49 protein-coding genes, 1 other RNA gene and 1 pseudogene (1 of these 51 running past the window's edge) are annotated in these 50,220 nt (G+C 65.6%); 32 read left to right on the forward strand and 19 right to left on the reverse strand.

Features of this window, described 5'->3' with window-relative positions:
* On the forward strand, positions 1-457 hold the 3' portion of the coding sequence (locus ACODS4_RS17075; RefSeq protein WP_488865730.1) for a GNAT family N-acetyltransferase. 134 nt of this gene lie to the left of the window's left edge; only the last 457 of its 591 coding nucleotides appear in the window; its start codon lies off the left edge, out of view; it ends in the stop codon at positions 455-457.
* Positions 458-580: 123 nt separating this feature from the next.
* A complete protein-coding gene (locus ACODS4_RS17080) occupies positions 581-787 on the forward strand; it encodes a hypothetical protein (protein ID WP_488865732.1) in 207 nt (68 codons plus the stop codon).
* Positions 788-797: 10 nt separating this feature from the next.
* Here the strand turns inward: ACODS4_RS17080 and ACODS4_RS17085 are convergent, their stop codons facing one another.
* The 5 genes from ACODS4_RS17085 to efp form a co-directional block, all read right to left on the reverse strand.
* Entirely contained in the window at positions 798-2,537 is a 1,740-nt protein-coding gene (locus ACODS4_RS17085; RefSeq protein ID WP_488865734.1) for a peptidoglycan -binding protein, read from the reverse strand.
* Positions 2,538-2,686: 149 nt separating this feature from the next.
* Positions 2,687-3,877, reverse strand: a complete 1,191-nt coding sequence (locus ACODS4_RS17090) for a flagellar motor protein MotA (protein WP_488865736.1) — start codon at positions 3,875-3,877, stop codon at positions 2,687-2,689.
* Between the two features lie 34 nt (positions 3,878-3,911).
* Positions 3,912-4,715 carry an OmpA family protein gene (locus ACODS4_RS17095; protein WP_488865738.1) on the reverse strand — a complete coding sequence of 268 codons (804 nt, stop codon included), beginning with the start codon at positions 4,713-4,715 and terminating at the stop codon, positions 3,912-3,914.
* 158 nt (positions 4,716-4,873) lie between these two features.
* Positions 4,874-5,695: an inositol monophosphatase family protein gene (locus ACODS4_RS17100; protein WP_488865740.1), complete on the reverse strand. Its 822-nt coding sequence runs from the start codon at positions 5,693-5,695 to the stop codon at positions 4,874-4,876.
* A 97-nt stretch (positions 5,696-5,792) separates the two neighbouring features.
* Complete coding sequence (efp, locus tag ACODS4_RS17105) at positions 5,793-6,359, reverse strand: elongation factor P (protein ID WP_298376749.1); 567 nt, start codon at positions 6,357-6,359, stop codon at positions 5,793-5,795.
* Between the two features lie 167 nt (positions 6,360-6,526).
* Between efp and epmA the strand changes: the two genes are divergently transcribed.
* On the forward strand, positions 6,527-7,600 hold the full coding sequence (epmA, locus tag ACODS4_RS17110; protein ID WP_488865742.1) for an EF-P lysine aminoacylase EpmA: 1,074 nt from the start codon (positions 6,527-6,529) through the stop codon (positions 7,598-7,600).
* 112 nt (positions 7,601-7,712) lie between these two features.
* Complete coding sequence (locus tag ACODS4_RS17115; RefSeq protein ID WP_488865744.1) at positions 7,713-8,447, forward strand: substrate-binding periplasmic protein; 735 nt, start codon at positions 7,713-7,715, stop codon at positions 8,445-8,447.
* A gap of 79 nt (positions 8,448-8,526) precedes the next feature.
* On the opposite strand, the gene ACODS4_RS17120 is transcribed toward ACODS4_RS17115, so the two are convergent.
* From ACODS4_RS17120 to ACODS4_RS17135, 4 genes are all read right to left on the reverse strand, one after another.
* Positions 8,527-9,852, reverse strand: a complete 1,326-nt coding sequence (locus ACODS4_RS17120; RefSeq protein ID WP_488865746.1) for an OmpP1/FadL family transporter — start codon at positions 9,850-9,852, stop codon at positions 8,527-8,529.
* 232 nt (positions 9,853-10,084) lie between these two features.
* On the reverse strand, positions 10,085-10,891 hold the full coding sequence (locus ACODS4_RS17125; protein WP_488865748.1) for a TSUP family transporter: 807 nt from the start codon (positions 10,889-10,891) through the stop codon (positions 10,085-10,087).
* A 25-nt stretch (positions 10,892-10,916) separates the two neighbouring features.
* Positions 10,917-11,621, reverse strand: a complete 705-nt coding sequence (thiE, locus tag ACODS4_RS17130; RefSeq protein WP_488865750.1) for a thiamine phosphate synthase — start codon at positions 11,619-11,621, stop codon at positions 10,917-10,919.
* A 3-nt stretch (positions 11,622-11,624) separates the two neighbouring features.
* Positions 11,625-12,554, reverse strand: a complete 930-nt coding sequence (locus tag ACODS4_RS17135) for a class I fructose-bisphosphate aldolase (protein WP_298376733.1) — start codon at positions 12,552-12,554, stop codon at positions 11,625-11,627.
* Between the two features lie 382 nt (positions 12,555-12,936).
* On the opposite strand from ACODS4_RS17135, the gene ACODS4_RS17140 reads away from it, so the two are divergent.
* Positions 12,937-13,281, forward strand: coding sequence for a type II toxin-antitoxin system HicB family antitoxin (locus ACODS4_RS17140; RefSeq protein ID WP_488865752.1), 345 nt, complete (start codon positions 12,937-12,939; stop codon positions 13,279-13,281).
* 206 nt (positions 13,282-13,487) lie between these two features.
* Entirely contained in the window at positions 13,488-15,176 is a 1,689-nt protein-coding gene (locus ACODS4_RS17145) for a methyl-accepting chemotaxis protein (RefSeq protein WP_488865754.1), read from the forward strand.
* Positions 15,177-15,399: 223 nt separating this feature from the next.
* Here ACODS4_RS17145 and gap read toward each other — a convergent pair whose 3' ends face one another.
* A complete protein-coding gene (gene gap, locus ACODS4_RS17150; RefSeq protein WP_488865755.1) occupies positions 15,400-16,407 on the reverse strand; it encodes a type I glyceraldehyde-3-phosphate dehydrogenase in 1,008 nt (335 codons plus the stop codon).
* Positions 16,408-16,470: 63 nt separating this feature from the next.
* Positions 16,471-18,468, reverse strand: a complete 1,998-nt coding sequence (gene tkt, locus ACODS4_RS17155; RefSeq protein ID WP_488865757.1) for a transketolase — start codon at positions 18,466-18,468, stop codon at positions 16,471-16,473.
* 377 nt (positions 18,469-18,845) lie between these two features.
* Here tkt and ACODS4_RS17160 point away from each other — a divergent pair, with 377 nt between their 5' ends.
* The 19 genes and pseudogenes from ACODS4_RS17160 (at position 18,846) to ftsH (ending at position 34,242) form a co-directional block, all read left to right on the forward strand.
* Positions 18,846-19,070: a hypothetical protein gene (locus ACODS4_RS17160; protein ID WP_488865759.1), complete on the forward strand. Its 225-nt coding sequence runs from the start codon at positions 18,846-18,848 to the stop codon at positions 19,068-19,070.
* Positions 19,071-19,074: 4 nt separating this feature from the next.
* The gene (locus ACODS4_RS17165) at positions 19,075-19,389 is read left to right on the forward strand and encodes a cell division protein ZapA (protein WP_298372875.1); all 315 of its coding nucleotides are present in this window, start codon (positions 19,075-19,077) and stop codon (positions 19,387-19,389) included.
* 13 nt (positions 19,390-19,402) lie between these two features.
* Positions 19,403-19,567, forward strand: a non-coding RNA gene (gene ssrS / locus ACODS4_RS17170) — 6S RNA.
* A gap of 35 nt (positions 19,568-19,602) precedes the next feature.
* A complete protein-coding gene (locus ACODS4_RS17175) occupies positions 19,603-20,193 on the forward strand; it encodes a 5-formyltetrahydrofolate cyclo-ligase (protein WP_488865761.1) in 591 nt (196 codons plus the stop codon).
* A gap of 10 nt (positions 20,194-20,203) precedes the next feature.
* Positions 20,204-21,028, forward strand: coding sequence for a TIGR00282 family metallophosphoesterase (locus ACODS4_RS17180; RefSeq protein ID WP_488865763.1), 825 nt, complete (start codon positions 20,204-20,206; stop codon positions 21,026-21,028).
* 191 nt (positions 21,029-21,219) lie between these two features.
* The gene (locus ACODS4_RS17185) at positions 21,220-21,972 is read left to right on the forward strand and encodes a YebC/PmpR family DNA-binding transcriptional regulator (RefSeq protein WP_488865764.1); all 753 of its coding nucleotides are present in this window, start codon (positions 21,220-21,222) and stop codon (positions 21,970-21,972) included.
* A gap of 51 nt (positions 21,973-22,023) precedes the next feature.
* Positions 22,024-22,533, forward strand: a pseudogene (gene ruvC / locus ACODS4_RS17190) (crossover junction endodeoxyribonuclease RuvC); the annotation flags it as partial.
* Positions 22,534-22,542: 9 nt separating this feature from the next.
* On the forward strand, positions 22,543-23,115 hold the full coding sequence (locus tag ACODS4_RS17195) for an endonuclease domain-containing protein (protein WP_488865816.1): 573 nt from the start codon (positions 22,543-22,545) through the stop codon (positions 23,113-23,115).
* On the forward strand, positions 23,112-23,738 hold the full coding sequence (gene ruvA, locus ACODS4_RS17200; protein ID WP_488865766.1) for a Holliday junction branch migration protein RuvA: 627 nt from the start codon (positions 23,112-23,114) through the stop codon (positions 23,736-23,738). The genes ACODS4_RS17195 and ruvA overlap by 4 nt, the downstream gene beginning before the upstream one ends.
* Positions 23,735-24,805, forward strand: coding sequence for a Holliday junction branch migration DNA helicase RuvB (gene ruvB, locus ACODS4_RS17205; RefSeq protein WP_488865768.1), 1,071 nt, complete (start codon positions 23,735-23,737; stop codon positions 24,803-24,805). Before ruvA ends, ruvB begins: the two co-directional genes overlap by 4 nt.
* Complete coding sequence (gene ybgC / locus ACODS4_RS17210; RefSeq protein WP_488865770.1) at positions 24,798-25,313, forward strand: tol-pal system-associated acyl-CoA thioesterase; 516 nt, start codon at positions 24,798-24,800, stop codon at positions 25,311-25,313. The genes ruvB and ybgC overlap by 8 nt, the downstream gene beginning before the upstream one ends.
* A gap of 5 nt (positions 25,314-25,318) precedes the next feature.
* Positions 25,319-26,053, forward strand: a complete 735-nt coding sequence (gene tolQ / locus ACODS4_RS17215) for a protein TolQ (RefSeq protein WP_488865772.1) — start codon at positions 25,319-25,321, stop codon at positions 26,051-26,053.
* Positions 26,054-26,056: 3 nt separating this feature from the next.
* Positions 26,057-26,536, forward strand: coding sequence for a protein TolR (gene tolR / locus ACODS4_RS17220; RefSeq protein WP_119829350.1), 480 nt, complete (start codon positions 26,057-26,059; stop codon positions 26,534-26,536).
* A 15-nt stretch (positions 26,537-26,551) separates the two neighbouring features.
* Positions 26,552-27,823, forward strand: a complete 1,272-nt coding sequence (locus ACODS4_RS17225; protein ID WP_488865774.1) for a hypothetical protein — start codon at positions 26,552-26,554, stop codon at positions 27,821-27,823.
* Positions 27,824-27,825: 2 nt separating this feature from the next.
* Positions 27,826-29,178 (forward strand): Tol-Pal system beta propeller repeat protein TolB, encoded by a 1,353-nt coding sequence (tolB, locus tag ACODS4_RS17230; protein WP_488865776.1) that lies wholly within the window; start codon positions 27,826-27,828, stop codon positions 29,176-29,178.
* Positions 29,179-29,327: 149 nt separating this feature from the next.
* Complete coding sequence (gene pal / locus ACODS4_RS17235) at positions 29,328-29,792, forward strand: peptidoglycan-associated lipoprotein Pal (protein WP_488865778.1); 465 nt, start codon at positions 29,328-29,330, stop codon at positions 29,790-29,792.
* A gap of 227 nt (positions 29,793-30,019) precedes the next feature.
* Positions 30,020-30,874 (forward strand): tol-pal system protein YbgF, encoded by an 855-nt coding sequence (ybgF, locus tag ACODS4_RS17240; RefSeq protein ID WP_488865780.1) that lies wholly within the window; start codon positions 30,020-30,022, stop codon positions 30,872-30,874.
* The gene (tilS, locus tag ACODS4_RS17245; RefSeq protein ID WP_488865782.1) at positions 30,862-32,226 is read left to right on the forward strand and encodes a tRNA lysidine(34) synthetase TilS; all 1,365 of its coding nucleotides are present in this window, start codon (positions 30,862-30,864) and stop codon (positions 32,224-32,226) included. The genes ybgF and tilS overlap by 13 nt, the downstream gene beginning before the upstream one ends.
* 81 nt (positions 32,227-32,307) lie before the next feature.
* A complete protein-coding gene (ftsH, locus tag ACODS4_RS17250; protein WP_488865784.1) occupies positions 32,308-34,242 on the forward strand; it encodes an ATP-dependent zinc metalloprotease FtsH in 1,935 nt (644 codons plus the stop codon).
* A 156-nt stretch (positions 34,243-34,398) separates the two neighbouring features.
* On the opposite strand, the gene ACODS4_RS17255 is transcribed toward ftsH, so the two are convergent.
* Both ACODS4_RS17255 and fabI read right to left on the reverse strand, forming a co-directional pair.
* Complete coding sequence (locus ACODS4_RS17255) at positions 34,399-35,571, reverse strand: hypothetical protein (protein ID WP_488865786.1); 1,173 nt, start codon at positions 35,569-35,571, stop codon at positions 34,399-34,401.
* Between the two features lie 114 nt (positions 35,572-35,685).
* Complete coding sequence (gene fabI / locus ACODS4_RS17260) at positions 35,686-36,534, reverse strand: enoyl-ACP reductase FabI (RefSeq protein ID WP_488865787.1); 849 nt, start codon at positions 36,532-36,534, stop codon at positions 35,686-35,688.
* A gap of 106 nt (positions 36,535-36,640) precedes the next feature.
* Here fabI and ACODS4_RS17265 point away from each other — a divergent pair, with 106 nt between their 5' ends.
* Positions 36,641-37,969, forward strand: coding sequence for a YihY family inner membrane protein (locus ACODS4_RS17265; protein WP_488865789.1), 1,329 nt, complete (start codon positions 36,641-36,643; stop codon positions 37,967-37,969).
* Positions 37,970-38,046: 77 nt separating this feature from the next.
* Here the strand turns inward: ACODS4_RS17265 and ACODS4_RS17270 are convergent, their stop codons facing one another.
* Both ACODS4_RS17270 and ACODS4_RS17275 read right to left on the reverse strand, forming a co-directional pair.
* Entirely contained in the window at positions 38,047-39,000 is a 954-nt protein-coding gene (locus ACODS4_RS17270; RefSeq protein WP_488865791.1) for a DnaJ C-terminal domain-containing protein, read from the reverse strand.
* 42 nt (positions 39,001-39,042) lie between these two features.
* On the reverse strand, positions 39,043-39,516 hold the full coding sequence (locus ACODS4_RS17275; RefSeq protein WP_488865793.1) for an RT0821/Lpp0805 family surface protein: 474 nt from the start codon (positions 39,514-39,516) through the stop codon (positions 39,043-39,045).
* 165 nt (positions 39,517-39,681) lie between these two features.
* Here ACODS4_RS17275 and pdxH point away from each other — a divergent pair, with 165 nt between their 5' ends.
* The 5 genes from pdxH (at position 39,682) to ACODS4_RS17300 (ending at position 45,464) form a co-directional block, all read left to right on the forward strand.
* Positions 39,682-40,281 carry a pyridoxamine 5'-phosphate oxidase gene (gene pdxH / locus ACODS4_RS17280; protein ID WP_488865795.1) on the forward strand — a complete coding sequence of 200 codons (600 nt, stop codon included), beginning with the start codon at positions 39,682-39,684 and terminating at the stop codon, positions 40,279-40,281.
* Between the two features lie 303 nt (positions 40,282-40,584).
* Positions 40,585-41,976: a methyl-accepting chemotaxis protein gene (locus ACODS4_RS17285; RefSeq protein ID WP_488865797.1), complete on the forward strand. Its 1,392-nt coding sequence runs from the start codon at positions 40,585-40,587 to the stop codon at positions 41,974-41,976.
* Between the two features lie 74 nt (positions 41,977-42,050).
* On the forward strand, positions 42,051-42,875 hold the full coding sequence (locus tag ACODS4_RS17290) for an MBL fold metallo-hydrolase (protein WP_488865799.1): 825 nt from the start codon (positions 42,051-42,053) through the stop codon (positions 42,873-42,875).
* A 40-nt stretch (positions 42,876-42,915) separates the two neighbouring features.
* A complete protein-coding gene (locus ACODS4_RS17295) occupies positions 42,916-44,145 on the forward strand; it encodes an SLC13 family permease (RefSeq protein WP_488865801.1) in 1,230 nt (409 codons plus the stop codon).
* Between the two features lie 86 nt (positions 44,146-44,231).
* Complete coding sequence (locus tag ACODS4_RS17300) at positions 44,232-45,464, forward strand: HD domain-containing phosphohydrolase (RefSeq protein ID WP_488865802.1); 1,233 nt, start codon at positions 44,232-44,234, stop codon at positions 45,462-45,464.
* A gap of 6 nt (positions 45,465-45,470) precedes the next feature.
* On the opposite strand, the gene ACODS4_RS17305 is transcribed toward ACODS4_RS17300, so the two are convergent.
* The 4 genes from ACODS4_RS17305 to pdeM all read right to left on the reverse strand — a co-directional run bounded on the left by ACODS4_RS17305 (position 45,471) and on the right by pdeM (position 49,573).
* A complete protein-coding gene (locus tag ACODS4_RS17305; protein ID WP_488865818.1) occupies positions 45,471-46,661 on the reverse strand; it encodes a CobW family GTP-binding protein in 1,191 nt (396 codons plus the stop codon).
* Entirely contained in the window at positions 46,631-47,128 is a 498-nt protein-coding gene (locus ACODS4_RS17310) for a Fur family transcriptional regulator (RefSeq protein WP_488865804.1), read from the reverse strand. Before ACODS4_RS17310 ends, ACODS4_RS17305 begins: the two co-directional genes overlap by 31 nt.
* Before the next feature lie 45 nt (positions 47,129-47,173).
* On the reverse strand, positions 47,174-48,631 hold the full coding sequence (locus tag ACODS4_RS17315; RefSeq protein ID WP_488865806.1) for a cryptochrome/photolyase family protein: 1,458 nt from the start codon (positions 48,629-48,631) through the stop codon (positions 47,174-47,176).
* A 186-nt stretch (positions 48,632-48,817) separates the two neighbouring features.
* Entirely contained in the window at positions 48,818-49,573 is a 756-nt protein-coding gene (pdeM, locus tag ACODS4_RS17320; protein ID WP_488865808.1) for a ligase-associated DNA damage response endonuclease PdeM, read from the reverse strand.
* A gap of 120 nt (positions 49,574-49,693) precedes the next feature.
* Between pdeM and ACODS4_RS17325 the strand changes: the two genes are divergently transcribed.
* Entirely contained in the window at positions 49,694-50,083 is a 390-nt protein-coding gene (locus ACODS4_RS17325) for a 2Fe-2S iron-sulfur cluster-binding protein (protein ID WP_488865810.1), read from the forward strand.
* Positions 50,084-50,220: the final 137 nt, after the last annotated feature.

Below are 50,220 nucleotides of genomic sequence, written 5' to 3' on the forward strand. Positions count from 1 at the left end.
CCTCACCCCGTGGGAGCCAACCTGGCCCGCCGACGCGCTGACCCGCAGCGCCTTCGGTCGCCGTTTGCGGCGGCAGGCCCAGGAATGGCGCGACGACGAGGGCTACAGCTTTCTGATTTTCGACCGCGACACCGACGCCATGGTCGGCGGGCTTGGCCTGACCAACATCCGGCGCGGCGTCGCGCAGATGGGCACGCTGGGCTATTGGGTGGGGCAGCGCTACGCCCGGCGCGGCTTCGTGTCCGGCGGCGCCCGGCTGGTGTTGGATTTCTCCTTTGGCCAGTTGGGTTTGCACCGGGTCGAGGCCGCCTGTCTGCCGACCAACGCGCCCAGCCGTGGGGTGTTGGAGAAGGTGGGCTTCACCCACGAAGGCTACGCCCGTGGCTATTTGCGCATTGATGGGACGTGGCGCGACCATGTGCTGTACGCCGTCCTGCATGAGGAATGGCGAGGCTGACGATAACACCAAAGGATGAGATCATATCTGCCTTTTGGTTTATCTCCCCATTGTCAGCTTAACCAACCATTAACCGATTCCAAGCATCATTACGTGTGCGTGATATCGGCTGATGGTGATAAAATGTCAAACGCACCCACCTGGACGAAAGAAACGCCCTATTCCTACGCGGTCGAGCAGGGCCGTTGCCGGGTTGAGCTTCAGTATGAAGAAGACGGTTTTCGCAGCGGCTGGGCCGTGTATGCCGGAGAAAATCTGATCCGCCGCTGCGCCGAACTGGTTCAGGCGCGCGTGGTCGCCATGGCGGTGGTGGCTGGTCGGGAGCCGTGAGTCACACGGCTCAGCGTTGGTCGAGTTTGATCTCGATGCGGCGGTTGCGGGCCATCGCCTCCTCCGTCACGCCGGGGTCGATTGGTTGAAATTCGCCGAATCCGGTTGCGGCCAGACGTTCGGCGGGAATGCCCTGGTCGATCAGATATTTCACCACCGAGATGGCGCGTGCCGACGACAATTCCCAGTTGGTTCCGAACTGTTGCCGCACTGGACGCACGTCGGTGTGGCCATCGACGCGCAGCACCCAATTGATGTCCGACGGAATGACCTTGCCGACCTCGATCAAGGTGTGGGCCAGTTCGGCCAACCGTTGCTTGCCGCTCTCTTCCAGGTTGGACGAGCCGGAGGGAAAGAGCAGTTCGGATTGGAAGACGAAACGGTCGCCGACGATTCGCACGTCCGGGCGGCTGCCCAGCGCCTCGCGCACGCGGCCAAAGAACTCTGAACGGTAGCGGGCGAGGTCCTGAACCTTGGCGGCCAAGGCCTGATTGAGCCGTGACCCCAACTCCGCGATCTGCACTTTTTGTTCAGCGGACGCTTTTTCCGACGCGTCGAGGACGGCGGCGACGCGGGCCAACTGGTCGCGCAGCGCCAGAAGTTGTAGGTTCAGCGCCTCCACCTTCTGGCGGCTTTTGCCGCCTTCGGCCTGTTCGCCCGCCAGCGCGCTCAGCAACTCTTTGACGCGGATGTCGCGCTGGTCGATGTCCTTTTGCGCCAGCATGGTCCGTTCGGCGGCGGTGGCGAGTTGCGTTTCCAACGCTTTTGAGCGGTCGCGGACGCTGCCCAACTCGGCCAGCAGGGCTTGCCGCCGCTCCTCGGCCAGCTTGGCGGCGGCGGCGCTGGCGGTCAGTTGGTCTTCCATGCTCTTGGCGCGGTCGCGCAAGGTGGACAACTCCGCGCCCAGCCCCTGGCGTTGCGTCTCGGTCAGTTTGGCGGCGGCCAGAGCGGCGGCCAGTTGTCCGTCGAGCGATTTGGCGCGGTCGCGGGTGGCCGTGAGGTCGGTGGTCAGCGTCTGACGTTGCTCGTCGGCGAGTTTGGCGGCGGCGAGAGCCGCGATGAGGCGGCTGTCGAGCGCCTTGGCCCGGTCATTCGCCTTGTCCAAATCCGCCATCAACGCTTGGCGCTGCGCGTCGGTCATTTTTGCGGCGGTCAGCGCGGCGGCGAGTTGGCTTTCCAGAGTCTTTGTTTGCTCGCGGCTGGCGTTCAATTCCGTCGTTTGGTTGAGCTGTTGCTCCTTGGCCAAGCGGATGATCGTGGCGGCGGCGGCCAGATCCCCTTCCAGTTTTTCCCGCGCCTCGCGCAACGCCTTGAGATCGTTCTGAAGGCTGATGATTTCTTTCAGCTTCAACTCGTAACTTTCGCGGTCCACCCGGACGGCGCGTTGCAATTCGTCCAGCGTGCGGGCGGTGCGGTCACGGTCTTCCTGAAGCTTGCCCATGGCCAGAGTCATGTCGTCGCGCCGGATGACGGAGGACTGCAATTCGCTGGAGAGTTGGGCGATGTTGACGCGCAGATCGGCGTTGGCGTCGCGCTCCAGCGCCAGCAGGTCGTTCATTTCCGCGACCTTGCGGTTCAGCGCGACCAACTGCTCATCCCGTCCGGTCAGGGTCGCCGCCAGATAAAATTGGGCGACGACGAAGACCATCAGCAGAAAAATGACCACCATGACCAGCGACGACAGCGCGTCCACCCAACCGGGCCATGCGTTGGCGTCCCGGTGGCTGTTGCGGCGGCTGATGCTGGCCATGGCTGGTCCTTAATTCGAGACGGGGCGCTTTTGCGGGACGGGTCTTTCCCCCTCCCGAACCCTCCCCCGCGTTGCGGGAGAGGGGACGATTTCCATTGCGGTCTCCCTCTCCCGCGTCAGCGGGGGAGGGTTGGGGAGGGGGCCGCGCTTTAGCGGGGCTGCGACTCCGCCTCTTCGGCCAGCGCCGCGATGGTGCGGGCCAGAAGCTTGATCTCGCTGCGGATTTCCTGCACGGACTGAACCCGGCCCACCGCCGATTCCTCGACGATGCGAGCCAGATAGATGTCCATGTTGCGCAGATGCTGGCGCGATGCGTCGTCAAACCCGCCGACGGCGGATTCGGCGACGCGCTCCAGCAGCGCCTTCATGTCCAACTGGCTTTCGCCCAGCCGCAGCAAAAGCTGCTGTTCGGCCCGCATATGGTCGGTCAGCGAGGAGATCCGCTCGGTCAGCGCCATCAGATTGGCGTTGGCGGAACGGCGCCCTTCCTCGGCGCTGGCGACGGTGCGTTGCAGAGAATCGAGATTTTCCGCCGTCTGCTCCAACAGGGCCTGGAGATAGGCCGGGACCGATTGCTCGCCAACCTCCAACCCGCCGGCGCCGCCGCTCGACAGGCGGGTGGCGCTGGACAGCCAGTCTTCCAAATCCTGGAAAAAGCGGTTGTGCGCCTGGCTGGCCTGAAGCTCCAGAAAGCCCAGAACCAGCGACCCGGCCAGACCGAACAGGGAGGAGGAGAAGGCGGTGCCCATGCCGACCAGCGGCGCTTCCAGCCCCTTTTGCAAATTGCCGAACATGGCGCCGACGTCGCCGCCATTGACCGACAGGCTGCCGATGACGCCGCCGACCGACTGCACCGTGTGCAGCAACCCCCAGAAGGTGCCGAGCAAGCCCAGGAAAATCAAAAGCCCGATCAGATAGCGGGACAGCTCCCGCGATTCGTCCAGGCGCGAGGCGATGCCGTCGAGCAGCGAGCGCATCGACAGCGCCGACAGCGTCAACCGCCCACGCCGTTCGCCCAGCATGCGGGCCATCGGGGCCAGCAACACCGGCTCTTGCAGACCAGCGGGCGGCGCGCCGCTCTGGTATTTTTCCAGCCACGCCACCTCGGGCCGCAGCATCAGCACTTGGCGGAAGATAAAGGCGACGCCCGCCAGAAGCGTGGCGAGAATCACGCCGTTCAGGGGCGCGTTGTTCAGGAAGGCGGCGCGCAGCGCCGGGAACAACAGGGCGCAGACGATGACGACGACCACCAGGAACAGGATCATCCGGGTGAGAAACCGCTCGGGACGTGTCATCGGGGTGGCGACCTCCAGGGGGCGGTTCGGGGCGATGGCGGTCATCGGGCCTCTCGTTGCGCGCGCCGGGGCGCGGCGTCTACTCGTTCAGAAACTCGACGTCGATGCGGTCGGCGGGGCCGCCGCCCAGGCTGTCGAGGCCCAGAGCGCGCACGTCGATGCGGCTGCTGCGGACGCCAAAGGCGGTCAAACGTTCGCGCAAACTCAGCGCGCGGGCCAGCGACAATTGCCGGGCCTCGCGCGCCGTTTCCGCCGTGCCGCTGGCGTAGGAGCGCAGTTGCAGCCGCGCGGTGTCGCTGGCGCGCAGGCGTTTGAGGATGCCGTCCACCAGGTCATCCGCCGCCTCCGGCAACGCGGGGGCCGCGCCGTCGAACACAAGGCTGAGCGCGCTGGCGGGCGGGGTGGCCACGTTGGCGGGCGGAGTCGCCACCGCCGGGGGCAGGGAGGCCGTCTGAGTCGGCGCGTTGGCGCCGACCGCTGGCGCCGTCGCAAGGCTTGGCGCTTGCGTCGTCGGAGCGACGGCGGCGACCGGGGGCGTGGGGATTGGCGTTGGGACTGTTTTCGCCGTTTGGGTTGGGCGCGGGGCCGGTTTGGCTGGGCCTTCGACCAGTTCGGGCAAGGCTGGCGGCTCAAACGGGATCGGCGACACGAAACGCGGCGGGGCCTTCACCTTGGGGGGCGTGCCGAGGGACGGGCGGTTCGGCACCGTCAGCGGCGTGGCGTTTTCCAACGACAATTTCGCCGGGGCCGCGACCGGCTGGGCCGGGGGGGCGGCGTCGGCGGGCGACAGCGCCGGGAGCGTCAGCGCGACGACGGCCAGCGCGCAGAGCGCCACGGCCCGGCGAACACCCGTCGGGTTGGAACGGCTCATGCGGTCGGACATTCCCCAACGGTCCAAGGCGGTGCTTCCACGCTTCCCAAAAGACCCCGGAACCATAGCGCATCGCCGCTTCACGCGACAACGCTCTTGCGGCGCCGGGGCTGGTTGTTCGACCGGACAAAGGTCAGAGCTTAGGCGGTCGGAGCTTAGGCGGTCAGAGATTAGACCTTGGCGGCCTCGCCCCGCTTGTCCGTCGCCGCCTTCAGCAGGCGCGTCACCGGCACCTGAAGGTGGGAGTTGGTGGCCAGGATGCTGCCGCCGAACACCGGGTTGCGCCCACCGCTGATTTCGCCGACGAAGCCGCCCGCTTCCGTCACCATCAGGGCGCCGGCGGCGCAATCCCACGGGGCCAGCCCGCGTTCCCAATAGCCGTCAAAGCGACCGGCGGCGACATAGGCCAGATCGAGGGCGGCGGACCCAAAGCGACGGATGCCCGCCACCTCTTTCATCACCGCTTCGGCTTCGCCCAGGAACCCGGCGTGATCGCCCCGGCCCTTGAAGGGAATGCCGGTGGCCAGCAGGCAATCTTCCAGACGGCGGCGTTCCGACACGCGCAGGCGCTGGTGGTTGACGAAGGCGCCCTGGCCCTTTTCGGCCCAGAACATCTGATCGCCAATCGGCTCATAGACGACGCCCGCGACGATCTCGCCGCTCTTTTCCAGCGCGATGGAGATCGCCCAGTGGGGCAGGCCGTGCAGGAAATTCGTGGTCCCGTCCAGCGGATCGACGATCCAGCGGGCGGTGGCGTCGCTGCCCTTGGACACGCCGCTTTCTTCCATCAGGAATCCGAACTCGGGCCGCGCCTTCTGCAACTCTTCGCGCAGAAGCTTTTCGGCCTTGATGTCGGCGTTGGACACGAAGTCCGCCGGACCCTTGCGCGACACCTGGAGGTGTTCGACCTCGCCGAAGTCGCGAACGAGACCTTTGGCCGCTTTTTCAGCGGCGCGGACCATCACGTTGATGAGAGCGGAGCGGGTGGCCATGAGCGTGCGTGTACCATGCTGTGCGGGGACTGAAAAACAATACACCGGCCCTCGCGGAAGGCGAGAGCCGGTGGATCAGGACAAACCGAAAAAGGGATCAGTCCTTGGCGCGTTCGATGTATTCGCTGGTCGCGGTGTCGACGACGATGCGGGTGCCCGCGTCGATGTGCGGCGGAACCAGAACCGACACGCCGTTTTCCAGCTTGGCCGGCTTGTAGGAGGAAGAGGCGGTCTGCCCCTTCACCACCGGGTCGGCTTCGACGATGGTCAGCGTGACCTTGCCGGGAATTTCGACGCCCAGCGGGCTGCCTTCGTGCGTCTGCACGACGACTTCCATGCCGTCTTGCAGATAGACGGCGGGGTCGCCGATCAATTCGCGGTCAATCGTGACCTGCTCGAAGGTTTCCTTGTCCATGAAGGTGAAGCTGTCACCTTCGGCGAACAGAAAGGTCATTTCATGCTCGTCCAGGCGAGCGCGCTCAACCGTCTCTTGGGTGCGGAACCGATCAATCGACTTGGTGCCGGTGCGCACGTCCTTCATTTCAAGCTGGATGAAGGCGCCGCCCTTGCCGGGCTGGACGATGGCGGTTTTGGTGATGACCCAGAGCTTGCCGTTGTGCTCCAGCACATGGCCGGGGCGCATCGTGTTGGCGTTGACCTTCATGGTATACTCATAATTTCCAAGATGCGGGCGGCGCGGACCCTAGCAGCTTGCCCCGGCTTAGGCAACGCCGCGCAACGGTTCTGGACGCCTTTGCTTGTGATTTGGGCGACTCGATGCTCAGATGCCCGGCCAATCCGCCTGTTCCCTGTTCAATTCGGATGATCGCCATGTCCCCTTCGCCGCTTGCCGCTCCCGCTTGGCGCCCCGATGTTTTCGCCCGTCGGGCGCCCTTTCTGGCCGCGCGGGGGCGCGTTTTGGCGGCGGTCCGCGCCTTTTTCGCCGCGCGGGATTTCGTCGAGGTCGACACTCCGGCCTTGCAGGTGTCGCCGGGGATGGAACCGCATCTCCAGGCCTTCGCCACCGATCTGCATGGCCCGCACCCGGACGACCAGCGACGGCTGTATCTGCACACCAGCCCGGAATTCGCCATGAAAAAGCTGCTGGTGGCTGGGGCGCCGCGTCTGTGGCAGTTGGCCCATGTCTACCGCAACGGCGAGCGGTCCAGCACGCACGCCCCGGAATTTTCGATGCTGGAATGGTATCGGGCGGGGGAGGGCTACCGCGCGCTCATCGGTGATTGTCAGGAATTGGTGCGCGGCGCGGCGCGGGCCGCCGGGCGCGAGCGTTTCGCCTTTCGCGGCATGGCCTGCGATCCCTTTGCCGACTGGCGGATTCTGACGGTTCCCGACGCATTCGGGGAGTATGCCGGAATCGATTTGATGGCGACCTATGACGGAAGCCACGATCCCGACCCGGCGGCCCTGGCGGTCGAGGCGGCGCGGATCGGCGTGCCGCCGCACGCGGGCGACCGCTGGGAGGACATCGTGTTCCGCATCATGTTCGAGCGGATCGAGCCGCATCTGGGCGCCGACGTTCCCTGTGTGTTGACCGACTACCCGTTGTGCATGGCGGCGCTGTCGCGACCGAAACCCGACGATCCGCGTATGGCCGAGCGGTTCGAGCTGTACGCCTGCGGTTTGGAACTGGCCAACGCCTTTGGCGAATTGACCGACGCGGCGGTCCAGCGCGCCCGCTTTGAAGCCGACATGGATCTGAAGGAACGGATTTACGGCGAGCGTTTTCCGGTGGACGAGGATTTCCTCGCCGCGCTCGCTTACGGCATGCCGGAAAGCAGCGGCATCGCCCTGGGGTTTGACCGGCTGGCCATGCTGTGCGCCGGGGCCGAGGACATCAATCAGGTGCTGTGGCTGCCGGTGGCGGAGGCCGCTTTGCGGCGGTGAGGCTTGTTGGACGCAGTCTCGGTTTTGAAACAAATGCTTAATGAATCCCCGTCACGCTTGAGCAGGCGAGGTGTTCGTCAGAAACACTGTCTTCTGACACAGGAGGGTTCCAATGCTGCGCAACGTCGTGTCGTTTTTCCTGGGAATGGGGTGTTTTGTATCCGCCGCTTCGGCGGACACCGTCACGTTGGTGACGACCGAATACCCGCCTTATTACGCGGCGTCGCTTCCCGAAAAGGGGGTGGTGTCCGCTATCACGGCGGCGGCCTTCAAGAAGGTCGGTTACGATGTGGCCATTGAGTTCCTTCCGTGGGCGCGCGCCGTGTCCGAGGTGGAGAAGGGGAGTTATGATGGGTTGCTTGGCGTGTGGCATTCGGCGGAGCGGGAACGTTTTCTCGTTTACTCCGATCCCATCATGGACAACGAAATCGGTCTGGTGGCGTTGAAGGATCGCAACATCAGCTACAAGGCGCTCAGCGAGTTGAAGCCCTATCGGATCGGCACCGTGCGCGGTTACGCCAACCCCGCCAGCTTTGTGGAGGCTGGTTTGACGACGGACGAGGCGAACGACGATCTGACCAATTTAAAGAAGCTGATCGCGGGCCGGGTTGATCTGGCTCTGGTTGACAAAGGGGTGAGCGACGATCTGATTGCGGGACATATGCCGGAGAGCAAGGCGAGCGTGGTGTGGTTGGATCCGCCGATCTCAAAAATTCCAATGTTCAATGGATTCGCCAAAAACAAGGCAGGCTATGAGCGGCGGGTCGCGGATTTCGCCAAGGGGTTGTCGGAATTGCGGGCGAGCGGCGAGTTTGCGGAGATCGTGAAAAAATACGGATTCCGCTGATTTCCAGCGCCTGTCGTGGAATGAAAAACGCCGCCGGATCGCTCCGGCGGCGTTTTCTTTGGCGGCGATCCCGATCCGGTCAGAAGGACAGGCGGGCCTGAAGGCCGATGATGTCGATGCTGCTCTTGTAATTGGCCGACAGATTGCCGCGCCCGGCTTCGGCGCCCGTCAGATCGTCCGTCAAGTTGACCGAGGTGCTGGGGATGAAAACATGCGAGTAGGCGGCGTCGACCTGCAACGATTCGGTCACGCGATACCCCGCGCCGACCGACAGCCAGTAACGATTTTGCTCAGGAATGCGCGGCGTGCGGTGTTCGACGTCCACGGCCCCTTTGTCGAAGGCGACGCCGCCACGCAGAGTCAGGTCGTCGTTGACCTTATAGGAGGTGCCCAGCGCGTAATACCAAGTGTCCTTCCACTTCTCTTCCGTCAGGGAGTTCAGCGCCGGGTTGTTGACGTTGACGCGCAGTTCCTTGAAGCGCGACCAGTTGGTCCACTGCACGTCGGCCATCACCGCCCAACGGTCGGTGATTTCCTGATAGAGGCCGATGGAGGCGATGTCCGGCGTGGTCAGATCGGCGCGTGCGCCCTGGGTCGGCAGGGCAGAGGCCAGCGAGGCGGGCAGGCCGGTGAAGGACACGGTGCCGGTCAGCGTGTGCTTGACGGCGGAACGATAGGCCAGACCGACGCGGGTGCTGGTGGTTGGTTGAATCAGGGCGCCAAGGGTGAAGCCCCAACCCCAATCATCGCCCGTCACGTCGCTGGTGACGTCCAGACTACCCGGACGACCGAGTCGGCTTGCGCCAAAATCGGACGCTTGCGACAGCTTGGCCTTGGCGTACTGGATCTGCACGCCGCCGCCGAGCGTAATCATCGGGTTGATTCGGTAGGACACCGTCGGGGTGAAATTGTAGGTCTTCAAATCAGACCGGATGCCATGATAACGGCCAATCCAGTTGTCGCCGTAATTGGTGACGAGACCCCAGGGGCCGTTGGCCGACAAGCCCAGCTTCAGATCGTCGTTGACCGAATAGACAAAGTAACCGGCGGGAACGATGGCGTCCTGGGCGATGTCGCCCGGCGTTGAATTGCCGGAAATCGACGAACCGCCAAGGCGAGTGGCGCGGGTGGCGCGGGCGTTCTCGACATTCGCCTTCACCATGACGCCCGACGCGGTTTGCACAATCTGATTGCCGGAGATCAGCCCCATGGTCGCCGGGTTGTAGAACATGGCGCTGGCGTCGCCATTGCCGCCCGCCGTAACGCCGGCATAGGCGGTTCCCTGGCCCGAAACGCTCTGCTCCTTCAACGCAAAACCTGCGGCCAGAACGGAGGACGGAACGGCGATTGGAGCGGCCACGGCGACGGCGGCGGCGGCGGTCAGAAGACGGGCTTTCAGCGTCATAGGAGACATAGTTCCTTCCCCAGATTGTGTTGTTGACGCTATGATACATAAACTGACGCATAGGTAAAGAGCGCGCAGGAGATTAATTGATCGAACGTACAAAGGGTCGCGCCGACCGTCGGCCTTTGCCAAGCGATCTTCGGGCAAATCGTTCGATTTTTCCAAAATGAGATGATTTTCCGCAACGTTGTTGCGTTGCGAAATCGGTCGGCGGGCCGAACAGGGGGATTTCTTAGACGAACCAGCCGATGAAAGAGGCGAAAGCCACGCGCAGAATGTTGCCTTCGTCGGTCCACACCAACTTCACGGTGATGGCGATGGACGCGGTGACAAGCATAGGGCGCACGATTCGCGCCCCGTTGCGGATGACCATATGGGCGCCAAGCTGCGCGCCAATGTACTGACCGGCCCCCATCAGAAGGCCGACGATCCACACCACATGCCCGCCGAGGATGAAGAACAGCAGGGCGGCGAGGTTGCTGGTCAGGTTCAGCACCTTGGTGTGGGCGGTGGCTCGGCGAAAATTATGGCCAAGCAGGGAAACGAAGGCGATGGCGAAGAAGGTGCCGGTCCCTGGCCCGAAAAACCCGTCGTAAAAGCCGATTCCGGTCCCGATGGACAAAGCGAAGGCGTGCTCACCGACGCGCTGGTGGGCGTCCAGATCGCCCGCCTTGGGCGACAGCAGCAGATACACCGCGATGCCGATCAGCAGGATTGGAATCACGTCGCGCATGAAGCTGGGATTCAGCATCTGAACGACCGTCGCCCCCGCCGCCGCGCCGACGAAGGTGCAGGCGATCATCGGCAGCATGGCGCGCGGGTTGACCTCGCCGCGTTGGACGAATTTGATGGTGGCGGACAGAGCGCCAAAGCTTGATTGCAGCTTGCCGGTCGCCAGCGTTTCAGCGGGCGGCAGCCCGGCGGCGAGCAGGGCGGGAATCGCCAGCAGGCCGCCGCCGCCAGCGATGGAATCGACGAAGCCCGCCAGCAGACCGACCGCGAACAACAGGCCCAAAGTCTCGGGCGTCAGAAAATCCATGGTCGTTCCGTCGCGACGCCGACGATCAGTCGGCGTCGGCCTCGTCGGTTTCGGTGATGGTGGTCCAAACCTTCGGCGCGGCGGCGATGGCGGCGTGCAACGCCTTGACGCCCGCGCCCGGCCCGTCGGGGTGGTCCCAAACGGCGCTGACCACCGCCAGGAAATCGGCGCCCGCCGTCACCAGCGGCGCGCAATTGGCCGCCGTGATTCCGCCGATGGCGACGCAGGGAACCTCCATCAGCTCCGACCACCAATGCAGAATGTCAGGCTCGGCGTGGTGTTCGGCGATTTTGGTGGCGGTTGGGAAGAACGCGCCAAAGGCGACGTAGTCGGCCCCATCCTCCGCCGCGACCATGGCGAGGTGGCGGCTGTCGTGGCAGGTCACGCCGACGATGGCGTCGGCCCCCATGATCTTGCGCGCGTCCCGGTAAGGCGTGTCGGTCTGGCCGACATGGACGCCGTCGCATCCCATCTCGCGGGCCAGACGGGGGTGATCGTTCAGGATGAAGGCGACGTCGCGGTCTTGCGCGATGGGGCGCAGGACGTCGCAGGCCCGGCGCACGTCGTCGTCCGAGCAATTTTTGAGACGAAGCTGAAGACAGGCGACGTCGCCCGCGTCCAACGCGTCGATCAAACGCGGCGCGAACGCCGCCGGTTCCAGAACCGGCGGCGTCACGAGGTACAGTCGGCAGGCGGATGTCTCCGCCTGGGACGGCTTTCCCTTGGCCAAGGATTACTCCTTGCCCTGATAGATCTTCATGATCCGGTCGAGCAGCTTCAACGCCTCGTCGCGCGGACGCTGGAAAGCGTTGCGGCCGATGATCGAGCCGTTGCCGCCGCCGTCACGGATGGCGCGGGCGTCGTCGAACACCGCGTCCTCGCCCTTGGTGGCGCCGCCGGAGAAGACCACGATGCGGCGACCGTTGAAGGCGCACTGCATGATGTGCTTCACGCGCTCGGCCTGGGTGCCGATGACGATCTGCTTGGACTCGTAGACCTTCTTGGCCTCGGCCTGTTCCAGATGCGCCGACGGCAGCTTCACCTTGATGATGTGGGCGCCGAGCAGGGCGGCCATGTGGGCGGCGTAGCCGATCACGTCGATGGCCAGTTCGCCGTCTTTGGTGACGGCGCCGCCGCGCGGATAGGACCACAGAACGGTGGCGAGGCCGTAGGACTTGGCCTCCTTCGACAGCTCGCGGAACTCCTCATACTGGGAGTACATGACGTCGGAGCCGGGGTAGATGGTGAAGCCGATGGCCGACGCGCCGATGCGCAGGGCGTCCTGGACCGAGGCGGTCACGGCCTGGTCGGCGGCTTCCTTCTGGGTGGACAGGCTGTTCGCGCTGTTCATCTTCAAGATCAGCGGGATCGAACCGGCGAAGGTGCCGGCGCCGGCCTCCAACGAACCCAGGGGGGCGGCGTAGGCGTTGCAGCCCGCGTCGATGGCGAGCTGGTAGTGGTAGTGCGGGTCGTAACCCGGCTCGTTCGGCGCGAAGCTGCGGGCCGGACCATGCTCGAAACCTTGGTCGACCGGCAGGATCACCAGCTTGCCGGTGCCGCCGAGCTTGCCTTCCATCAGGATGCGGGCGAGGTTCGCCTTGGTGCCGGGATTGTCGCTCTCGTAATTGGCGAGGATGTCTTTGACGCGGCGCGTGAGCTTCATTGTGGCTCTTCCCCTGGGGCGTTTTCTGTAAATGGCGCCGTCTTAGCCCAGACAGAGGCCGTTTGCAACGGGCCGACCGGCCTAAGGCGGCCTTTTGCCACGGCATAGGGTGCAGATTGGCAACGCGTGGGCGGCCTGTCCCACAGCCGCGTTCGCCCTGCCGCGCCGTGGGGGCGAGATGTGGCGACGGGCATGGTCGTCACGCAAGGTGTGTTTGGCGCGCAGGCTGGTTTCACAGGGAACCCTGTCAGATTTCACCCAGGTGCAAAAATTGAGGCAGGTCAAACCATAGGCGAACCGTCCGGGGGTATGGTTGGCGACAGAGGACGTGGCGGCGTTCGCGGCCTGTGATTTTGGAATTGCCCCCTTCGGGAACACCGGCATGATGGAATACAAGGGTTACAAGGCCCAGATCGACTTCGACAACGAGGCGGGATTGTTCGTCGGCGAAGTCATCAACACCCATGACGGCATCGGTTTTTCCGGTCGGTCGGTGGACGAGTTGAAGGACGCCTTCCATCGGGCCGTCGATGATTATCTTGAGTTGTCGTGCGACATGGGAGGAGAGGTCAACCAGCCCTTTTCCGGCCAACTCGCCATCCGCGTGAATCCCATGCTGCACCGGGCCATCGCCACCTGCGCCGAACGGGAAGGCAAGAGCGTCACCGCCTGGATCGCCGAGTGTCTGAGCCGGGCGACGGGCGTGTCCAACCAGCGTGACGGCTGACCGGATTCGCGTTTTGCAAAGCCCTTTGCGACTGAATTGTTCAGTCTTTGCAAGGCGCAACATGTCTTAAAGCCCAAAGCCGACCAAAAGCGCCCCGGCGCTGCGGTTTGCCGATGTTTGGCTTCGGAAACGCATCATTTGGCGAGCCGTGAGACTGGCATTCCGTTTGCTTCCCTCCTTTGACATGAGAATCAAAGGGGGACGCCATGAGCGGAACAAAACTAAGCTTGCGGGCCAAGCTCTGGGCGTTGGTCGCGTTGGCGAGCGTCGCGTCGATCAGCATCGCGGCGGCGGGCTTGTGGCTGAACAAACAAAGCATGTATCAGGATCGCAAGGCCTCTCTCCAGCATGTCGTTGAGATCGCCCATGGTCTGGCCGCCGGTTATGACGCGGAGGTCAAGGCTGGACGGTTGACCAAGGAGCAGGCCTTTGAACGCTACAAGGCCAACGTCAACACGATGACCTACAACGGCAAAGATTACATCTTTGTCCAAAATCTCCAGTACCAGACGGTCATTCATCCATTCCGTCCCGACGTGATCGGCAAGGACCAGCGCGACAACAAGGATTCCAACGGGGTCTATTTCGTCCGCGAACTGGTGGACACCGCCCGCAACAAGGGGCAAGGCTTCGTCGAATACATGTATCCGAAACCGAACACCGACATTCCACTGCCCAAGCTCAGCTTTGTGAAGTTCTTCGAGCCGTGGCAGTTGGAAATCGGCACGGGTGTCTACATCGACGATCTTGACGCGCGGTTCAACGAGAACCTTGTCAAGGTCATGGGCGTGGTCGCGGCGCTGGCGCTGCCGGTGATCGTCCTGATCGCCCTGGTCGGCAACGGCATCAGCACCCGCGTGCGTCGTTTGGCCGCCACCATGGGATCGTTGGCCCAGGGCGATCTGTCGGTCGCCGTGCCGGAAACCACCCGCCAGGATGAGTTGGGCGACATGGGCCGCGCGGTGCAGGTCTTCAAGGAAAACGCCGAGGCCCGCCGCCGTTTGGAATCCGAACAGGCCGCTGTGACCCAGCGCGCCGAACAGGACAAGCGTCAGGCGATGGATCGGCTGGCCCATGGGTTCGAGGGATCGGTCGGCGGCATGATCCAGGCGGTGACGGCGACGACCAGCGAATTGGAGCAGAAGGTCCGCGCTATGTCGCAGGCCGCCGACCAGACCAACCATTTGGCGGGCGTGGTCGCGATGGCCAGCGACACCACGGCGGCCAACGTGCAGACGGTGGCGGCGGCCTCGCAGCAGCTCAACAGCTCCATCGTCGAAATTGGCCAGCAGGTGACGGAAGCCAGTCGGGTGGCCGAGGAGGCCGTCGGTTTGGCCCAGCAGGCCAACAACCGGATTGGCAGCTTGGCCGACGCGGTGGACAAGATCGGCGCTGTGGTCGGCCTCATCAACTCCATCGCCGGGCAGACCAACCTGCTGGCGTTGAACGCCACCATCGAAGCGGCCCGTGCGGGCGAAGCCGGCAAGGGATTCGCCGTGGTGGCGAGCGAGGTCAAGGCGCTGGCCAACCAGACCGCCAAGGCGACCGACGAAATCGGCGGGCAGATGAGCGGCATCCAATCCGTGACCGGGCAGGCGGTGATGGAGATCCAGCGCGTCGCCGCCGTGATCGACCGGCTGAGCAACATCGCCACGGCGATTTCCGCCGCCGTCGAGGAGCAGAACGCCGCCACAGCCGAAATCTCCCGCAGCGTCCAACAGGCCGCCGCCGGAACCGGCGAGGTGTCCACCAGCATCGCGGGAGTCACCGTGGCGTCCGATCAAAGCGGGCGGACGGCGCGCGAGTTGGTGGACGCGCTGGGCAAATTGAGCGGGCAGGCCGACGGGTTGAAGAGTCAGGTCAGCAGCTTCCTCAGCACCGTGCGCGCGGCTTGATCGGACGGGGGTGTCAGGGCGCTCTGCCCCCTCTCTAACCCTCCCCCGCTTTGCGGGAGAGGGGACCCGATGAAGCCCGACAAAGCTCCTGTCTCCCTCTCCCGCGAAGCGGGGGAGGGCCGGGGAGGGGGCAAGCGACCTTGATCCCCTCAACCACCCACAAACAAAAAGGGCGCTCCCCATCCGGGAAGCGCCCTTTTCAATCCGGCGAGCCGGTAAGCGGTTACTTCGCGTTGACCATGGCGACGGCGGTGTCGCTCATGCGGTTCGAGAAGCCCCACTCGTTGTCGTACCAGGTCATGATGCGGACGAAGTTGCCGCCGATCACCTTGGTCTCGTTCAGCGCGAAGATCGAGCTGTGCGGGTCATGGTTGAAGTCGGTCGACACCAGCGCTTCCGTGTAGGCGCCCAGGATGCCCTTCAGCGGGCCGTTGGCGGCGTCGGAGATCGCCTTGGTGATCTCTTCCACCGTGGTGGCGCGCTTGGAGTTGAACTTGAAATCGACGACCGAGACGTTCGGGGTCGGCACGCGGATGGCGGTGCCGTCCAGCTTGCCCTTCAGGCCCGGCAGAACCTTGCCCACGGCCTTGGCGGCGCCGGTCGAGGTCGGGATCATGTTCAGCGCGGCGGCGCGGGCGCGGTGCAGGTCGCTGTGGTTGGTGTCCACAATGCGCTGGTCGCCGGTGTAGGAGTGGATGGTGGTCATGAAGCCGTGTTCGATGCCGACGAGGTTGTCGAGCACGTAAGCGACCGGGGCCAGGCAGTTGGTGGTGCAGGAGGCGTTGGAGACGATGCGGTGCTCCGCCTTCAACTGGTCATGGTTGACGCCATAGACGACGGTGATGTCTTCGTCGGTCGCCGGGGCGGAGATCAGCACCTTCTCGGCGCCCGCTTCCAGATGCTTGGCGGCGGCGTCGCGCTTGGTGAAGATGCCGGAGCATTCCATGGCGACCTGGACGCCCAGATCCTTCCAGGGCAGCTTGGCCGGGTCACGCTCCTGCACGACCTTGATCTCGTGGCCGTTGACGATCAGAACGCCGTCGCGGGTCTCGATGGTGCCGGGGAAACGGCCATGGACGCTGTCATACTTCAGCAGATGGGCGTTGGCCTTGAGGTCGGCGAGGTCGTTGATCGCCACGACCTCGACGTCCTTGCGGCCGCTCTCATAGATGGCCCGCAGAACCAGACGGCCGATGCGGCCAAAACCGTTGATCGCTACCCGAACAGCCATGTCTTCCTCCAATATGAAAATTGACGGCGCCCTTTGGATGCCGGGCGCCGCCGCCGCTTTTTCTCAGAGACGCGCCTTGACGGCGGCTGTGACCGCTTCGGCGGTGATGCCGAAGTGCTTGTAAAGCTCTTGATACGGGGCCGACTCGCCGAAACCGGCCATGCCGATGAACACCCCGTCGCTGCCCAGCCAGCGGTCCCAGCCCAGACGGATGGCCGCCTCGACGCCGACGCGCACGCCGTCGCCCAGAACCGCCGCCTGATAGGCCGAATCCTGCTCGGCGAACAGCTCCCAGCTCGGCATCGACACCACGGCGGTCCCGATCCCGTCGGCCTGGAGCGCCGCGCGGGCCTCCATCGCCAACGACACCTCGGAGCCGGTGGCGAGGATGGTCGCCTTGCGGTCGCCCTCGGCCTCGGCCAACACATAGGCGCCGCGCGCGCTGCGGTTTTCCGCCGTGTGTTCAGTGCGCAGGGTCGGGACGTTCTGACGGGTCAGCGCCAGCACCGACGGGCCGTTCACCCGCTCCAGCGCGATCTGCCAGCATTCGGCGGTTTCCACCGCGTCGCCGGGGCGCAGAACCAGCAGGTTGGGGATGGCGCGCAGGGCCGCCAGATGCTCGACCGGCTGGTGGGTCGGGCCGTCTTCGCCCAGACCGATGGAGTCGTGCGTCATCACGAAGATGGAGCGCTGTTTCATCAGCGCGGCCAGACGGATCGCCGGGCGGCAGTAATCGGCGAACTGCATGAAGGTGCCGCCGTAGGGGATGACGCCGCCATGCAGCGCCATGCCGTTCATCAGCGTGGCCATGCCATGCTCGCGCACGCCATAGCGGACATACTGACCGGCGAATTCGCCCCGGCCCTTCACGTCGACGCTGCCCTTGGCCTTGGTGTTGTTCGACGGGGTCAGGTCGGCGGAGCCGCCCACCATTTCCGGGATCAACGGAACCAGGATGTCCAGCGTGTTGCCGGACGCCACGCGGGTGGCCCAGCTCGGCTTGTCGGCGCTGATCTTGGCCTTGAAGGCGACGATGGCGTCGTTCAGCGCGGCGGGAACGCCACGGCTGACGGCCTGCTCGAACGCGGCTTGCGTGGCGGACTCCTGCGCGTTCAGGCGGGCGGTCCAGGCGGCGAGCGCGTCGGCGCTGCGGGCGCCGGCGGCGCGCCAGGCCGACAGAACGTCGTCGGGAACGACGAAGGGCGCGTGCGGCCAGTCGATGGCGACGCGGGTCGCGGCGATTTCATCGGCGCCCAGCGGCGAGCCGTGGCAGCCATGGGTGTTCGCCTTGGTTGGCGCGCCCTTGCCGATGATGGTGCGGCAGGCGATCAGCGTCGGCTTGTCGGTCGAGGCGCGGGCCTGGGTGATGGCGGCCTCAATGGCGGCCATGTCGTGACCGTCCACAGAGATCGTGTTCCAGCCATAGGAGCGGAAGCGCGCCGGGGTGTCGTCGGTGAAGCTGAGGTCGGTCGAACCGTCGATGGAGATGTGGTTGTCGTCCCACAGAACGATCAGGCGGTTCAGCCCCAGATGACCGGCCAGCGAGCACGCCTCGTGGCTGACGCCCTCCATCAAATCACCGTCCGACGCGATGACGTAGGTGGTGTGATCGACCAGCGCGTCGCCGAAGCGGGCGTTGGCGATCCGCTCGGCCAGCGCGAAGCCGACGGCGGTGGACACGCCCTGACCCAGCGGGCCGGTGGTCATCTCGATGCCCAGCGACGGATCGACTTCCGGGTGGCCGGGGGTCAGGCTGCCCAATTGGCGGAAGCGCTTGATCTCCTCGATCGTCATCCGCTCATAGCCGGTCAGATAGCCCAGCGCGTAGAGAAGCGCGGAGCCATGACCGGCGGACAGGATGAAGCGGTCGCGGTCGGCCCAGTTCGGGGTCTTGGCGTCGAACTTCAGGAATTTGGTGAACAGAACCGTCGCGACGTCGGCCATGCCCATCGGCATGCCGGGGTGGCCGGACTTCGCGGCCTCGACCGCGTCCATGGCGAGCGCGCGGATCGCGTTCGCCATCGTCTGAAGGGAGGGCTGGGCGGAGGAGGCTGCGGACATCGGGGCGGGTTTCCTGAGGTCGAACGCGTGGGACGCGCGATGGGCGACAACCGCGCGGGAGGCGCGATGGGCACAACAGAGTTGCGGGCGCCTGTCAAGGCTCCACAAGACGCGCGCACCATGCCGATCCCTTGCCCCTAGGTCAACATGGGAATGGGGCTTTGCCGGGCATGGCTGACGGGGTGAAATCGGGGCGCTTTGCGCGGCGCGCGGCCCTGCGCGCGGCGTTCTGCCCGACGGATGGCGCGGATTGGGTGTTGACGTCGCCCGGCGGGCGGACCAACTCTAGGCGTCCGAGCGGAGGACGACCGACGTCGCGGGCGTCCGCGTGTGGTTTGGGTTTTCGTCAAACGCTCTCTCGTCAAAGGCTTTGGCCCATGGAATCCGTAAAAGCCGCGCTTGAGCGCCTCAACCGCGCGGTGGACCGTTTGGAGCACGCGGCGACGGCGCGCGACGCCCGCGTGGCGCGCCGCCATCAGGAACTGAGCCAGGCGCTGGACACGGCGCGGGCGGAGCGGGCGACCGCCCAGGCCACCGCCGACACGGTGTCGCAGCGGCTGGAGGTCGCCATCGGTCGTCTCGAACAGGTGCTGGAGAACTGACGCCATGGCCCAGGTCGACATCGAGGTCAACGGACGCGCCTATCGGATGCTCTGCGAAGACGGGCAGGAGGGGCGGTTGCGCGAATTGGCCGCCTATGTCGATGGCCGTCTGAAGCATCTGACCGGCGGCGGCAAATCTGGCTCGGACGCGCAGATGATGCTGATGACCTGTCTGGTGATGGCCGACGAGCTGCAAGACCTGCTGGCCGGGCGCGGAGTCGTTCCGGTGTCGGTGGTCGAGCAGGCCGAGGTGGTCGCCGGACTCGATCTTGTCACAAAACGCATCGAAGAGGTTGCCGTTCGGCTCGAGCGCGCCTAGATTGGGTCTTGGAAGGTCGCTGCCCGGTTCGACAGATCGCAATAATCCCCAGGGCCGATAACCTTGATCCATTAGGGAGCTGTCCCTGTCCAGGCCCATGGCCTGATTACACGGCGCCCACCTGCTCATGCAGGCCATGGAGGATAGGCATATGATCACCGGCCAGGGCGGCCCCTTCCGCTTCCTTTTCTCCGCTGTTCAGCAACGTCGCCGATGATCGATTCGCCGATGATCGACCCGCTGGGCAAGAACGCCGCCCGCGCCGTGGCGCGCGTCGTGCGCGACGCCATCGTGGACCCGGACCAGCGCGACCGCGCGGCTCTCGCGGTGCGCGACCGTCTGGCGGAACTCACTTTTCCCGTATCGAGCGTCGGCGGTTACTGGCCGCTTGGGTCGGAACTCGACGTTCGGCCCGCTTTGCTCCATTTTAAACAATCCGGTTGCGCGGTGGCGTTGCCGGTCTCCGGGCCGCGCGGCACGGCGTTGGTCTTCCGTGATTGGGATCCGGCGCTGCCGATGGCGGCGGGCCGCTATGGGATTCAGGAGCCGGACGCGAGCCGCCCGGCGATTCGGCCTGCGGTTCTGCTGGTTCCGTTGCTGGCCTTCGACCGCAGCGGTCAGCGTTTGGGCTATGGGGCGGGTTATTATGACCGGACGCTCGACGCGCTGCGCGCGCGTGGTTCGGTGGTCGCGGTCGGCGTCGCCTTCGCGGCGCAGGAGGTCGCGGCGGTGCCCTGCGGCCCGCATGACGAGCGGTTGGATTGGATTGTGACGGAGCGCGAGACGCTCCGTTTTGGGGAATAAGGCGGGAACGATGCGGATTTTGTTTTTCGGCGACGTGGTGGGCCGGGCCGGACGGGACGCGGTGATCGCGCACATGCCGGCGCTGCGCGAGCGGCTGGACCCCGACCTGACCGTGGTGAATGGCGAGAACGCCGCCGGGGGCTATGGCGTCACCGTCAAGATCGCCGAGGAGTTTTTCGCCGCCGGGATCGACGTGGTGACTCTGGGCAACCACACCTGGGACCAGAAAGAACTGGTCGGCACCATTGAGCAGCAACCGCGCATCGTCCGCCCGGTGAATTACCCGGACGGCACGCCGGGGCGCGGCTTCGTCCTGTTGCAGGCGCGCGGCGGGCGCAAGGTGCTGGTCATCAACGTTCTGCTGCGCCTGTTCATGGAGCCGATGGACGACCCCTTCGCGGCGGTGGACCGGGTGTTGAAGGCGCACCGGCTGGGCGCGGGCGGGGTGGACGCCATCCTGATCGACGTTCATGGCGAAGCGACCAGCGAGAAGATGATTATGGGCCATTTCTGCGATGGCCGCGCCTCGCTGGTGGTGGGAACGCACAGCCATGTGCCCACCGCCGACCACACCGTGTTGCCCAAGGGAACCGCCTATCAGACCGACGCGGGCATGTGCGGCGATTACGACAGCGCCATCGGCATGAAGAAAGAGGTGGCGATGGCCAAGATGGTCCGCAAGCTGCCGACCGAGCGGCTGTCTCCGGCGGAAGGCGAGGGGACGGTCTGCGGCTGCTATGTGGAGACCGACGACCGCACCGGGCTGGCCCTGCGCATCGAGCCGCTGCGGATCGGCGGGCGGCTGAGCCAGACCTTCCCGGAACGGAGCCAGTGACGGAACAGCCGGGGCGCTGCGGCGAAAAGCGGCGCGCGGCGGTCTGCGCCGCGCTCTCGCCATATTGACTTTCTAATCCGGTGGGTGTCGTCTGCCGCGCCGAAAGCGTGCGGTGGCGTGACGGACCTGTTACATGTGTTCTGCGCCCATCCACCAATTTAACCCGTTCTTGTTCGAGGCTCGTTCGACCCATGGCCGGTCATTCCCAATTTAAGAACATCATGCACCGCAAGGGCGCGCAGGACGCCAAGCGGTCCAAGATTTTCAACAAGCTCGCCCGCGAAATCACCGTGGCGGCCAAAGCGGGGCTGCCCGACCCGGCGGCCAACCCGCGCCTGCGCGCCGCCATTCTGGCGGGCCGCGCCCAGAACATGCCGCGCGACCGCATCGACCGCGCCATCAAGCAGGGCACGCCCGGCGGCGGCGACGACGCCAACTATGAAGAGATCCGGTACGAGGGCTACGGCCCCGGCGGCACCGCGCTGATCGTCGAGGCGCTGACCGACAACCGCAACCGCACCGCGTCGGAAGTGCGCTCCGCCTTCACCAAGCATGGCGGCAGCCTGGGCGAGACCAATTCGGTCAGCTTCATGTTCAACCGGGTCGGCGCGATCCTCTACCCCGTCGCCGCCGCCAGCGCCGACGCCATGTTCGAGGCGGCCCTGGAGGCGGGCGCCGACAATGTGGAATCGGACGAGAACGGCCATCAGGTGACGAGCACGATCGAAAATTTCGGTCTGGTGCGCGACGCGCTGGAAGCCAAGTTCGGCGCCCCCGAAAGCGCGCGCCTGACCTGGTTGCCGCTGAACACCGTCGCCCCCAGCGAAGAGGCGGCGGTCAGCCTGTTGAAGCTGATCGACGTGTTGGAAGACAACGACGACGTTCAGGTGGTCGAAGGCAACTTCGACATCTCCGACGAGCTGATGCAAAAGCTCACCGCCTGAATTTGGGCGGGGCCTGATTGGGCTTAAGTTGGGGCGAACGGGGGCAGGGTTGTGTTTGCGCAGGCCGGACGACACGGAACGGCGCCGCCATCGGCGGTTCGTCTGCTGGGGATCGACCCTGGCCTGCGCCACACCGGGTGGGGCGTCATTGACGTCCTCGGCAACCGCCTGACCCACGTCGCCGACGGCGCGGTCCATTCCGACGCCAATTGCTCCTTGGCCGAACGTCTGGTGCAGCTTCACGACGCCCTGTCGGCGGTGTTGGAGCGCTACGCCCCCGACGAGGCGGCGGTCGAGGAGACCTTCGTCAACGCCAACGCCGCGTCCACCCTCAAACTGGGGCAGGCCCGCGCGGTGGCCCTGCTGGTTCCGGCGCTGGCTGGTCTGGCGGTGGCGGAATACGCCAACAACATGGTCAAAAAGGCTGTCGTCGGGCAGGGCCGGGCGGACAAGGCGCAGGTGCAGGCGATGATCCGCCTGTTGCTGCCCGGCTGCGCCATCACCACCCCCGACGCCGCCGACGCGCTCGCCGTGGCGATTTGCCACGCCCACCATCGGTCCAGTTGGACAATGTGGCGGCGAAACGATTCCGCGCACCGTCAAACCCTCTCCCCCCCGGGGAGAGGGAGGGGACCCGCCGCAGGCGGGGAGGGTGAGGGCGTTGCGACCGCGACGCCTCCCTCGATCCGCAAAACCGGCAAACGCGCGCCCGAAGAAACCGAACGCGCCCGCGTTCTGCGCCGCGACGCCACCGATGTTGAAGCCGCTCTCTGGCAGCGTTTGCGCAATGCCCAGCTTGGCGCGAAATTCCGGCGGCAGGAGCCGATCCTTGGCTATGTCGCGGACTTTCTGTCGCACGAGCATCGCCTGATCGTGGAGCTGGATGGCGGGCAACACGCCGAGCAAGCCGCCGCCCACGATGAACGGCGCACGAAAATGCTGGAACAGGCCGGATTCCGGGTAATCCGCTTTTGGAACACCGACGTGATCGAGAATATGGACGGCGTCCTGACGACGATCAAAACCCGGTTGGAGGAGCGTGACGCGGCGCGGTCAACCGTCGCGGCGGGGAACCCCTCACCCGGCCCTGCGGGCCACCCTCTCCCGAAACGGGAGAGGGATTTGGAGGACGAGCGCGCATGATCGCCAAACTCACCGGAATCGTCGATTCCACCGGAACCGACTGGGTCGTTCTGGACGTCAACGGGGTCGGCTATCTGCTGTCCTGCTCCAACCGCACGCTGTCGCGGTTGGCGGTGGGGGAGCGGGCTTCGCTGGTGGTGGAGACCTTCATCCGCGAGGAGCGCATCGTCCTGCACGGCTTCGGCGATCCGGGCGAGCGCGATTGGTTCAAGCTGTTGACCACCATCCAGGGGGTGGGCGCGCGGTTGGCTCTGTCGATCCTGGGCGTGCTCGACCCCGACCAGCTCACCCGCGCCATCGCCGCGCAGGACAAGACCGCGCTGATCCGCGCCGACGGCGTCGGGCCGAAGGTGGCGGCGCGCATCCTGAACGAGTTGAAGGACAAGGTCGGCAATCTGACGCTCGGCCCCGCCGCCTCGCCCGCGACGCCGGCCAAGGGCGCCCCGGCGTTGGCCGCGTCCACCGCCAACGCGGCTTTGGCCGACGCGGTGTCGGCGCTGGTCAATCTCGGCTATGGCCGGTCGGAAGCCTTTGGCGCGGTGGTCGCCGCCGGGCGGGCGCTGGGCGATGAGGCCAACGTTTCCGACCTGATCCGTCAGGGCTTGAAGGAATTGAGCCAATGACCGGACCGGACCGTCTGGTGCAGCCGGGCCAAGGGCAGGGCGACGGGGCGGAATCCTCGATCCGACCCTTGACGCTCGCCGAATTCATCGGCCAGCGGCAGGCGCGGGAAAACCTGTCGATCTTCATCCAGGCCGCCCGTTCGCGCGGGGAGGCGCTGGACCATGTGCTGCTGTTCGGCCCGCCGGGCTTGGGCAAGACGACGCTGGCGCAGATCGTCGCGCGCGAGTTGGGCGTGGGATTCCGCGCCACCTCCGGCCCGGTGATCGCGCGGGCGGGGGATCTGGCGGCGCTGCTGACCAATCTCCAGCCCCACGATGTTTTGTTCATCGACGAGATTCACCGCCTTAATCCCGCCGTGGAAGAGGTGTTGTATCCCGCCATGGAGGATTTCCAACTCGACCTCATCATCGGCGAAGGGCCGTCGGCGCGCTCGATCCGCATCGATCTGCCGCCCTTCACGCTGGTCGGCGCGACGACGCGCAGCGGCCTCATCACGCGCCCCTTGCGCGAACGCTTCGGCATTCCGGTGCGGCTGCAATTCTATGAACCCGACGAGCTGGAACTGATCGTCCGCCGCGCCGCCGGGGTGCTGAACATGGCCATCACGCCGGAAGGCGCGCGGGAAATCGCCAACCGGGCGCGCGGCACCCCGCGCGTGTCGGGCCGTTTGCTGCGCCGGGTGCGCGACATCGCCGCCGTGGCGGGGGTGGACGAGGTGGACAAGCGGGTGGCCGACGCCGCCTTGACCCGGCTGGAGGTGGATCGGCTGGGGTTGGACGGCATGGACCGCCGCTATCTCGGGCTGGTCGCCACGAATTACGGCGGCGGGCCGGTCGGGGTGGAGACTTTGGGCGCGGCGCTGGGCGAACAGCGCGACGTGCTGGAAGAGGTGGTCGAACCCTATCTGATTCAGCAAGGCTTTCTGCAACGCACGCCGCGCGGGCGCATGTTGACCGACCAGGGGTTCCGCTATCTCGGCCTCAACCCGCCGAGCGCGCCGACGCGGCAGTTCGACATGCTCGACCGTCTGGCCGACGGCGCGGAGGGGGAGGGCGACGATGCCTGATCCGGCGCTTTCCCTGTCCGGTTGGTTCGCCGAGGACGGCACGCACCGCTTTCCCGTGCGCGTCTATTACGAGGACACCGACGCGGGCGGCATCGTCTACCACGCCAATTACCTGCGCTTCGTCGAACGGGCGCGGTCGGAGATGCTCTATCTTCTGGGCTTTCGCCAGACCGAGATGGCGGCGGGCGGCCCGGATTCGCCGGGTGTGTCATTTGCGGTACGGCGGACGACGATTGACTTCGCCGCCCCGGCCCGGCTTGAGGATACGCTTGAAGTGGAGACAAGGATCGCCGATATCGGCGGTGCCTCCTTCGCAGTTGCACAAATCATCCGCCGCGATGGGCGCTTGCTCGTCCGCGCCGATCTGCAATTGGTGACGATCAACGCGGCGGGACGCGCCGTGCGCCTGCCCGGTTCGGTGCGCGCGGCGATGGATCGCCTGCGTCGGACGCAAGATTCGTTTCAACCCGGCCCCAATCGGCCCAACACCCTGCAAACACGAGACTGACCGCGATGGATGCCCTGCAAACCGCCCAAATGGTCGGCGCCGCCGCCGCCACCAAGGCTCCTGAGATCACGATCCTCGGCCTGTTCTGGCAGGCTGACGCGGTCGTCAAGATCGTCATGCTGATGCTCGTCGTCGCCTCGGTCTGGTGCTGGGCGATCATCATCGAAAAGCTGATGCGCATCCGCCGCCTGAACGCCCAGGCCGACGCCTTTGAAGAGAGCTTCTGGTCGGGCGGGTCGCTGGACACGCTCTATGACCGCATCGGCCAAAATCCGGGCGATCCGATGGCGGCGACCTTCTCCGCCGGGATGCGCGAATGGCGGCTGGCCGCCGACCGTGGCCTGTCCGGCACCATGAAAGGCTCGCTGCAACAGCGGGTCGAGCGGGTGATGGCCGTGACCATCGGGCGCGAGATGGCGCGGGCCGAACGCTACATGACCTTCCTGGCCTCGGTCGGTTCGACGGCCCCCTTCATCGGGCTGTTCGGCACGGTGTGGGGCATCATGAACTCCTTCACCTCCATCGCCGGGTCGGGCAACACCAGCCTCGCCGTGGTGGCGCCGGGCATCGCCGAGGCGCTGTTCGCCACCGCCATGGGCCTGCTGGCCGCCATCCCCGCCGTGCTGTCCTACAACAAATTCTCCACCGATCTTGGCCGTTACGCCGATCGGCTGGACACCTTCTCGGGCGAGTTCGCGGCGATTCTGTCGCGCCACCTCGAGGAGCGGGGAGCCGCCTGAACCATGGCCGGACAACTCGCAGGCAAATCCCACGGGCGCGGCAAGCGCCGGGGCTATCGCGCGATGGCCGACATCAACATGACGCCGTTCATCGACGTCATGCTGGTGCTGCTGATCGTCTTCATGGTCGCCGCCCCGATGCTGACCGTCGGCGTGCCGGTCGATCTGCCCAAGACCAACGCCGCCCCGCTGGAGCAGCAAAAGGATCCGCTGTTCGTCACCGTGCAGACCGATGGACAGATTTTTGTCCAGGAATCGGCGGTGGAACTGGGCAACATGGTGCCGCTGCTGATCGCCGTGACCAACAACAACCCCGAAGCCCGCATCCTGGTGCGCGGCGACCGGACGATCGCCTATGGCAAGATGCTGGAAGTGATGGGCACGATGAGCGCCGCCGGTTTCAAAAAGGTCGGTCTGGTGGCTGAGATGCCAAGCGGCCCCGCCGCGACCTCGGCGCGCGTCGGCGCCGCCCCGGTGCGTTGAGGCGGGCGGATCTCCATGCGCAAGCCCCTGATCGCCTCGGCTGTTTTGCACGTCGCGTTTGTCGCGCTGATGGTGCTCGGCATGCCGCCCAGCGATCGCAAGCTCGACATCACCCCGTCGATCCCCATCGAGATCGTCGAGATGGGCGAGGTGACGCAGGCCGCCCGCGTTGAAAAGGGCGAAACCAAGCCCGCCAACGCGGTTCCGCATCCGCCGGTGCCGGAAACCAAGCCGACGCCGCCCGCCCCGACGCCGCCTGACGCGGAAGACGAGCCGCCGCCCCCGCCGCCGCCGCCAACCCGCACGCCGGAGCCGCCGAAGGTCGCCCAGGTCCCGCCGCCTCCGCGCGAGCCGACCCCGCCGCCCAAGCCGACTCCGCCACCACCGCCACCTCCCCCGGCGCCACCTCCCCCGGCGCCACCTCCCCCGGCGCCGCCGCCCCCACCTCCGCCGCCTCCCGCGCCGCCCCCGCCGCCGGAGCCGTCGCCCGTTCCCACGCCCAAGCCCCCGGAACCCAAACCGGAGCCGAAGCCGGAGCCGCCGCGCCCGCCGGAGCCGCCACGGCCTGAGCCGCCCAAACCGGAACCGCCGAAGCCGCCCGAGCCTCCCCGGCCCGAGCCGCCGAAGCCGGAACCGAAGAAGCCGGAACCGGCCAAGCCCGAACCGGCGAAGCCCGCGCCTGCGCCCGCCAAACCGGCGGAACCGGCCAAGCCGACGGAAACCGCCAAGCACGAAGCGGCAAAGCCAGCCCCGGCCAAACCGGCGGAAAAGGCGGCGGCCAAGACGGATCCGCTGTCGGACCTGCTGTCGAACGTCGGCAAGCTGAAGCCGTCGGATAGCCCGAAGGCCGACGGCAAGGCTTCGGCCAAGGCGGACAGCGCGGCCAAGCCAAGCCAGCAAACCGCCTCGGCGGCCCCCGCTGGCGCGGCCAAGGCGGTGAACGGTCCCGACAAGCCGTTCAAGCCGTCGGGTCGGGCGCTGGACGCCATCCGTGGCCAGCTCAGCAAGAACTGGAACTTCGATTCCGGGCGCAAGGACTCGAACTCGATGCAGATCGAGATTCACGTCGAGGTCGGTCGCGACCGTTCGGTCATTCAGGCCTACATCGACGAGAAGTACCGTTCGCGCTATATGACCGACGCGGCCTTCCGCGCGTCCGCCGACGCCGCCGTGCGCGCCGTCAAGCGCTCCAGCCCGCTGGAGTTGCTGACCAGCGAGTTCACGGCGGACAAATACGACCAGTGGCGTTACATCGTGTTCAATTTTGACCCGAGGGACATGTTCTGACCATGACGACGAAGACGAGGCTTATGCTGAAGCTCGCTGGCCTGACCGGCGCGCTTCTCTTGTCCCTCGGCGTTGCCGCTCCGCAGGAGGCGCGCGCCGAGTTGCGCATCGACATCACGCGGGGCGTGGTCGAACCGCTGCCCATCGCCATCACCAGCTTCGCCGGAGCCGGTGGTCGCGACGCTCAGACCGGGGCCGACATCGCCAAGGTGATTTCCGCCGATCTGGAACGGTCTGGCCTGTTCCGCCGGCTCGACCCGCGCGGCTTCCTGCAAACGCCTGAACAGCTTCGCACCGGCGATCCGCGTTACCAGGATTGGAAGGCGCTGGGCGCGCAGGCGCTGGTCGCGGGCAACACCACCACCGGGTCCGATGGCCGCATGAAGGTGGATTTCCGCCTGTGGGACATCGCGTCCAGCCAATACATGCACGGGCTGAGCTACACCGCCCCGCCCCAGGAATGGCGCCGCATCGCCCACATCGTCGCCGACGCCATTTATAAGCGTCTGACCGGCGAGGACGGCTATTTCGACACGCGCATCGTCTATGTGGCCGAATCCGGCCCGGCGAACGTGCGCAAGAAGCAGCTCGCCATCATGGATCAGGACAGTGAGAACCACCAGTTCCTGACCGACGGGCAGTCCTTGGTCCTGACGCCGCGCTTCTCGCCGACGACTCAGGAAATCACCTACATGTCGTACTTCAACAAGAAGCCGCGCGTGTATCTGTTCAACATCGACACCGGTCGGCAAGAGGTGCTGGGCGATTTTCCCGGCATGACCTTCGCCCCGCGCTTCTCGCCCGACGGCAACCGCGTCATCATGAGCATGGCGCAGAACGGCAACACCGACATCTACACGCTGGATCTGCGGACTCGCCGCCAGACCCAGTTGACCGATTCGCCGGGCATCGACACCGCGCCCAGCTATTCGCCGGACGGCCAGCGCATCGTCTTCGAGTCGGACCGGGGCGGCAGCCAACAGCTTTATCTGATGGGCGCCGACGGGTCGGGCGTGAAGCGTTTGAGCTTTGGCGAGGGGCGTTACGGCACGCCGGTGTGGTCGCCGCGCGGCGATTTGATCGCATTCACGCGCCAGCGTGGTAGCAGCTTTGCAGTGGGCGTGATCCGCCCGGACGGTTCGGGCGAGCGAATCTTGAGCGAAGGCTATCATGTGGAAGGCCCGACCTGGGCGCCCAATGGCCGCGTCTTGATGTTTTTCAAAGACTTGCCGTCGGGTGACGGTCGCGGACGGAACGCCAAGCTTTATTCCATCGACATTACGGGGGCGAACGAACGCCGCGTCAGCACGCCGTTGGACGCGTCCGATCCGGCATGGTCGCCCTTGATTCCCTAATCAACTGCTCCTATTTTGCGGCAGCGAGAGGGCAAGGCTTCAGACGACGGTCGGACGTCGGTTTTTCGTCGGGGTTGGCGAAGAAGAGCGGCCCTCATCATGCTTTTCCGACCAAATCAATTGACGTCGTTTTCAAGGGGTCCCTGAACATGCGCATGAAATTCCTGGCTTTGGCCGCCGTCGCTCTGCTCGCCGCCTGCGAAACCGCTCCGAAGGACGCCAACACCGGCGCCGCCACCGGCTCGACCGCGATCCGTCCCGGCTCGCAGGAAGACCTGGCCGTCAACGTGGGCGACCGTGTTTTCTTCGGTCTGGACCGCTATGACCTGTCGCCGGAAGCCCGCGCCACCCTGGACCGCCAGTCCAAGTGGATGCAGACCTACGGTTCGGTCACTGTGACCGTCGAAGGCCATGCCGACGAGCGCGGCACCCGCGAGTACAACCTGGCGCTCGGCGAGCGTCGCGCCAACTCGGTGAAGAACTACCTGGCCGCCAAGGGCGTCCCGGCCAACCGCGTCAAGGTCGTGTCCTACGGCAAGGAAAAGCCGGCCGTCGTCGGTTCGACCGAAGCCGCCTGGTCGCAGAACCGCCGTGGCGTGACCGTCGTCGACTGATAAGTCGGCGCGGAACCGTTCGGGTTCAAAGGAACGTCGCGTCTGGGAAACCAGGCGCGGCGTTTTTTTTCGCCCAGAAAGGGGATCGTTCCGCCTTCTTTGGTCGGGAGGGGTGATCGGCGCGGGTGCGCCCGGCGGCGTCTTCTGCTAAACAGCCGTCATCACTTTGCCTTTTTGACTTGGCACCGTCACAACGGGATCCTCAAGCCCGGACAGGAAGATTGCGCATGACCAAAGTCACCTCCTTCACCGCTCTGCTGCTGAGCGGTTTGCTGTGCGGGACCTCCGCCTTTGCTCAAACGGCGTCTCAATTGGACCGTGTTCAGCGGTTGGAGGGGCAGGTCGCCGCGCTTGGCGGAACTGTGCAGGTGGCTCAGGATTCGTCGCTCGCCGCCGATTTCGAGGTTCGTTTGCAGCGTCTGGAGCGCGACGTGTCGGTGATGACCGGGCGCTATGAGGAGACCACGTATCAGATCTCGCAACTGCGCGAACGTCTGGAAAAGATGAACGGCGACATCGATTTTCGCCTGAAGGACATGGAGTCCAAGGGCGGCGGGGCGATGGGCGGCAACGCCATGGGCGACAGCGCGTTGGGGCCGTCGAAGACGGCCAAGGGGCCGGACAAGCCGCAGGAACGCGCGCCGGACAAGGCGCCGGAAAAACCGTCCGCCGTTGCGGCGTTGCCCGCCAACGCCACGCCGGAAAAGCAGTATGAGCACGCTTTTGAACTGCTGCGTCAGTCGGACTATGACAAAGCGGAGAAGGCGTTGCAGGAGTTCATCGCCAAGAACAAAACCCACGCTTACGCCAGCAACGCGCAATATTGGCTGGGCGAAAGCTATTACGTTCGCAAGAAATTCCCGGAAGCGGCGCAGGCCTTCGCCGAGAATTTGTCAAAATATCCCAAAAACCCGAAGGCGCCGGACAGCTTGCTGAAACTCGGCATGACCTTGCAGCAGTTGAACAAAAAGTCGGACGCTTGCACCGCCTTCAACCAGTTGATGACCAAGTTCCCGGAAGCCTCGGCCAGCGTGAAGCGCCGCGCCGACACGGAGCGTAAGCGCATCAATTGCCCGACCTGACGACCCGCCCGGCGCCAGCGGCGGCGGCTCCGGTTTCCGACGCGGAGTTCGCCAGCCGCATGGCGCGTCTGGCTGGTTTTGAGTCCGCCCCTCGGCTGGCGGTTGGTCTTTCGGGCGGCGGCGACAGTCTGGCCCTGACCCTTCTTCTGCATCGCTGGGCGACGGGGCGGGGCGGGGCGCTGTTGGCGCTGACGGTCGATCACGCCTTGCGCCCGGAATCGGCGATGGAAGCCGCCGGGGTCGCCCAGACGATGGCGCGGATCGGCGTTCCCCACCGCCTGTTGCGCTGGGAGGGGGAGAAGCCCAACGCCGGTCTTCAGGCGGCGGCGCGGGAAGCCCGGCATCGTTTGCTGATCGCCGCTTGCGTCGAGGCGGGCGTCCCTTGTTTGGCGCTGGCCCACAATCAAGAGGATCAAGCGGAAACCGTTCTGCTGCGTTTGTCGCGCGGATCCGGGGTGGATGGGCTGGCCGGGATGGCGCCGAGTCGTCCCGCCGGACCCATCCGGTTGATCCGCCCCTGTCTGGATTTGCCGCATGAGCGGCTGTTGGCGACCTGCCGGGCGGCGGGGGTGGGGTGGGTCGAGGATCCTTCCAACCAAAACCCGCGCTTCGCCCGCGCCCGTTTGCGCGCGGTTGGCTCTTTGTTGGCCGAGGAGGGGTTGACCGCCGAACGATTGGTCGAAACCGCCCGCCGCGCCGCCCGCGCCCGCGCCGCGCTGGACCGCGTGACGGCGGATCTGTTGGCCGTGGCGGCGTCGCTCCATCCCGAAGGCTGGATCCATCTGGACCCCGCGCCCTTGGCGGAGGCCCCGGAGGAGATCGCCTTGCGGGCGTTGACCCGGTGTCTGACCGTCGTCGGCGGCGGGGCGCGCCCGATCCGCGACGCGGCGGTGGAACGGCTCTATGGCGAGCTGCGGATGGGGATGGAGCGGGGGCGGACGCTGGCGGGGTGTCGGGTGCTCCGCCGTCGGGCGGCCATCCTGATCGCCCGCGAGGCCGAGGCCGCCGTCGAACGTTGCGTTGTCCCGCCTGGGCAAAGCGTGTGGTGGGATCGCCGCTTCACCGTCACGCCGTCCGCCGAGCGGCGGACGCCCGTGGAGGTGGCGCGTTTGGGCGTTTCCGCCTGGTCGCGCGTGGTCGCGGAAAAACCCGAGTTGCGGCGGCTTGATCTGCATGCGACGGTGCGGGAAACACTGCCAGGTCTGTGGTCGGATGGGCGGCTGCTGGCGGTTCCGACGCTGGGATTTGCCGGGGATGACCAACCGATGACCGACCTTGTGCGCTTTTCTCCGGCCTTGCCGTTGGCGGGGCCAGCTTTTCCGGTTGTTTTGGCGGGCGGCGGCATTATTTAATCTGAGAACGTGCCCGTGGAGACCGGGGTGCGGCCTTGTCGGCGCACCGCACGGCGATGGGTTCGCAGAAAGGCGTGTGACGTGAACAATTTCGGCAAGAATCTCGCCCTCTGGATCATCATAGGGCTGCTGTTGGTGGCCCTGTTCAACCTGTTCCAGAGCTCTTCGACCCGCAGCCCGCAAACGACCGTTCCGTTCAGCGAGCTTCTCGCCGAAGTGGATCGGGGGCAGGTTGCCGATGTCCAGATCAAGGGCAACCAAGTGTCCGGCCATTTCAGCGATGGCCGCTCCTTCAGCACCTTCATTCCGCCCGAAGCCGGGCTGGTGGAGCGTCTGACCAACAAGAACGTGCGGATCAGCGCGGTCCCCGACGACAGCAACGTCCCGTCGCTGTTCTCGGTGCTGCTGTCCTGGTTCCCGATGCTGCTGTTGATCGGCGTGTGGATTTTCTTCATGCGTCAGATGCAGTCGGGCGGCGGCAAGGCCATGGGCTTTGGCAAGTCGCGGGCGCGCCTGCTGACCGAAAAGGTTGGCCGCGTCACCTTCGACGACGTCGCGGGCATCGACGAAGCCAAGCAGGAACTGACGGAAATCGTCGAGTTCTTGAAGGATCCCCAGAAGTTCCAGCGTCTGGGCGGCAAGATTCCGAAGGGCTGCCTGCTTGTCGGCCCGCCCGGCACCGGCAAGACGTTGACCGCGCGCGCGGTGGCTGGCGAAGCCAATGTGCCGTTCTTCACGATTTCCGGTTCGGATTTCGTTGAAATGTTCGTCGGCGTCGGCGCGTCCCGCGTGCGTGACATGTTTGAACAGGGCAAGAAGAACGCCCCCTGCATCATCTTCATCGATGAAATCGACGCGGTGGGCCGCCATCGTGGCGCTGGCCTGGGCGGCGGCAACGACGAGCGCGAGCAGACGCTGAACCAGCTTCTGGTCGAGATGGACGGGTTCGAGGCGAACGAGGGCGTGATCCTGATCGCCGCCACCAACCGCCCCGACGTTCTTGATCCGGCGCTGCTGCGTCCGGGACGCTTCGACCGCCAGGTCGTGGTGCCCAACCCCGACGTGCTGGGCCGCGAGAAGATCCTCAAGGTCCACATGCGCAAGGTGCCGCTGTCTCCGGACGTCGACGCCAAGGTGATCGCGCGCGGCACGCCGGGCTTTTCGGGCGCCGATCTCGCCAACCTTGTGAACGAGGCGGCGCTGCTGGCGGCCCGCATCGGCAAGCGCGTGGTCGGCATGAGCGAGTTCGAGAACGCCAAGGACAAGGTCATGATGGGGGCCGAGCGCCGCTCCATGGTCATGTCGGAGGATGAGAAGAAGCTGACCGCCTATCATGAGGCCGGTCACGCCATCTGCGCCGTCCACAGCGCGGACAGCGATCCGGTCCACAAGGCCACCATCATCCCGCGCGGTCGCGCCCTGGGCATGGTGATGCGTCTGCCGGAAGGCGACCGGATTTCGCTGTCGCAGGCCAAGCTGTTGGCCGATTTGTGCGTCGCCATGGGCGGTCGCATCGCCGAAGAGTTGATCTTCGGCAAGGATCGGGTGACGACCGGCGCCTCGGGCGACATCAAGATGGCGACCGAAATGGCCCGCCGCATGGTCACGGAATGGGGCATGAGCGAGAAGCTCGGCCCGCTCCTGTACGGCGAACCGACGCAGGAGGTGTTCCTCGGCCATTCGGTGACGCAGCACAAGAACATGTCGGACCGCACGGCGCAGACGGTGGACGAGGAAATCCGTCGGATCGTTGACGAGAGCTATGAAAAGGCCCGCAAGATCCTGACCGAGAACATCGATCAGTTGCACGCGCTGGCCAAGGGTTTGCTGGAGTTCGAGACGCTGAGCGGCGAGGACATCAACCGCCTGCTGCGCGGCGAACCGATCATCCGCGACGAGGACCGGGAAAGCTACACACCCGCCCCGCCGCGTCAGCCGACTTCGGGCCGCCGGTCCTCCGTTCCGCCCACCGGCGGGAAGGAAGGCGGCATGGGGCCGGAGCCGCAGGGAACCTGATCGCCGACCAGGCTTGCCGGAGGCGTTTTGTCTCCGGCAGGTTTGGCGGGCGAGGACTTGGCGGTCAAGGAGTGGCGTAGACGATTGTTCACGCACAAAAAAGCCGACGCGCCCTGTGGACGCGTCGGCTTTTTGCGTGATGGCGCTGGAGGAGCTTTAGAAAGACCCCTTTTGCTCGCGCCGACGGTCCAGCGCGATGTCGAACTGACGCAGCAGCTTTTGGGTGCCTTCAAAATACAGCTTGCGCGAGGGCGTGTTTTTCATGCAACGGGCGTCGAGATGCGACACGCTGGTCAGCGCCGACACGCAATAGCCAAGCAGCCAGTAGCGCGACCGGATGGTGCGCAGATACTCGCGGAAGGGTTCGGGCTTTCCAGCCATGAACGAGCTGAAGGCCGTTTCGTAATCGGCCAGAATGCCCCGGATGTCCATCAAGGTGGTGTCCAGCAGCTTGCCCACCTTTTCGATGTGCATCAGCAGTTGGGTTTCATAGGGCTTGTGCATGCGGATGTCGACCGGCACGCAGTCCTTGGATTTCAGCCAGTTCAGGATCACGCGTGCGCGCGGGGCGATGCGGCGCAACTGGTATTCGTAGAAGGTGGTTCCCTTCCAGGCGCTGAAAATCGTGTCGGCTTCGCTGCGTTCGATGCCAAAGGCGGAGACGAACAACCCCGCCTCTTCCAGATTGGGATTCCAGATGGCTTCGAGGAAGCGTTCGATGCTCTGGGCGTTGCCGCCCCCGCCGCCGCCGCCCAGAGCCTTGCGGACAATGGGTTCAATGCGGGCGCGGATAAGGCGGCGAAGCTGATGGTCTTCCTCGTTGCTGATGAGCCAATGACGGGGATCGACGTTGACCTTTTCCGCCTCAAAGCATGTTTTCAACAGGAAGGCGTCGAGCGACGGCACCTCGTCGATCATCGACAGCATCTTCATGTCGCCGATGATGCCGTTTTCCGCCGGGCCGTTCTTGATGCCGAACTGCTCTTCCAGCAACAACTCACTGTTGTGGCCCCGCAGATAGACGGCGATGCCGCCGGATTCCGGGGATTTGGCGTTGTGCGGCACATAGATGCCCGTTTCGACCGGCCGTCCGCCGCCTTCGCTGACCTCGTCGTCGCCGGAGATCGGACCGCCGCCGCCATCGTCAAGACCGTTGAAGCTGGGGTATTTGAACAGGATTGAATTGTTCAAACCCTGGGCCTTGAACATTCTCTGTTCTTCGGGGATCTCGCGCGTGATCGCGATGAGATTCATCGACACGCTGGAGCCGCCGTAGAGGATCTGTTCCAGAATCGGGGAGACCGAATCCATAGTCTTGCGAGCGCGCATCAAAATTACCCGATTCCAGGAATTATGGGCAGAGCATAAACGGCGCGAACGCAAACGCAAAGAGGGATCGGCTCAGCGATCCCCCTTTGCAATCTTGGCTCACACGGTTGTGAATCAATCAGCTTTTGGTGTGCCGCCCAGCGAGTTCAGAAGCTGGGCGACTCCAGCGGCCTCATCGACGGCGACCATGCCGACGGTGTGATAGCCGCTGTCCACATGCATCACCTCGCCGGTGACGCCGGCGCCCAGATCGGACAACAGGAACAACCCCGCGCCGCCGACCTCCTGGATGGTGACGTTGCGCTTCAACGGAGCGTTCAGCTCGTTCCATTTCAGGATGTAGCGGAAATCGCCGATGCCGCTGGCGGCCAGCGTCTTGATGGGACCGGCGGAAATGGCGTTGACACGGATGTCCCGGCCCCCCAGATCGACGGCGAGGTAACGCACGCTGGCTTCCAAGGCGGCCTTGGCGACGCCCATCACGTTGTAGTGCGGCATGACGCGCTCAGCCCCATAGTAGGATAGAGTGAGCATGCTGCCGCCATCCGTCATCAACGGCACGGCGCGTTGCGCCACGGCGGTGAAGGAGTAACAGGAAATGTCCATGGTGCGGAGGAAGTTGCTCCGCGTGGTGTCGAGATACAGGCCATCCAACTCGTTCTTGTCGGAAAACGCGATCGCATGAACCACGAAATCCAACTTGCCCCACTCCGCTTCAATGGCGGCGAAGGTCGCGTCGATGCTGGCCTCGTCCGTCACGTCGCACGGCAGGACAAGGCGCGCGCCAACCTGATCGGCGAGCGGCTTCACCCGCTTCAACAGGGCGTCGCCCTGATAGGTGAAGGCCAACTCCGCCCCGTGCTGGGCCAGGGTGGACGCAATCCCCCAGGCGATCGAGCGGTCGTTCGCCACGCCCATAATCAGGCCACGCTTGCCAGCCATCAGCGGCATCGGATTGGACATTGGTACCTCGTGAACTGGGCTATTGCCGCGAAAAGTGGGGCGCATCCTACACGAAAGCGTCGCCCGGTCAAACCGACGCCGCAGAATTCAGAGCAGGAGATTCGCCATGACGGCGACTGATCGAGGGGTGGGTCAGGCGCGCCGAGCGGTCGCGCGCCTGCGTGACCTGGGCGGCTTCTTCGGTCATTCGATGCTGCGTTTTTACAACGACAATTGTTTTCAGACCGCCGCGTCGCTGACCTACACCTCGCTGTTGGCCATCGTGCCGCTGATGACCATCGGCTTCGCCATCTTCTCCGCCTTTCCGGCCTTCAGCGCTTTGCAGACGCAAATCCAGATGACGATCTTCAAAAATCTGGTGCCGGAGATTGGCGACGCGATTCTGGATTATCTGGGCCGCTTCATGGCCAACGCCGGGCAGATGCCAATTTTTGGCGTTATTGGGCTGGCGGTGTCGGCGGTGCTGCTGATCTGGACCATCGAGGGGGCCTTCGCCACCGTCTGGCGGGTGCGCGAGCCGCGTTCCTACGTCACCCGCATTCTGTCCTTCTGGGCGGTGGTGTCGCTGACGCCGCTGTTCGTCGGAGCCAGCCTGTCGCTGTCAAGCACGCTGTGGACGGCGCTGGAGTTCGCCCATCTCGACGGCGTGGCTTACCCCTTGGCCGGGTTTGGCGTTCTGCTGCCGCTGGCGCTGCAACTCATCGGCTGCTCGCTGCTGTACCTCATCATTCCCAACCGCGAGGTGTTCTGGCTTGACGCCTTTTGCGGCGGCGCGGTGGGAGCGGTGTTGCTGGAGGGATCAAAGGCGGTGTTCGCCTGGTACATGCGCGAATACCCGGCCTATCAGACCATCTATGGGGCGCTGTCCACCGTCCCGATCTTTCTGTTTTGGCTCTACATCGCTTGGTCGACCGTGCTGTTCGGCGCGGTGGTGACGGCCTCCTTGCCGGAGTGGCGGGCGGGAAAGATCACGCGCGGCGGGCCGGAAGGCTTGTCGCCGGCCCAACGGCTGGCGTTGGCGTTGGCCGTTCTGGCTGAGTTGAAGGAGGCGAGTCGGCTTGGCGTTGGGTTGCCGCGTCGGACGCTGGTGGCGCGGGTGCCGGTGGGAAGCCTGTTGATCGACGGCATTCTGGACCAACTGCTCGACGCCCATTGGGTCGCCCACACCACCCGCGATTCGTGGGTGACGACTCGTGATCTGGCCGAATCGACTCTGCTCGACCTCATCAAGGCGCTGGGAATCGGCATGCGTGGATCGGTGCGGGAACTTGGCGACATGAACCACCCGTGGCAGGAGCGCGCCGCCCGTCTTCTGGAAGTGGCTGACGGACGTCAGGGCGAGGTGTTGAACGTGCCGATCAAGAGCCTGTTGGCCGATGGCGTGGCGGAAGCGAACGGCGCAACCACGCTGTCGGTTCGCGCGGTGAAGGGGTAAGGGGCTTGGGTTGAAAAGAAAATGGCCCGCCACAAATGGCGGGCCGCTCTCACCTGTCGCGCAGGTCAATCAGGCTATCAGTCCAATCCGGCCTTTTTGCGGACGTCGTAGCTGCGGGTCTTGGACCATTGCTCCATGAACTTGACCAGTTCGGCGTCGGGCGGGTCGGGCAGCATGACCTTCAGCTTCACATACTGGTCGCCCGCCGTTCCGCCGGATTGGCTGGCGACGCCCTTGCCGCGCAGGCGCAGGACCGATCCGGTGTTGGCGCCGGGCGGCACCTTCACCGCCACCTTGCCGCTGATCGTCGGCACATGGATGGTGGCGCCCAAAACCGCCTCGTTCAGGGTGATCGGCACCTCGACATGGATGTCGCCGTCCTGACGGGTGAAGAAGGGGTGGGCTTCGACATGAACCTCGATGATGGCGTCGCCGTTGGGCATGCCGCCCATGCCGGGCAGCCCCTGGCCCTTCAGCCGCAGCTTCTGTTCGTTCTCCGTGCCGGGGGGAACCGCCACGTCGATGCTTTTGCCGTTGGACAGGCTGATGCGCCGCTTGGTGCCTTGGGCGGCCTCCACGAAGGGAACCGTCACCGAATAGGCGATGTCGCTGCCGCGCACCTTCGGCCCATTTGACGACGCGCCGCCGCCGCTGGCGCCGGCCCCCGCCCCGCCGCGACGGCGGGCGCCGCCGAACAGGTCGGAAAACCAATCGTCGCCGCCGCCAGAGAAGAATGAGTCATCAGCGCTGCCGCTGTAAGCGCGCCCGCGCCCGGCATGACCGCGCGGACCCGCATGACGTTCCTGGCCCGAGGAGTCAATCTCCCCCCGGTCGAACTTGGCGCGCTTCTCGGAGTCGGACAGCAGGGTGTACGCCGCTGAAATCTCCTTGAAGCGCTCCTCGTTGGCGGCGTCGCCCGGTTTCAGATCCGGGTGATGCAGCTTGGCAAGTTTCCGGTACGCCTTCTTGATGTCATCGGCGCTGGATGATCGGCTGACGCCAAGAACGCTGTAGGGGTCACGCGTGGCCACGGGCGAAGCAATCCTGCCCCCAAGAGTGGGGGCATCAAAAGGTTACTGATTGGCGATGATCTTCCACGTTCCATCGGGTTGTTTGCAAGCGGTTCCGTAAGCAAGCTCCGTCCGACCGCCAACCGTGACCGTCTGTTGATACTCGCGGCAGTAGGTTCCGGTGTTGCTGTAGCCGTCGCGGGTGGTGGTGACGGTGCCGGAATTGCCCGATTGCGGGTTGTTCCAGGCGATTCGGTCGCCCACCGGGGCGGCGTAGGCGCGGCGCGCGGCGGTGCTGGCGAAATCGGCGTCGGCCTTGTCCAACGACGCGCCGATCTCCTTGCCGACGAACGCGCCCAGCAGCGTGCCGACGCCGGTGGCGATCAGTTTGCCCGATCCGCCGCCGATCTGCGACCCGATCAGGCCGCCGGCCACGGCGCCGCCGACCGTGCCGAAGGTTTCTTTGGCGCCGCCGGTGGTGCAACCGGCGAGCAGGGCCACGGCCAGAACGGTCGGGACGAGTTTCTTCACGAACATCTGCGCCTCAAAAAGGTTTGGGTGCCGCCAACGCCTTATCCGATGGCGCGGTGGTGGACAGTGATATAAGCGACCCTATCCTTGCTGTGAATTGGCATGACGGTGGGCGCCATCGTTTTTCACAACAGCCCGCCCTTGCCCCCGGATGAAACAGGACGATCCGCGATGACCGACACGAGTGACCGCAATCCGTATGAGCTGTTCGCCGAATGGCTGGACGAGGCCGGACGGAGCGAGCCGAACGACCCGAACGCCATGGCGCTCGCCACCGCCGACGCGGCGGGCGCGCCATCGGTGCGCATGGTGTTGCTGAAGGGGGTGGATGATCGGGGGTTTGTTTTCTACACCAACACGGAAAGCCGCAAGGGCGAACAGCTTTTGGCCAACGCCAACGCGGCGCTGTGCTTTCATTGGAAATCGCTGCGCCGCTCGATTCGGGTCGAGGGCCGGGTGGAGCGGGTGACGGATGCCGAGGCCGACGCCTATTTCGACAGCCGTCCGCGCGAAAGCCGAATCGGCGCCTGGGCCTCGCAGCAGTCGCGCCCGCTGGAAGGACGGTGGGAGTTGGAAAAGCGGGTGGCCCAATTCGCCGCCAAGCACGCGATTGGTCGGGTGCCGCGTCCGCCGCATTGGACCGGCTTCCGCGTTCTGCCCGCGCGGATTGAATTCTGGCAGGATCGTCCCTTCCGTTTGCACGACCGGTTGCTCTATCGAAGGGACGAGTCGCAAGCGACTGGGTGGGTTACGGATCGGCTTTATCCTTGAGCGACCGTCCGTCGCGGCGCGCGCCCACCGAACGGGCGCGCTTCCGGCATCCATTTTTCGCGTGTCTTTGCGCGCGTCTCCCAATCAGAATGGTGGTCGCCGTTCCGGGAAAACCCGAATATTATGCTTTCATGACATTTGGCACAATCTTGAGGCGCTTATTTACGCTTGGGTATTCGACCAATGGACAAGGGGTAGGCCCCTCAGTTTGGGGTTCCATCGGTTGCGGGAAATCTCAAAGAGCGTAATAATTGTGCGCGGGAGTGAACGTTCAGAAACAAATCTACAAAAACGGTGGTGGACATGGACAGCGGGTTCGGAATTCGGCCTCACCTGATTGAAGACATCGCCAAAGAGGCGGGCAATCTGGGCATTGAGATCGCGGACATCGCTGGACACATCGAGGACGTCAACGCGCGCGTCAACCGGCAATCCACTGTTTTTGCGGAGTTGCGCGACACCGGCGCCAAGATGTCGCAAAGCACCCAACGGATTTCCGCCGCTTCCAGCGTCGCGCGCGCCGTCACCGAACAGGCCCGGCAGGAGGTTGAAACCTCCCACGACCGGGTTCAAACCTCGTTGGCCGACATTCACGCGCTGGTGTCGTCGGTGGCGGGGATCGAGCAGCAGATCGTCGGGCTGCGCGGCGCGCTGGATCGCGTCGGCAAGGTCGCCAAGGAGATTTTCACCATCGCCAAGCAGACCAACCTGCTGGCGTTGAACGCGACGATCGAGGCGGCGCGGGCGGGGGAGGCCGGGCGCGGCTTCGCCGTCGTCGCCAACGAGGTCAAGGCGCTGTCGTCCAAGACCAGCGAAGCGACCACGGAAATCGACGCGACTTTGAAATATTTGAACGAGCAGGCGCAGCGCTTGATGACCGAAAGCTCGGCCAGCGCGGTCAAAGCCCGCGCGGTGAGCGAGGGCACCACCGCCATCGGCGCGGTGATCGAAACGGTTGGTCGGGCGATGCGCGAACTGCACGGCGAAACTGACAAGATCGAAGCGGCTTCGTCAGAAATCGGGAGCAACTGCGCCGATCTTGAGCATGAGATCGCCGATCTGGCGGTGGGCGTGAAGCTGTCGAGTGAAAACCTGTCGCAAGCGCGCGACCGGGTGAACACCCTGGTCGGCATGAGCGAGCGTTTGATCGGCATCACCGCTGAATTGAACATTGAAACGGTCGACACCCCCTTCATCAAGATGGTGACGGAAGCGGCGGCTAAAGTTTCAGCGGCGTTCGAGGACGCGGTCGCCCGTGGCGAGGTGGGCGAAGCCGATCTGTTCGACCGCGCTTACCAGCCGGTGTCGGGGTCGGATCCTCAGCAATTCACCACGCGCTTCACCCAGATTTGCGACCGCCTGCTGCCCGACATTCAAGAGCGGGTGTTGGCGGGGAACGAGCGAATCGTCTTTTGCGTGGCGCTGGACGAAAACGGCTATCTGCCGACTCACAACCGGAAATTCAGCCAGCCGCAGGGGCGTGATCCCGTGTGGAACGCCGCGAATTGCCGGAATCGACGGATGTTCAACGACCGCGTCGGCTTGGCCGCCGGGCGCAACACGAAGCCATTTTTGCTGCAAACCTACCGTCGCGACATGGGCGGCGGCAATTTCGCGCTGATGAAGGACGTTTCCGCGCCGGTGATGGTGCGTGGCCGCCATTGGGGCGGTCTGCGCGTGGCGTATAAGGTGTAAGAGCGCCGCGTTTGCGCTAAACTCGCGCCACAACGGCAAAAGGGCGCGGGTCATCGCGCGTGAAGGGGCGACGCATGGGGTTTTCTGTCACCTTTTGGGGCGTCCGGGGAACCATCCCATGCCCGATGGCGTCGCATCTGGGGTTTGGCGGCAACACCTCTTGCGTCGAGGTGATCGCGGGCGAGCAGCGGATCATTCTGGACGCGGGAACCGGCCTGCGTCCGCTGGGGCGCAAGCTGCTGGCGGAGGGCGTGACGTCAGCGACCTTGCTGTTGAGCCACACCCATCTCGACCACATCAGCGGTTTTCCCTTTTTCGCGCCAGCCTACACCAAAGGGTTTTCCCTGCGTGTGATGTCCGGCCATCTGATGGGCAGCCCAAACATCGAGGCGGTGATGTCCCGCCAGATGGAGCGGCCCTTGTTTCCGGTGCCGTTGCGCACGATGGGCGGCGACATCAGCTTTATCGAAATTCCGGCTGGCCACAGCTTCAAGCTGGCGGGCGGCGTGCGCATCCACACCGCCGCGCTCAACCATCCCGATGGAGCCACCGGCTATCGGATCGAGCATCAGGGGCATTCGGTCGCCTACGTCACCGACACCGAACATGTGACCGACCATATCGACCGCAACATCCTCAATCTGGTCGATGGCGCCGATCTGTTGCTCTATGATTCGACCTACACTGACGAAGAATGGACGCAGCGAATCGGCTGGGGCCATTCAACCTGGATGGAGGCGGTGCGCATCGCCCGCACGGCCCATGTCAAGCGACTGGGGCTGTTCCACCACGATCCTGACCATGACGACGCGGCGATGACCTCCATCGAAGCGGCGGCGCGGGCCGAATTTCCCGATTGCTTCGCCGCACGGGAAGGGACGACGGTGGTCTTGGGATGAGCTATAGGGAGGGTCGCTGTCCTTCCTATTGGTTTTCTCCATGACCGCCACCATCCTCGGCCTGTTCGCCGTCACCTATCTGGGCATGGCGCTGGGCCGCTTTCCCGGCCTCAGCATCGACCGCACCGGCATCGCGCTGGTGGCGGCCATTCTGTTGTTGGCGGTTGGCGCGCTCGACACCAAGCAGGCGGTCGAGGCCATTGATTTTCCGACCATCTTCATCCTGTTGGGCCTGATGATTCTGTCGGCGCAATACGCGGGCAGCGGTTTTTACGATTGGTGCGCCTTGCGGGTGGCGCGGGCGGCGCGGTCTCCCGCCCGGCTTTTGGCGGTGATCGTCGCGGTGGGTGGTGGATTGTCGGCGGTGCTGGCCAACGACGTGGTGGTGTTCGCCATGACGCCGATGCTGTGCGTCGGGCTGTTGGCGCGGCGGCTCGACCCGCGCCCCTATCTGATCGCGCTGGCCGGATCGGCGAACGCCGGATCGGCGGCGACGATGATCGGCAACCCGCAGAACATCCTGATTGGGCAAGTCGGACGTCTCAACTTCTGGCGTTTTCTGGAGGTTTGCGCGATTCCGTCTCTTGTGGCGCTTCTGATTGTGTACGCCGTGGTCTGGCTGGCTTGGCGGGGCCGCTTCGGCGAGCCGCAAGGGGACGGGCCAGTGGCGGAGGCGCCGTTGGACCGTTGGCAGTTGGGCAAGGCGGTGACGGCCACGGCGGTTCAGCTGGCGCTGTTCGCTCTGCCGATCCCGCAAGAGCACGCGGTGCTGCTGGTGGCGGGCGTCATGATGATAAGCCGACGCATGGCCAGCCGCGACATGCTGGGGACGGTGGATTGGCATCTGCTGGTGCTGTTCGCCGCGTTGTTCGCCATCAACCACGCGCTGGGGTTGACCGGCCTTCCGGCGGCCTTGATCGGCGATCTGACGGCGGCGGGTTGGCTCCCTGACCGGCTGGCGGTGATGGCGCCGCTGGCGCTGGCGGGCAGCAACAGCATCGGCAACGTCCCGGCGGTCATCCTGCTGCTGGCGGCGTGGCCCGCGCCACCCGAAGGGGCGCTGTACGGCTTGGCGCTGCTGACGACGCTGGCGGGAAATTTGCTGCTGCCCGGCAGCCTCGCCAACATCATCGTGGCGGAGCGGGCGGCGGCGTCCGGCGTGCGGCTGGGTTTTCTCGAACACGCCCGTTGCGGCGTGCCGATGGCTCTGCTGTCCATGGGCGTCGCCGCCCTTTGGCTGTGGGCGCGGGGGTGGATGACGTTTGTTTGATCGCGCGCGTTCTTTCTTCTGCCAAGCTTCGCGCATGAGGTAGGGTTGAGAGCGTGCGGGCGGGTTTCTGGAGGAGTGCGGACGCCGTGGGTCTCGTTGGTCAGTTTCTGGAATTCATCGAACAGACGCCCAACCAGTCCCTGCGGGCGCTGAGCGACCGTGTGCTGCGCAAATGCCGCGAGTTGACGGAAGCCGAGGCGGGCAGCGTGTTCATGCTGCGCGGCCAGGGGCGGGCGCGGCATCTGGAGGCGGTCAGCGTCCAGAACGACGTGATCCGCGCCAAGACCGCCGCCTTCACCGTGCCCCTCAACACCACCTCCATCGCCGGATATGTGGCGATGACCGGCGAGACGGTGCTGATCGACGACGCCTACGCCATCGACTGGAACCAACCCTACCGCTTCAATCCTGGTTTCGATCAGCGCACCGGCTTTCGCACCCGTTCGATCATGGCCTTCGCCCTGAAGGGCTTTCGCGGCAAGCCGGTTGGGGTGGTGCAACTCATGAACCGCCGACCGGGCGTCGATGGCGGGCCGCTGACCTTCCAGTCCGATCACGAGGCGATGATCGCCCCGGTCAACCATCTGATCGGGCGGGCGTTGGAGCGAACGGCGACGCTGGAGCGTTTGAAGGAGCGCAACCGCGAACTGACGCAGGAGCGCCGCCGCGTCGCCGAATTGCAGGTGGAGACGGAGCGCGCCTTCATGGTCTCGGTCAATCTGCTGGCCAAGGCCGCCGAAGTCCATGACGAGGACACCGGCAATCACATCCTGCGCGTCAACGAATATTCCCACGCGCTGGCGGTTTGGGCGGGCTGCTCGCGCGCCTTTTGCAAGGAAATCCGCTTTTCCGCCGCCTTGCACGATGTCGGTAAGATGAGCGTCGATCAGGCTGTGCTGCACAAGCAGGGGCGGTTGGACGAACGCGAATTGGCCGAGATGAAGCGGCATCCGATCTACGGCTATGAAATCCTGTCGGCGTCCGACCGGCTGAAGATGGCCGCCGAAATCGCGCTGCGCCATCACGAACAATGGGCCGGAACCGGCTATCCCGGCCAGTTGAAGGGGGAGGAGATCCCGCTGGCCGCGCGCATCGTGTCCATCGCCGATTGCTACGACGCGCTGCGCAGCAAGCGCCCCTACAAGCCGTCCTTCAGTCATGAAAAAGCGGTGTCGATCATGACGCAGGGCGACGACCGAATTGACCCGGCCCGCCATTTTGACCCGCGCCTGATGGCGCTGTTCGCCGAAAAGCACGCGGAGTTCGACCGAATTTGGAACGAACTCCGCGATGAAGACGAGGGCGCGCTCGACGCCTGACGGGCGTTACGCCGCCGGAGCCTCGCCCTCGCCCCAGACCAGGCTGTTGAACAGCGGTTCGATCACCGTCGGCCCCAGATCGCGGGTGATGAAGACCAGCTTGGTGCGTTGATCCTCGCTCGGCCATTCCTCCAACCGGACGGGGGGGTGGAACATATGCTGGACGCCATGGACCACCACCGGCAGGTCGCTTTCCTGGACGTTCAGCAGCCCCTTCACCCGCAACAGATTGTCGCCGCCCTGGGCGATCAGCGCCTCCATGAAATCGACGAAGCCGTTCCAGGGGACTCGGCGGTCGATCACCATGCAGAAGGCGCGGATGTGGTCGTCGTGGCGGTTGGCGTCATGGTGGTGGTGATCGTGGCCGCAATCGGCGCCGCAATGCTCGCCATGCTCATGATCGTGATGATGATCGTCATGCGCGCGGTCATGCTCATGATGGTCATGCCCATCATGCTCATGCCCATGATGCTCATGGCCGCGCGCCTGCTCGTCGCGATACGCCTCCTCGCGCAGCCAGCGGACGACGTCCGGGCTTTTGGTCTCCGGGTTGTAGAGACCGGCGTCGAACAGCACGGCCGGGTCGATGGCGCCATGGGCGGCGGGGATGATCGGGGCCGCCGGATTGATGGCGTTCAGCCGCTTCATCAGCGCTACGGTCGCGGCGGGGGCGGCCACGTCGGTCTTGGTCAGCACGATGCGGTCGGCGACGGCGGCCTGCTTGACGCTTTCCGGTTGGCGGTCAAGCTGGCTGGAGCCGTGGGCGGCGTCCACCGTGGCGATCACGCCGTCCAGACGGAAGCGGGCGGCCAGCAGCGGATCGGTCATCAGCGTGTGGATGATCGGCGCGGGATCGGCCAGCCCGGTGGTTTCCACCACCACCCGCTCGAAATCCGGCACTTCGCCGCGCACCCGCTTCAGGAACAGGTCGCGCAGCGTGTCCACCAGATCGCCCCGGATGGTGCAGCACAGGCAGCCGCTGTCCATCAGCACCATGTTTTCCGACGCTTTGGCGACCAGCAGATGGTCCAGCCCGACCTCGCCAAACTCGTTGATGATGACGGCGGTGCGGGCCATGGCGGGATGGCGCAGCAGCGCTTGCAGCAGCGTGGTCTTGCCGCTGCCGAGAAAGCCGGTGAGCACCGAAACGGGCAGGCGGGGAGAGGTCACGGGTGTTTCTCCTGACAGTCTTTGCAGACGCCGCGCACCTCGACGGTGGGGCGTTGCACGCGGAAGCCGCGCCCGGCGGCGGCGGCGTCGATGGCGGATCGGATTGACGGGGCGTCGATCTCGGCGGCGTCGCCGCAGCCCTCACAGACCAGGAATTGCCCGGAATGCGTGGCGCCGGGGGCGGCGCAGCCGACATAGGCGTTGAGCGATTCGATGCGGTGGACCAGCCCCTGTTCGACCAGGAACTCCAGGGCGCGGTAAACGGTCAAGGGCGCGGTCGCCTTGCCGTCCTGCTGGCTCAGATCCTCAAGAATGGCGTAGGCGCCGCGCGGGCGGTGGCTGGACCACACCAGTTCCAGCACCCGGCGGCGCAGGATGGTCAGGCGGGCGCCGCGCGCCGCGCACAGCGCGTCGGCGCGGGTCAGCGCGTCGGCGACGCAATGGGCGTGGTCGTGCGGCGCGGCGGTGGTGCTGGCGTGGGGGTGAGCGCTCATGGCGTTACTTTATAACATCGCGACGCGCCGCACAACGCGGCGTTTTCACCCATTCTTGCATTCGGCGAACAGCGCCAGCGCCCGGTCGCGGGCCAGCGCGTGGTCGATGATCGGGCGCGGGTAGCTCTCGCCCAGACGAACCCCGGCCTGCCGCAAAATCTCCGGCGGCGCGTCCCACGGCTTGTGGATCCAGCGCGGCGGCAGGCGGCGGAGTTCGGGGACGAAGCGGCGGACGTAATCGCCCTCGGGATCGAACTTCTCGCCTTGCAGCACCGGGTTGAAGATGCGGAAGAAGGGGGCGGCGTCGGCCCCGCAACCGGCGGTCCATTGCCAGCCCCCGGCGTTGTTGGCCAGATCGGCGTCCACCAGCGTGTCCCAGAACCAGCGCTCCCCCGTCCGCCAGGGCAGCAGCAGATCCTTGACCAGGAACGAGGCGGCGATCATCCGCGCCCGGTTGTGCATCCAGCCGGTTTCCCAGAGCTGCCGCATCCCGGCGTCCACGATCGGATAGCCGGTGCGCCCGCGCGTCCAAGCCGCCAGCCCGGCGGGATCGTCGCGCCAGGGGAAGGCGGCGAACCGCTCGTCCAGCGGTTGGTCGGCCAGGTGGGGGGCGTGGTGCAGCAGATGGTGATTGAACTCGCGCCAGCCGATTTCCCGCAGAAACGACTCGACGCCGGTCTGCCGGTCGGGGTGGGCGTCCGCCGTGTGGCGGGCGGCGTGCCAGATCTGGCGCGGCCCGATCTCGCCAAAGGCCAGATGGGGCGACAGGCGGGCGGTGCCGTCCTGGTCGGGGCGGTCGCGCTCGGTCGGGTAGCGGGCGACCGGCCCGTCGAGGAACGCGGCCAGCCCGTCGCGCGCCGCCGCCTCGCCCGGACTCCAGGCCGCCCGCAAGCCGCCCGCCCAATCCGGCGCGGTGGGCGACAGGCCCCAGGAGTCCAGCGGGTCGGAGGCGGGCGGCGTCGCCAGGGCGGGCAACAGGGCGGGGGCGGGCAGGGGCGCGGGCGGGGCCAGCGTGGCCGACAGGCTGCGCCAGAAGGGGGTGAAGACCTTGAACGGTCCGCCGCTTTTATTTTGCACGGTCCAGGGTTCGGCCAGCAGATTGGCGTTGAAGCTGCGCGCCTCGACCCCGTCGCGTTTCAGCGCCTGCTTGATCGCCGCGTCGCGGGCGGTCTGGGCGGGGGCGTAGCGCCGGTTCCAAAACACCGCCCCGGCCCCGCTCTCGCGGACCAGGGCGGGCAGGATCGCCGCCGGATCGCCGCGCCGCAAAATCAGCGGCGCGCCCAGGGCGGCGCAGGCGGCGCCCAGCCGCTCCAGACTGCCGCGCAGCCACCAACGCGAGGCGCCGCCCAGCGGGCGAGGGTCGCCGGGGACCTCCTCCAGCACATAAAGCGGCAGGATCGGCGCGCCGAGGCTGGCGGCGGCGTGGAGCGCCGGGTTGTCGGCCAGACGCAGATCGTTGCGGAACCAGACGATGACCGGCGTGGCGCTGGGGGGGGCGGGCATGAGGGCGGCTCGTGCGAGGGGCGGCGAAGCAGGTTTGCCCAGATCGGGCCACATATGGCCCGGCCTGGGCAAACCTGCGGACTCTATGGTTTTGCAGGATTTCCGAGCCCGCCCATCTGTGGGCGGAGTTCGGAAATTCTGCTTAGCCTTCGGATATAGGCGGTTGGGCCGGTTCGACCAGGGGGGTCAGCCGCCGCGATCCGGCGACAGACGGTCGCGGGGGAAGCGATGGACCCGACCGCGCGCCGTCAACAGAACCTGGAAGTTCGGCCCCAGCAGCCCGGCGATGGCCGGATTCAGCACGTTCAGCCCGCCGGTGAAGGCCCCGAAGGCGGGCAGGATCAGCTTGGCCCCGTCGGTGACGAAACAGCGGTCGCGCAGCCGCCGCCCGGTCAGCGCCAGCGCCGCCGCCGGGTGCAGATGGCCGGACAGCTCGCCCACCGCGCCCGGTTGCGCCTCGTGCCGGAACACCAGCGGGCCGAGCCGAACCTCGGCGGCGGCGCGCCCGCCCAACCCCTCCGGCGGGTCGGGGTCGTGGTTGCCGGTGATCCACACCCAATCGACGGCGGCGGTCAGCGCCCGCAACCGCGCGGCGTCCTCCGCCGTGACGCGCTCGCCCGCCCGGTGGTCGTGGAAGCTGTCGCCCAGGCACAGCACCCGGCTTGGCCGCTCCCGCTCGATCACCGCCGCCAGACGGTCCAGCGTCGCCCGCGTGTCGTAGGGCGGCAGCATCCGGCCCCGCGCGGCGAAGGACGATCCTTTCTCCAAATGCAGGTCGGCGACCGCCAGAACCCCTTCGCCCGGCCACAGCAGCGCGCCCGAGGCGTCGGCCAGCAAGGCCGCCCCGCACAGGGTCAGCGCCGCCCGGCTGTCGTCAGTCGGACAGGGTGGGGCGTCGGCTTGCGGCAAACCCGACATTGTTCGTTCACCGTCTTTCGTCACGAGCGGCTCAATTCCTTAAAAAAATTGTGGGCATAGAGCTTGCACGGAGGGGCGTGGCCGCCGCGACGCCCGTCGCGGCGAACCCGCAACCACACCCGCACCACACCCGGAGGAAAGACCATGGCCACCGTGACCTTCGCAGGCCCGACCCTGCCGAAAGACGTGACCGTCTACGCCATCGCCGGCGACACCAGCACGCTGCTGGCGTTGGCGAAAAAGAACGACATCGCCATCCCCTTCCAGTGCCAGGACGGCGAGTGCGGCTCCTGCCTCGTCAAAGTGACCTATCTGGACGGCAAGACCCCGATGGCCATCCACCTGACGGAAAAGGAAAAAGTCACTCTGTCGGTCAACGGCAAGCTGACCAAGGAGCTGCTGGCCCAGGCCGAGGTGAACGACCGTCCGCCGCCCTACCGTCTGGCCTGCCAGTTCATCGTCCGCGACGAGAACATCCGCATCGAGTTCAGCGGCGAGCCGGGCGTCGAACCGGAACTGCGCAAGTCGGCCTGAGGAGTCTCGGCCTGAGGAGTCGCCAGCCCCCTCCCTGACCCTCTCCCGCGAAGCGCTACAGCGTTCACACATCTTTTTCTTTCTGCAACCAATTGAAATAAAACGGATTTTCCGTCATCCCCGCGCAGGCGGGGATC

The organism is Azospirillum sp. FG154 (assembly GCF_057809575.1).

Excerpts from the sequence above, each read along its gene's own strand:
- ACODS4_RS17080 (WP_488865732.1), top strand. The coding sequence starts at position 581 with ATGTCAAACGCACCCACCTGGACGAAAGAAACGCCCTATTCCTACGCG.
- ACODS4_RS17085 (WP_488865734.1), bottom strand. The coding sequence starts at position 2,537 with ATGGCCAGCATCAGCCGCCGCAACAGCCACCGGGACGCCAACGCATGG.
- ACODS4_RS17090 (WP_488865736.1), bottom strand. The coding sequence starts at position 3,877 with ATGACCGCCATCGCCCCGAACCGCCCCCTGGAGGTCGCCACCCCGATG.
- ACODS4_RS17095 (WP_488865738.1), bottom strand. The coding sequence starts at position 4,715 with ATGTCCGACCGCATGAGCCGTTCCAACCCGACGGGTGTTCGCCGGGCC.
- ACODS4_RS17100 (WP_488865740.1), bottom strand. The coding sequence starts at position 5,695 with ATGGCCACCCGCTCCGCTCTCATCAACGTGATGGTCCGCGCCGCTGAA.
- efp (WP_298376749.1), bottom strand. The coding sequence starts at position 6,359 with ATGAAGGTCAACGCCAACACGATGCGCCCCGGCCATGTGCTGGAGCAC.
- epmA (WP_488865742.1), top strand. The coding sequence starts at position 6,527 with ATGTCCCCTTCGCCGCTTGCCGCTCCCGCTTGGCGCCCCGATGTTTTC.
- ACODS4_RS17115 (WP_488865744.1), top strand. The coding sequence starts at position 7,713 with ATGCTGCGCAACGTCGTGTCGTTTTTCCTGGGAATGGGGTGTTTTGTA.
- ACODS4_RS17120 (WP_488865746.1), bottom strand. The coding sequence starts at position 9,852 with ATGACGCTGAAAGCCCGTCTTCTGACCGCCGCCGCCGCCGTCGCCGTG.
- ACODS4_RS17125 (WP_488865748.1), bottom strand. The coding sequence starts at position 10,891 with ATGGATTTTCTGACGCCCGAGACTTTGGGCCTGTTGTTCGCGGTCGGT.
- ACODS4_RS17135 (WP_298376733.1), bottom strand. The coding sequence starts at position 12,554 with ATGAAGCTCACGCGCCGCGTCAAAGACATCCTCGCCAATTACGAGAGC.
- ACODS4_RS17140 (WP_488865752.1), top strand. The coding sequence starts at position 12,937 with ATGATGGAATACAAGGGTTACAAGGCCCAGATCGACTTCGACAACGAG.
- ACODS4_RS17145 (WP_488865754.1), top strand. The coding sequence starts at position 13,488 with ATGAGCGGAACAAAACTAAGCTTGCGGGCCAAGCTCTGGGCGTTGGTC.
- gap (WP_488865755.1), bottom strand. The coding sequence starts at position 16,407 with ATGGCTGTTCGGGTAGCGATCAACGGTTTTGGCCGCATCGGCCGTCTG.
- tkt (WP_488865757.1), bottom strand. The coding sequence starts at position 18,468 with ATGTCCGCAGCCTCCTCCGCCCAGCCCTCCCTTCAGACGATGGCGAAC.
- ACODS4_RS17160 (WP_488865759.1), top strand. The coding sequence starts at position 18,846 with ATGGAATCCGTAAAAGCCGCGCTTGAGCGCCTCAACCGCGCGGTGGAC.
- ACODS4_RS17165 (WP_298372875.1), top strand. The coding sequence starts at position 19,075 with ATGGCCCAGGTCGACATCGAGGTCAACGGACGCGCCTATCGGATGCTC.
- ACODS4_RS17175 (WP_488865761.1), top strand. The coding sequence starts at position 19,603 with ATGATCGATTCGCCGATGATCGACCCGCTGGGCAAGAACGCCGCCCGC.
- ACODS4_RS17180 (WP_488865763.1), top strand. The coding sequence starts at position 20,204 with ATGCGGATTTTGTTTTTCGGCGACGTGGTGGGCCGGGCCGGACGGGAC.
- ACODS4_RS17185 (WP_488865764.1), top strand. The coding sequence starts at position 21,220 with ATGGCCGGTCATTCCCAATTTAAGAACATCATGCACCGCAAGGGCGCG.
- ACODS4_RS17195 (WP_488865816.1), top strand. The coding sequence starts at position 22,543 with ATGTGGCGGCGAAACGATTCCGCGCACCGTCAAACCCTCTCCCCCCCG.
- ruvA (WP_488865766.1), top strand. The coding sequence starts at position 23,112 with ATGATCGCCAAACTCACCGGAATCGTCGATTCCACCGGAACCGACTGG.
- ruvB (WP_488865768.1), top strand. The coding sequence starts at position 23,735 with ATGACCGGACCGGACCGTCTGGTGCAGCCGGGCCAAGGGCAGGGCGAC.
- ybgC (WP_488865770.1), top strand. The coding sequence starts at position 24,798 with ATGCCTGATCCGGCGCTTTCCCTGTCCGGTTGGTTCGCCGAGGACGGC.
- tolQ (WP_488865772.1), top strand. The coding sequence starts at position 25,319 with ATGGATGCCCTGCAAACCGCCCAAATGGTCGGCGCCGCCGCCGCCACC.
- tolR (WP_119829350.1), top strand. The coding sequence starts at position 26,057 with ATGGCCGGACAACTCGCAGGCAAATCCCACGGGCGCGGCAAGCGCCGG.
- ACODS4_RS17225 (WP_488865774.1), top strand. The coding sequence starts at position 26,552 with ATGCGCAAGCCCCTGATCGCCTCGGCTGTTTTGCACGTCGCGTTTGTC.
- tolB (WP_488865776.1), top strand. The coding sequence starts at position 27,826 with ATGACGACGAAGACGAGGCTTATGCTGAAGCTCGCTGGCCTGACCGGC.
- pal (WP_488865778.1), top strand. The coding sequence starts at position 29,328 with ATGCGCATGAAATTCCTGGCTTTGGCCGCCGTCGCTCTGCTCGCCGCC.
- ybgF (WP_488865780.1), top strand. The coding sequence starts at position 30,020 with ATGACCAAAGTCACCTCCTTCACCGCTCTGCTGCTGAGCGGTTTGCTG.
- ACODS4_RS17255 (WP_488865786.1), bottom strand. The coding sequence starts at position 35,571 with ATGCGCGCTCGCAAGACTATGGATTCGGTCTCCCCGATTCTGGAACAG.
- fabI (WP_488865787.1), bottom strand. The coding sequence starts at position 36,534 with ATGTCCAATCCGATGCCGCTGATGGCTGGCAAGCGTGGCCTGATTATG.
- ACODS4_RS17265 (WP_488865789.1), top strand. The coding sequence starts at position 36,641 with ATGACGGCGACTGATCGAGGGGTGGGTCAGGCGCGCCGAGCGGTCGCG.
- ACODS4_RS17275 (WP_488865793.1), bottom strand. The coding sequence starts at position 39,516 with ATGTTCGTGAAGAAACTCGTCCCGACCGTTCTGGCCGTGGCCCTGCTC.
- pdxH (WP_488865795.1), top strand. The coding sequence starts at position 39,682 with ATGACCGACACGAGTGACCGCAATCCGTATGAGCTGTTCGCCGAATGG.
- ACODS4_RS17285 (WP_488865797.1), top strand. The coding sequence starts at position 40,585 with ATGGACAGCGGGTTCGGAATTCGGCCTCACCTGATTGAAGACATCGCC.
- ACODS4_RS17290 (WP_488865799.1), top strand. The coding sequence starts at position 42,051 with ATGGGGTTTTCTGTCACCTTTTGGGGCGTCCGGGGAACCATCCCATGC.
- ACODS4_RS17295 (WP_488865801.1), top strand. The coding sequence starts at position 42,916 with ATGACCGCCACCATCCTCGGCCTGTTCGCCGTCACCTATCTGGGCATG.
- ACODS4_RS17310 (WP_488865804.1), bottom strand. The coding sequence starts at position 47,128 with ATGAGCGCTCACCCCCACGCCAGCACCACCGCCGCGCCGCACGACCAC.
- ACODS4_RS17315 (WP_488865806.1), bottom strand. The coding sequence starts at position 48,631 with ATGCCCGCCCCCCCCAGCGCCACGCCGGTCATCGTCTGGTTCCGCAAC.
- ACODS4_RS17325 (WP_488865810.1), top strand. The coding sequence starts at position 49,694 with ATGGCCACCGTGACCTTCGCAGGCCCGACCCTGCCGAAAGACGTGACC.